Genomic DNA, 45,915 nt, shown 5'->3' on the forward strand with positions numbered 1-45,915 from the left:
AAGCCTGCACCGCCGGGTAGATGCCCGACAGGATGCCGGCGCCGGCCGCGAACGAAATGCTCAGGATCACGCTGCCGGCCGAGATAAAAGGCTCGCTGTCCCCCGGCGCGATCACCATGAGGAGCTGCACGAGGCCGATGCCCACCGCGACGCCGAGGACGCCGCCCATCAGCGCAATGGACACGCTCTCGATGATGATCTGCAGAAAGATATCCCGCGCCCGGGCGCCGACCGCCCGGCGAATGCCGATCTCGCGCACGCGCTCGGTGATGCTGGCCAGCATGATGTTCGTGATGCCAATGCCGCCCACGATGAGGCTGATCACGGCAATCAACCCGCCGCTCGTGCGCGTGGCGCGCATGCGCTGCTCCATCTGGTCGAACCAATCCTCCCGCGTGTCGAAGCCGAAGTCATCCACGCCGCGGTGGGTGACCATCAGAGCCTGTCGCACCTGGGCGAGAGCCGGCTCGTAGGCCGACAGATCCTTCACGCGAATCGCGAGATTATTGAGAGCCACCGTGTCGGACGAGTCGTCGGGAAACAGGCCGGACTTGAATTCGTAAAACATCGTCGTGAGCGGGATGATCACCGCCTCGTTCTTGCCGCGGAAGGGGTCCCAGCCGTTTCGGCCGGAGCCGCGCCGTTCCCGACGCGCCTTCTCCGCCCGGTCGATGCCGCGTTCGCGGGCGATCCTGTCGCGGTCGCGCTCGTAGAGCACAAACACGCCGACGACCGTGAACGGTGAGTCGTTGATGAAGATCGTCTGCCCGACGACCTCCTTTGGGGAAAGCGTCGGCCACAGGGTGGAAGCCACGCTATCGCCGATGACCGCCGCGCGCTGGCCCCGGTCGACATCGAGCTGGGAGAGAAACCGGCCAGCCGCAAGCTGGTGCTTCGCCACGTCCATGTAATCGGGCCACGCGCCCGTCACCCGCACGCGCATCGCGTCGCCTCCGGCAGAGACGGGCATGCCGTCCTCGAGCTGCGGCGAGACCTGCGAGATGAGCGGGGCGGACTGCTGCACGGCGTAGGCATCCTGCAATGTGCGTCCCGGCGAGAGATCGTAGAAATTCAGCATCTCGTTCGAGATTTCCTTCTGCACGACATTCACCGTCTCGAGGCCGCCAATCTGCTCCATGAAGGCGCGCATCCCGCGCTCCATGCCCCCGGTGATCGCCATCGTCGCGATGAGGCTGCCGACGCCGAGCACGATGCCGAGCATCGAGAGAAAGCTGCGGAACTTGTGCGAGAAAATTTCCCGCAGGCCGGTCTCGAGGGCGATGAAGGGGTTCATGACTTCGGCGCCGTGCGCGGGTCGTATTCCCGCCGGATTTTTCCATCGCGAATCTCGATCACGCGGTGCGTGACGGCGGCGACTTCCGCGTCGTGCGTGACGAGCACGACCGTGCGGCCGGCCTCCTGCAGTTCGGTGAACATGTGCAGGATGAGCTCGCCGGTGTGGCTGTCGAGATTGCCCGTCGGCTCGTCGCCGAAGAGGATGCGCGGGTCGTTCACGAGGGCGCGAGCAATGGCGACGCGCTGGCACTGGCCGCCGCTGAGCTGCGTGGGCCGGTTGCGCATGCGCTGCTCGAGGCCCACGCGCTTCACGACCGCCTCGGCCCGCTGGCGACGTTTGCGGGCGCCGATTCCGGAGTAGATGAGCGGCACCTCGACGTTCTCGAGAACGTTGAGCCGCGGCAGGAGATTGAAGGACTGAAAGACGAAGCCGATCTCGCGGTTGCGCACGATCGAGAGCTGATCCGAGCTCGCGTTGCTGAGGTCGTGCCCGCAGATCTCCAGCCGGCCGGCGGTGGGCGTGTCGAGGCAGCCGAGCAGGTGCATCAACGTGGATTTGCCGCTGCCGCTGGGGCCGATGATCGCGACGAATTCTCCCTCCTCGATCCGCAGATTCACGCCATCGAGCGCCCGGATCTCCTGGCCGCCGAGGGTGTAATACTTTTTGACGTCTTCGAGGAGAACGAGGGACACGGCGGGCGGCTACGACGGGTTGGCCGCCTGCAGGGTCTTCGGTTCCACGAGCAGAATCTCTTCGCCTTCGTTCAGGCCCGACACGATCTCGGCGTAGCTCATGTTCGTGAGGCCGACGCTGACCTTGCGCCGCTCGGTGGTGCCGCCCTTTCGCACGTAGACGACGCGGTCGTTGTCCTGCTTGAACACCGCGGCGATCGGCACGCTCACGGCATGCTTCGCCGCGCCCACGGGCACCGTCATGCTCACGGACATGCCAGGCTTCAGCGGGCTGTTGCGATCCTCGATGAGCGCCTGCACGAGGAAGCCCTTGATGTTGTTTTTCACCGTGGCGAGCGGGGCGACGAACTCCACGCGGGCCTTTACCCTGTTCGAATCGTCGCCCTGCATGTTCACGAAGACCTCCTGCCCGGGAGAAAGTTTGCCGACGTCCATCTGGTTCACGTTCGTCTCGATGAGCAGGCGACCGAGATCGGCAAACGTCATGAGCGTCGTGCCGGAGTTCACGCTCGCGGCGGCGCTCACGACCTGGCCTTCGTTCACGAGCACATCGAGCAACGTGCCGTCGGAGGGCGCGATGATGCGCGTCTTCACGAGGCGGTCGTTCACGGAGTCGAGCTGGCTCTTCGCCTTGTCGAGGGCGTTCTTGGAAATGAGCAGGTCGGCCTCGAGATTCTTATAGACCTCCTTGCTGATGAGCTTCTCTTCGAAGAGCGCCTTCGCGCGGTCGTAGTTACCCTGATTCTTGTCGACGGCCAGCTGGGCGCCATCGATCGCGGTCTGCGCAGATTTCTTCTCGGTGAGCAGGTCGCGATCGTCGATGACCGCGAGCAGATCGCCGCGTTTCACGCTCTGGCTGACGGTGACGCAAAGTTCCTTCACCTTGCCGCCGACCTCGGATTTCACGTCGACCTGAAAGGCCGGCTTCACCTCGCCGGAAAGCAGGAGTTTCGAGTCCAGATCGCGGCGCTCAACCTTCGCGAGCAGACCCGGCGGCACGTCGTCCCGCTTTTCCTCGACCGCCCGACCGGACAGAAGGAACCAGGTCAGCCCGCCAGCCGCCGCAATGACGATGAAGAGAAAGAGCCCCAGCAGTCCCCGTTTTTTCTTTGCCGCCATCATTCAGAGCAGATGCAACCCTGACAGGTCGCTCAGGTTTCGACAAAGATCGCGCACGACGCCGTGTAGCCGTGCATGCAGTTGGAGCCGGCGACCGGACCAATCTCGCCGTTGCAGAAAAATCCCGCGGAGCTGTGCCGGCCCAGCACTTCCTCGAGCATGCCGGCATCATGACTGGCCGCGCCGAAGAAACTCGAGCCCCGGCCCGTGCAGCAGAACAGCAGCGAGGCCACGGGCCGCTTTGCGCCCTTTGCGGCGGACTTCAACACCCGGCGAAGATCGGAGTCGGCCACATCCTTGTCGCGCAGCTGGTATTGCACCGTCTGGCCCACGCGCGGGATGCCCGCGATGACGACTGCGCCGGAATCGGGGTCCGCGCCGATGATGTTCCGGATGAGGAAATCCCCGGGGCGGAAGTCCTCGAGATATTCCGTGCCCGCGATGCCGGCGAAAAGATTGCCCTGCGCGTGGGACCGCTCGGCCTCCGAGAGGGATTGGAAGGCGGCCTCGAGCGCCTGATAGGCCGGGCGGGAGCCGAGCGAGAAAATGATGTTGTCCTCGGCCTTCGTCACCGGGAGCGGCTCGCCGATCGGCTTGCAACCCTGACTGACGGCCGGCACGAGACGGAGCGAACCGGAAAAGCCAACGAGCACGCCGCCATCGATCACCCGACCATTGTGGAAGACCGCCATGCTCTCGGCGTCGCGACCGCCGCTGGCGAGGCCGCCGATCGTCGGAACGCCCGGGAACGCCGCGTTCCAGTCGACGAGCCAGTCGTCCACCGCGAAGCCGAAGGGGTTCGTGAATACCAGCCAGCCCCCCACCGTCGGGAATCGCCGGGTCCAGAATTTCGGGCCGTCGGCGGCGTCCACGAGCGCATTCGACAACGCATGGATGGAGATCTGCGTGTTCTCGGAATACAGCGCGAGAATGGAAAAACCGCTGCCGCCCTCGCGTTCCTCGCCATCGGAGGTGATCCCGCTGCCGGTGCAGCCGACGAGCTCGCGCACGTGGCCGTCCACGCGGATCGTGTCGGCCATATCCTCGAGGTGGGGCAGATAGTCGGGCGTGACAAAGACGAACGCCAGCGAGGCGGATCCGCTCAGGCCGCTGCGGATGCGTTCCGCCGCCTGTTTCACCGCCGCCTCGTCGTAGGGTCCTTCGTGCAGGACGGAAATGGACTCGCTACGGACGGCGCGCGGAGATTCGGTCGGCATGAACAAGAGATATTCCCGCGCACCCCGGGCGTGTCAACCAAGTGCCGCGGCGCGCGGCATTTCTCCTCACCCGCCGAGGGCGGTCTTCAGCACCCGGAGGGCCTTTTTGGCGTCGTTCACACGCATGATCAGCAGGCCTTTTTTCGCCGTCGGCAGCGAGGCGAGGTAGGCGTATTCGATATTCACCTTGTGGATGGCGAGGGTCGAAGCGATGCGCGAAAGCATGCCCGGCCGGTTCTCATTCTCGATCATCAGAACATCGCTCTCCACCGCGAGCGTGCCGTGCGCCTCGAAGACATGCAGCGCCTTGCGCGGGTCGCTCACGACCATGCGCACCACGGCGTGATCGGTCGCGTCGGCGATGCTGAGGCCGTAGATGTTCACCCGGGCCTCGGCGAGCGCGTCGCACACGGCCGCCAGCGTGCCGGGCCGATTCACGATAAACAGGGAGAGCTGCTCGACGATTTTCACGCAGCCCTCGATTGAAGCACCTCGCGGCGCTCAACTAAAGCGCGATCGTCTCACCGATGGCTGGCAAATGCAGGCGGCAGCCGGCTTTCGCAAACTCCGCCCGGGCCGCCTCGTGATCGATGCGGATCGGCGGGAACGTGTCGTAATGCACGCCCACGACGTCCTTCACGCCGACGAATCCCGCCGCCTTCGCCGCATCCGCCGCGCCCATCGTGAAATTGTCGCCGATGGGCAGCACCGCGAATTGCAGCGCGGACTCCTCCGCGATGAGCTTCATGTCGAGCGTGAGCGCCGTGTCGCCGGCATAATAAAAGGCGCCGCCCTCCTTTGGCGTGACGACGAACCCGCTCGGCTGTCCGCCGTAGCTGCCGTCGGGCAGGCTGCTGGAATGGATCGCGTTGACGGATTTCACGCGGCCGAACTCGAAGTCGAACCCGCCGCCGGGATTCAGCGGATGGACCTTCTCGAGGCCCTGTTTTCCAAGCCACTGGTAGACCTCGAAATTGGCGATCACCTGCGCTCCGGTCCGGGTGGCGATACGCATCACATCGCCGACGTGATCGAAATGCCCGTGCGTGACGAGAATGAAGTCCGCCGCGATGGCGTCCACGTCGACGTCCTTTGCCAGTTCGTTCGGAGTGATGAAGGGATCGAACAGCAGCCGTTTGCCGGCAGCCGTGACCGCGAAACAGGAGTGTCCGTAATAGGTGAAGTCCATGGGGAAGTTTAAGTCTGAAGTGGAAAGTTCAAGCAATCGCGCCGTCTCGAACCGGCTTTTTCACTTAAACTTTCCACTTTTTCCTGAAACTCGCTCAGGCCTTCCGGCCGCAGCAGTTCTTGAACTTCTTGCCGCTGCCGCAGGGGCAGGTGTCGTTGCGGCCCACCTGGGGCGCCTCGCGGCGCAGGGGCAGCTCGAGCCGGGGAGACGCAGACGCTTTCTCGACCTCGTCGTCCTCTGCGGCCATCGCCTCCGCGGCGGACCCGCCGAGCATGATGTCTTTTCCCTCGAGCATCTGCTGGATGAGCGTCTGCGGCAGGCTGCCGAGAAGCTTCTCGAAGGCCTGGAGATTCGTCGTGCTGCGGAAGAGGTTGTTGAGGACCTCGGATTTGATGTTGTCCATCAACTCCACGAACATCGCGTAGCCGTCGTTTTTGTATTCGACGAGCGGGTCCTTCTGGCCGAAGGCGCGCAGGTTCACGGCCTCGCGGAGGCCGTCCATCGCGTAGAGATGCTCCTGCCAGAGACGGTCGATCGCGTTGAGAATGATGTAACGCTCGAGGCCGGTGAGCGCCGTCGGCTCTTCGATGGCGGCCTTCTGCTCGTAGGCGTTCTTGATCGTCTCGACGAGATACGCGGAATTTTCTTCGGCGGTGCGCTTGTCGAGATTCGCGCGCTCGGGCGTGAGCCCGAGCGGGAACGTCGTGTTCAACCACATGAGCAGGCCTTCCGCGTCAGGCTCGACGCCTTCCTCGGCGGTGAGGTATTCGGCGACGCGCTTGGGCACGACCTCGTCGATGACCTCGTAGATCATCCTGCGAGGGTCCTCGGTGTCCATCACCTCGTTGCGATAGCCGTAAACGACCTCGCGTTGCTGGTTCATGACATCGTCGAACTCGAGCGTGCGGCGGCGGATCTGGTAATTGCGGGCCTCGACGCGCTTCTGCGCAGTCTCCACGGAGCGGTTGAGCCACGGGTGCTCGAGCTCCTCGCCCTCCTTCATGCCGAAGGTCTCCATGATCTTCGTCATGCGCTCGCTGGCGCCGAAGTTGCGCATGAGATCGTCCTCGAAGCTGACGAAGAAGCGCGACAAACCGGGGTCGCCCTGGCGCGCGCAACGGCCGCGCAGCTGGCGATCGATGCGGCGGGATTCATGACGCTCGGTGCCGAGCACGTAGAGGCCGCCGAGTTCCTGGACGCCTTCGCCAAGTTTGATGTCGGTGCCGCGGCCGGCCATGTTCGTCGAGATGGTGACGGCGCCCTTGAGACCGGCGCGCTGGACGATCTCGGCCTCCTGCAGGTGATACTTCGCGTTGAGGACGGTGTGCGGGATCTTCTCGCGCTTGAGCATGCGACTCACGAGCTCGGAAGCTTCGACGCTCGCTGTGCCGACGAGCACGGGCTGGCCCTTCGCGTAGGAGGTTTTGATCTCCTCGATGACGGCGTTGTATTTCTCGCGGCGCGTCTTGTAGATGCGGTCGTTCAGGTCGATGCGGGCGACCTTGCGGTTCGTCGGGATGACGGACACGTCGAGCCGGTAAATGTCGTGGAACTCATTGACCTCGGTCTCGGCGGTGCCGGTCATGCCCGCGAGTTTTTCGTAGAGGCGGAAGTAATTCTGAATCGTGATCGTGGCGAGCGTCTGCGTCTCGCGGTCGATCTGCACGCCTTCCTTCGCCTCGACGGCTTGGTGGAGCCCGTCGCTCCAGCGGCGGCCGGCCATCTTGCGGCCGGTGAAGGTGTCGACGATGATGACCTTGTTGTCCTCGACGACATACTCGACGTCCTTTTCGTAGAGGCAGTAGGCCTTGAGGAGCTGCGAAATATTGTGAATGCGCTCGGCCTGCGCGTCGCAGAAAGCCTGGCGCTTGCCCTTCTCCACGGCCTTCTCGGCGGGAGCGAGCGCGGCGTTCGTCTCGATGTCGGCGAACTCGGTAAGCAGGTCGGGCAGCACGAACGCGTCGGGATCGTCGGGATTGAGGTAATCGCGACCCTGCTGCGTGAGGTCGGCGTCCTGCTGACGTTCGTCGATCGTGAAGAACAGCTCTTCCTTGAGCTCGATGAGTTCGTCCTTCGTCTTGTTGTCCTGATAGAAATACAGCTCGGACTTGTCGACGAGGCGGCGGATCTCGGGGTCCTCCATCAGGCGCATCAGCGCCTTGTTGCGGGGCTGGCCGAGCTTCACCTTGAAGAGCGTGCGGCCCGCGGCCTCCTTGTCGCCCTTCTCGATCAGCTCCTTGCCCTCGGCCACGAGGCGGCCGCAAAGCATCGTCTGCCGGCGCACGAGCTGGTCGACGAGCGGCTTGAAGCGGTCGTATTGATGCGTGGAAACGGTCGCCGGGCCGCTGATGATGAGCGGCGTGCGCGCTTCGTCGATGAGGATAGAGTCCACTTCGTCGACGATCGCAAAGTAATGCCCGCGCTGCACCTGCTGCTCGCGGCTGCTGGCCATGCCATTGTCGCGCAGGTAATCGAAGCCGAATTGCGCGTTCGTGCCGTAGCTGATGTCGGCGGCATATTGCGCACGGCGTTCCTGGGGATCCTGATCCTCCTGGATAATGCCGGTCGTGAGACCGAGGAATCCGTAGAGCTGGCCCATCCACTCCGCGTCGCGACGGGCGAGGTAATCGTTCACCGTGACGAGATGGACGCCGCGGCCGGTGAGCGCGTTGAGATAAAGCGGGAGCGTGGCGACGAGCGTCTTGCCCTCACCAGTGGCCATTTCCGCAATGCGGCTCTTGTGCAGGACCATGCCGCCGATGAGCTGCACGTCGAAGTGCACCATGTTCCAGGTCACGGCCTGATCACACACCGTGAAGCTGTGCTTGCGCTCGGTGAGGCGGCGCGCGGCCTGCTTCACGACGGCGAAAGCCTCGGGCAGAATTTCATCCAGTCTCGCCTGGAGTGCCTTGGGATCCTCGATCTTCGCAAGCTCTTCCTTCCAGGCGGCGGTCTTCGCGCGAAGGTCCTCGTCGCTGAGCGAGCCGAGCTGCGCCTCGATCTCGTTGATGCGCCGCACGGTCGGCTGCATGCGCCGCAACTCGCGCTGATTTTTCGAGCCGAGAATGAGTTTGAAAATCCAGTTGATCATGACGAACTCCGCCGGGGAGGCTTTCCGGGCTTCGGGCGGAACGAAGAATGAAAGTCGGATACCCGCGAAAGGCAATGGGAAAACCGCGACCCTTTCGGACGGCGGCACCTACTCCGGCGACAACGGATGCGACGCATCGGGCAGGATCGCCCCGGCGGAAATCTCCACCTCGCGCTCCATCCCGAGCACCTCGAGCAACACCGCGACGCGCTCGCGCGCCGGCAAAAGCCGCGAAACGACCGCCGTCACGCCCGCGTAAGCTCCCTCGACGATGCGCACTTCCGTGCCGGGCTCGATCGACTGCTCGATCACGATCGTTTCGTCGCCGGTGACGTGCGCCTTAAGCTCCGCGATGATCTGGTCAGGCACCACCGCCGGCTGCTCGCCGAACCGCACGATCGTCGAGACTCCTGAGATGGACACGATGTGGCGGTGATGCTCGGCAAAGGCGAACCGGCCGAAAAGATACCCGGGAAACATACCCTCGGTGACCCACATCGTGCCACCGCGACGGGCCCGCTTGAAGCGGATGAACGGGCAAAAGACCTCGATCCCCGCCTCGCTCCGCAGCATCCGTGCGCTCACGGCCTCCTGCTTCGGCCTCACCCGCACGCAATACCACGCGGGCTCTACCGGAACCAATTTAGGGTCAAAAGTCGCCATGAAGAAAATGTCGCAGAACTCTGGAAAGCAGGAATAACGCAACTTGCCAACGCGCATCTCCGCTTTTTTGAAACGTCGCTTTGTTTCGGAAACGTCACAACCGCGCGGTTCCGATGCGATCCGGATTGTGAATAACTTGGGCATAAATCAACGGACAAGCAGCGCTCATGGCACACTATCGAACAGGGTGGATTTCGGACGTGCATCTCGGCACGCGTGGTTGCAAGGCGGAGGCGTTACTGGAATTTCTCCGCACTCACGAGTTCGACACGCTTTATCTTGTCGGCGACCTCATCGACATCTGGGCGCTCCGACGCGGGATCTACTGGCCGCAGGAGCACAACGACGTCATCCAGAAGCTCCTTCGCAAGGGCCGCAAGGGCACCGAGATCATCTACATCATTGGAAATCACGATGAGTTCCTCGGCAGCTTTTACGGGAACTTCGCCAGCGTGACGCTCCAGCAGAACGCGATTCACACCACGGCGGACGGACGACGCCTTCTCATCATTCACGGCCACGAACTCGACACCGTGGTGCAGAACCTCGGCTGGCTCGCCCACGTGGGAGACATTGGCTACACGCTCCTCATGCGGTTCAACGGCCTCATCAATTTCTTCCGCCGTCTCCTTGGCCTCGGTTACTGGTCACTCAGCGCCTACGTGAAGGCCGAGGTGAAGAACGTGGTGAGTTTCATCGGCAAGTTCGAGGAAGCCGTCGTCCGCTACGCCCGGGAACACAAAGTCGACGCCGTGCTCTGCGGCCACATCCACACCCCGGGGGTGCGCGACATCGACGGCATCACCTATTACAACACGGGCGACTGGGTCGAGAGCGCGACGGCGATCGTCGAGCACCACGACGGCCGGATCGAGTTGCTGCATTGCCCGCTCGATGTCGAAGGCCCTTTCGAACCGGAACCGGCCCTCGAGCTGACCGCGGCCTAGGATTTGCTCATGCGAATCCCGCGCGGCTAGAACATCCGCACGTGGCCGTCGGCGAACACGACGTTGACGCGGCCGCCGTGAACGGCCGTGAAGTCGCTCGCAAGCGGTGCGCGGCTGGAAGGGACCACCATTTCCCGGCCCCGGCGATAGATCTTCGTCGCGTTGACGAGTTCGGTATCCACCAACGGGCGCCACATGTAGCTGGAGCCCTCCTTCTTGAAGTAACTCGTGGTGCGAGCCATGTCGGCCGGGCATTTCAGGGCGGCCTCCTGCAGACCGTAGGGCCCGAGGACGGCGAGCAGCGCATTGACCTGCCTGCCCTGATAAACCGGGTTCGACGGCATCGCCTCGATCTCGGGGTAATAGTTGTCGTTATCCAGGGCGCAGGCCTGCACGGCGCCCGCGATCGCGCGGAGATTGCCGGCGCATTTTGCGCTCTGCGCCTTGGTGAGCACGCCCTTCAACGATGGGATGAACAGCGTCGCAAGCATGCCAATGATGGCGATCGTGACAAGCAACTCAATGAGCGTGAAGCCGGACCGGGACCGAAGTTTCATGAGGGTCTTTGGCTCAATTCGAGGATTTGGCCTGCTTCGCCTGCTGTTTCCGCTCGAGATACTGCCGGAAGCGCTCCGCCCGCTTCTCGGGGCTGCGTTTGGCATCGTTGGTCATCATGCGCTGCAGCATCCGCTCCTGCACGGCGGGATCTTCCATGATTTTCTCCACGGCGGCCCGGCGCTCGGCTTCCGGAAGGGCGCGAATCTTCTCGAAGGTCGCCCGCATCTGGTCGCGATCCCTCTTCACCTGTTCCCGTTCCGCGACGGGCAGCAGGGCGAGACGCGCGTCCTCTCGTTCCTGAGCCCACTCGGGATGGAAATTCCCCCGACCGCCGCCACCCGGGCCGCCGCCAAATCCCCCGTCGGTGCGCGGGCCACGATCGCCGCCCCCGACCGGGCCTCCCGGGCCATTGTCCGCCACCTGCTCGGTCTGAACGCGAAGAACGAAGACCTCCTCGTATTGACCCTTTGCGGATTTCACGAGGCTTCGGATCGCATCCGCAGCCTCGCCCCCTTTCGGAGGTGTCGCCACCGGGGGATTCCAGGTCTGCGGAACGATGATCGAGAGCCCGGTCTTCTGCGAAAGCTGGTCCAGGTAGGACTGGAGCTCTGGCTTGTCGGAGGGCGAAACCTTCCACGCCACCTTGCGCACGTCGATGACGGTGTCGCCGCCGCCACCGCCCCAGTCGCCGGGGCCCCCACGGCCGCCGCCGAAGCGGGCAAAATCCGAATCGCCTCCCCCGCGACGCCCGCCTTCCTGCAGAGCGGACACCGCCGCGATGACGTCCGGTTTGGTCGGGCCCGCCGCGTAGCTCACGCTCCAGTTTCCGTCGAACCACGAAGCGAGCACATCCACCGCTTCCACCGGCGGCACGCGATCGACATCCATCGACACCGGCGCGGTGAGATCGGCATTCGTGACGATCTTGATTCCGCCCTGCCGCTCGATGGAGCGGATCACCTTCGAGAGAGGCTGATCGGCGACGTGAACGGTCACGAGTCCCCAACCGGAAATGAAGTGCCAGACGAGCATGACGAAAAGCACTGCCGCGACCCCGAGGAGGAGTTTGATCCGAATGGGATTCATGATGGTTGGGTTATAGACGATGAAACGCGGCGCCTGCGAAAAGGTTGCGATTTTTTCTTCCGCGAGCACTCGTCGACGACCCGGCCGGCAATGGGGCTTGATCTTTTCAGGGCGCATGCGGATAGTGCGGCTCCGTCAGGGGTTTCCTTTCGTGCAATTCACGGCCTGCTATTTCGCAACTCTCTCACCCGGACCGCAATGGGTCCGGCGTTTCTTGCGTCCGTTGCTCCGTCTGCTTGAAAGCCTGCTCGCACCTGCGCCGGGAGAAGTCACCCCCGCGCATGCCAGCGAACCCTCGGACACAAAACCATCGCGGTCAGGGGCGGTCGTATCCCGTCACTCACGCGCCGAAGTCCGGCGCGGCGCCCACACTGCGACACATCGTAAATACACTAATGTCAACCAATTACACTTCAGAAAATCCCCGCCAGTCCTCTTCGCGCGGGGGCCGTCGTCGTTCCCGTCGTGGGGGCAGCAATCGCTCCGGCGAGGGCAGCCCGCGCCGCTCCCCGGAGGGCGGTAGCCGCACCTCCAGCCGCCGCGCCGACAGCCCGGCTCGCAAGCCCAGGAAGCTCACGCTCTGGGAAAAGATCGTTGCCTTCTTTACCGGCGACAAGTCCTCGAAAGCCGCCGCGCCGGTCGCCCGTCGCAGCGAGCGCACCCCGTCCGCCGAGCCCCGCGCGGAACGTGCCGACCGTCCCGAGCGCGCCCCGCGCGCTCCTCGCTCCGGCATGCGCGCCCCCGAGTCCGTCGAGGTCACGACCCCGCGTCTCTACGTCGGTAACCTCTCCTTCGACGCGTCGGAAAGCGACCTGCACGAGCTCTTCAGCGGCGTCGGCATCGTCCAGAACGTCGAAGTCGTGAGCAATCGCCAGACCCAGCGCTCCAAGGGCTTCGGCTTTGTCCAGATGCAGACCATCGACGAGGCCAAGCGCGCCGTCGCCGAACTGCACGACAAGGAATACATGGGCCGCAAGCTCGTCGTCAGCGGCGCCAAGGCCGCCGACCGCCGCGAGGAACGCCCCTCCGAGCAGTCGCAGCAGCCCGAGCAGTAAGCTCACCGGACAACTTCAAAGAAAAGGGCCCGTCTCCAGGCGGGCCCTTTTTCTTTGCCCCGACGCCGAACCCGTCCAAAGATCCGGCATCAAAAACCCCGAATTCCCAATCCTCTATCTGGCCGGCCCCACCGGCGTCGGCAAAACCGCCCTCGCGCTTGCCCTGGCCGAGCGTCTGGACGCCGAAATCGTCGGCGCCGACGCCTACCAGATCTACGCGGGGATGCCCGTGCTCACCGCCCAGCCGACCGCGGAGGAACGGCAACGCGAGCCCCATCATCTCGTCGGTTGCATCCCGCCCGCGGAATCCTTCGACGCCCAGCGCTACGCCGATCTCGCCCGCCCCATCCTCGCCGACATCGTCGCCCGCGGAAAACGCGCCCTCGTCGTCGGGGGCACCGGTCTCTATTTCCGCGCCCTGATTTCCGGCTTTGCGCCCACGCCCCCTCCGAATCTCACCCGCCGCACGGAACTCGACGCCCTGGAATTGCCCGAGCTCGTCGAGATCCTGCGTCGCACCGACCCCGCCGCGCCCGCCCTCGTGGATCTGCAGAACAGGCGACGGGTCGTGCGCGCCATCGAGATCGTCGAGGGATCCGGCCGACCGCTCGCGGATTTTCGCCAGACGCCTCCCGCCAGCGCACCCGGCTGGCTGCTCGTGCGCGAGCGCGACGAACTGCGCCAGCGGATCGCCCAGAACGTGCAGGCCATGTTTTCCAACGGCGTCGTGGAGGAGGTCCGCTCCCTCGGCGACACCGTCGGCCCCACCGCATCGCGCGCCATCGGCTGGCGGGAGATTCAGGCCCTGCTTCGAGGCGAGCTCACGCACCCCGAGGCGGAAGCCGCGATCATCACGGCCACGCAGCAATATGCCAAAAGGCAATTGACGTGGTTCCGACATCAAACTACGTTTCGCTCGTTGGATTTGACGGCTAACCGACATCCCTCAGACGCAGTCCCCGGCGCTCTCCGCGCGCTGAACGAACCCGACGCCTCATGATCGAGGCCCGGCAGCGAAACTCCGAGAGGGCCATCCTCGTTGGCCTCGAACAGCAAGGCGTCAGCCACTGGGATCTCGAAGATTCGCTGCAGGAACTTGCACAACTCGCCGCCACCGCCGGCGCCGAAGTCGCCGAGGTCGTCGTCCAGAAACTCGAGAAACCCACCGCTGCCACCTACATCGGCAAGGGCAAGGCCGAGGAAATCGCTCGCCTCTGCCGCGAGAAGCAGGCCACGTCCATCATCTTCGACGACGAGCTTTCGCCCGCTCAGGGCCGCAATCTGGAGGAAGCCACGTCCCGCAAGGTCATCGATCGCACCCAGCTCATCCTCGATATTTTCGCGCAGCGCGCCCGCACGAAGGAAGGCCGCCTGCAGATCGAACTCGCCCAGCTTCAGTATCTGCTCCCGCGACTCACCGGCATGTGGACCCATCTGTCCCGGCAGAGCGGCGGCATTGGCACCCGCGGCCCCGGTGAAACCCAGCTCGAAGTCGACCGCCGGCGCGTGCAGGAACGCATTTCCCGACTGGAACGCGACCTGAAGGACGTCCGGCGCAACCGCACCGTGCAGCGTGAGGGCCGCCTGCGCCACAACTGGCCGCTCGCGTCGCTGGTCGGCTACACGAATGCCGGCAAATCCTCTCTCTTGAATCGCCTCACCGGCGCCGGCGTGCTGGCCGAGGACAAGCTCTTCGCCACGCTCGATCCCACGACACGCCAGCTCGTGCTGCCGAATCGCCAGAAGATGCTGCTCACCGACACGGTGGGCTTCATTCGCAAGCTTCCGCACACCGTCATCGAGGCCTTCAAGGCCACGCTCGAGGAGGTTTCCCTCGCGGATCTGCTCATCCACGTCGTCGATCTCAGCCACCCGCATTTCCACGAGCAGATGGCGGCCGTGAACGCAACGATTCGCGAGCTGAACGCCGAGGGCAAACAGACACTGCTCGTCTTCAACAAGATCGACGCCGTCGCGGACCCCGCCATCGTCTGGCAAACGCTCAGCCACCATCCCGGCAGCGTCGGCATCTCGGCCCGCACCGGGGAGGGCATGGATACGCTTATCGAGGAACTCACCCTTCGTCTCAGCGCCTGGCGGATGCGCGTGGAATTCCACGTGCCGAATTCCGAATCCGCCGCGCTTGCCGAGCTCCACCGCATCGGCCATGTGCTTTCCGTGCGCTACGAGGACGACCTCGCGATCGTCACGGCCCACGTTCCGCCCGAGGCGAAGAGTCGCTTCGCCGCCTTCGAGCTGACCCCGGCCGCGGTCTAGCGACCTTCCGGCGGCCAGTGCACAGCCAGCCACACCGTCGGCTGTTCCGGGTCGGTCCACGTCACCCGATGCCGCCGCCGGGCGGGGATGAAGAACGAATCGCCGCGCTCCAGCCGCACGATTTCCGGCGGATCGGCCAGGGTCAGTTCCGCCGCACCCTCGACGACGAGCACCCATTCGGCCCACGTCTGGTCATACCATTCGCCAGCGGGAGTCACGTGGCCCTGCGAAACGATGCGCTCGATCCGCAGCCCGGCATAGGCGGCGAGTTCGAGAAAATGCTCGCCGGCGCCCGACGGCGGAAACGAGGCAAAGAGGTTCGTCATTTGCCGGAATTGTCCGCTAAAGTCTCGTCCATGCACCGGTTTTTTCTGCCTCCCGCTGATCTGCTTTCCGATTCTCCCACGCTGAAGGGCGACGAGGCGCACCATTGTTTGAATGTCGTCCGCCACGAGGTGGGCGACAAAATCATCGTCTTCGATGGCCGAGGCAACGAGGCGACCGTCCAGATCGTCAGCGCCGACAAGCGCGAGGCGGCGCTGAAGGTGCTGCATCGCGGGAAATCCGCGCCGATCGCCTGCCGCATCACGCTCGCACAGGCCGTGCCGAAGGGGAAGAACATGGACCTCATCATCGAGAAGGCCGTGGAACTCGGCGCAGCCGAGATTGCCCCGCTGCTGTCGGACCGCACGATCGTCCAGCTCGATGCGAAGGAAGCCGTCGCCAAGCGCGAGAAGTGGCAGACGATCGCGCTCGAGGCCTGCAAACAGTGCGGCCAGAACTGGCTGCCGGAGGTTGGCGCGCCGGTGAGCCCGAAAACGTTTTTCGAGCAACGCCGCCCGAGCGGTCTGCTCCTCATCGCTTCGCTCCAGGGCGATTCACGCCCGATCAAACCGACCCTCGCTGCCTACGCCGCGGCCCACGGCGGGCTGCCGAAAGAAGTCACCGTGCTGGTCGGCCCCGAGGGAGATTTCACGCCGGCGGAGCTCAGTCTTGCGAAGAGCCTCGGCTGCCAGCCGATCACGCTCGGCCCGATCATCCTGCGCACCGAGACCGCGGCCATCTACTGCCTCAGCGTGCTCGGCCACGAGCTCTTCGCCGGCTAGGCCGCATCGTTCTCCGACCACCGCGCGAGCGATTGCTCGTGCAGGTGGCGGCGGCGGAAAAAACGCGAGAGCACGCCGTATTTCGGGCTGAAAAGCAGTGCGGCGAGAAAGATCGCCCCGAGCACGAGCACGATGCACGCGCCGGACGGCAAATTGAGCCAGTAGGAGACAGCCAGCCCGAGGCACGAGCCGAACATGCCGAGCAGCCCGCCACCCCAGAACAGCGCGCTGAACGAGTCCGAAAACAGGTAGATCGTCGCCGCCGGCGCGACAAGCATCCCAAGCGCAAGCACGACGCCGACAGCCTGCAGCGACGCGATCATCGACAGCACCAGCGCGCCCATCAGCAGGTAGTTCAGCGCCGTCACGGGAATGCCCTGGCTCGCGGCGATCGAAGGCTCGAAGATCGTGAGAAACAGCGGCCGCTCCAGCGCAACGAGCACCGGCAGCACCACGAAACCGATTGCGTAAATCACCCACAGGTCGGAATCCGCAAGGCCGAGAATGTTGCCGAACAGGTAGTGATGCAGCTCGACCCGCACCGGCGAGAGGCTCAGCAACACGAGCCCAAGCGAGAAGGCGCAGGCGAAAAGCAGGCCGAGTGAGGTGTCTTCCTTGATCCGCGAACTCCGCGAAATGAGCTGCGTGCCGATCGCCACGAACAACGCCGCGATCATCGCACCGAAGAACAATCCGACGGGCGCGAGGCCGAAGATCAGAATCGCGACGGCGAGGCCTGGAAGCAGCGAATGCGCCATCGCATCGGCCATCAGCGCGAGCCGGCGCAGCACGATGAACGTGCTCAGGCATCCGTTGGTGAAGCCGATGAGGGCGCAGCCGAAGAACGCCCGCTGCATGAACTCGTGACGAAAGGGGTCGAGGAGCCAGTCGATCATTTGGCGGGGTGGTGGTGATGGTGGCGACGATGTCCTTCGCCCGCAAACGCGAGGGTGCCGAAGGTCTTGTCGATGTTGGCCTCGGTGAAGGTGGTGGCCGTATCGCCGGCCGCGATCAGCTCGCCGTTGAGGAAAATCACCTCGTCGAAGAGCTCCGGCACGGTCTTGAGATCGTGATGGGAGGCAATCACGAGGTTTCCCGCGGCGGCGAGATTCCGCAGGGTCTGGCTGAGAAGATCCTGCGCAGGCTTGTCGAGGCCGGTGAAGGGCTCGTCGAGCAGCATGACGTGGGCTTCCTGCGCGAGGGCGCGGGCAAGGAATGCCCGCTGTTGCTGGCCCCCGGAGAGCGCGCTGATCTGCCGACCGGCCAGCTCGGTGAGCTCCATGCGTGCGAGCGCCTTCTCCACGGCCGCGTCATCCGCCGCGCCGAATCGCCGCCACCAGCCGAGGCGCGTGTAGCGCCCCATCTCCGCGAGGCCGCGCACGGTCACCGGGAAATCCCAGTCGATCGCCTCGCGCTGCGGGAGGTAGGCGATGTCGTGCCGATGCGCGCCGTGGCCGCCGAGTTCGATCGACCCGGCCTCGGGCCGGATCAGGCCAACGAGCGCCTTGAAGAACGACGTCTTCCCCGCGCCGTTCGGACCGAGCAGCGCGATGCATTTCCCGCACTGCAGCTCGAGCGTGACGTGGTGCACGGCGGGCACGCGATGGTAGGAGACCGTAAGGTCGCGGATCCGGAGACGATGCGAGGCCATGCGTTATTTGAAGGTGAGAACTTCGCTGACCGCGCCGTCGCCCCACACCGTCTGCGCGGAAGGTTCGTCATCGCCGCGGGCAACCTCGAGTTTCACGGCCGCCGTCTGGCCGAAGGACCACTTTGCGTCGACGACGAGATCCACTCCCTCCGTCGAAAAGGGCATTTCGACGACCGATTCGACCGGCGACGTCGAGGCGTCGCCCCGCCAGATCACCTTGCCGAGGTGGGACACGGAAAACGAGAGCGGCACCGCCGTGGACGTGAGTCGCAGATGAACGGCAGAAGCTTTCGTCGCCGGCGCCTCGGGCGCGGCCGTCGGCGCCGGCCGGCTGACCGTGAGGCTCCGCAACGGAACGAGCAGGAAAAGCAGCGCAGCCACCATGAGGGCCGCACGAAACAGGGGAGAGCCGCGCACGATCTACTTTAAAGCCTCCACGATGGTCGTGACGTTGTGCCGCTGCATCTTCTCGTAGGTGTCGGCGTCCACCCCGGGCCCGTCGGCATACAATGTGCCGCCGATCTTCGCCCCGGTCTCACGCGTGATCTGCGAGCTCACCTTAGGATTGAGCGTGTCCTCGAGAAAGATGGCCTTCACGCCTTCCTTGCGAATGACGTCAATGAGATCGTTCACCTGCCGGGTGGAAGCCTCCTGGTCGGGATCGATCCCCTCGATGGCATAAATTTTGAAGCCGTAGTCTCGAGCGAAATATTGAAAGGCGTCATGCGACGTCACCAGCTCGCGCTTGTCACGCGGGAGGAGCGCAACCTGTTGCTTGATCCAGCGATTCAAGGCCGCGAGTTGCGCAAGGGATGCGGCCGCATTCTTCTGAAACTTCGCGGCCGACGCCGGATCGGCGGCGACAAGCGCATCGCGAACGATCCGCGTGGCGCGCTCGACGTTCGTCACGCTCTGCCACCAGTGGGGGTCTTCACTGTGCTCGCCACCAGAAAAGGCGAGTGATGGAAGCTGATCCCCGACCTTGAGCAAAACGGCGTCGCTGCCCGACGCGGCCTGCAGTTTGTCGAGGTAATGCTCGAGATGCTTGCCGGAGGCGAGGATAAGCCGGGCGCCAGCGAGCTGCTTCAGATCACCGGGCGTCGGCTGGTATTCGTGGGGATCGACGCCGGGCTTCACGAGGCCAATCACCGTCACCGCATCGCCGCCGACCGTCCGCGCGATCTCGGTGAGGATCGCCGAGAAGGAGACCACCTTCACCGTCTCGGCCGCGGGCAGCGGCGCAAGCGAAACCGTCAGAAGGGCAAACAGGGCGAAAAACTTCTTCATGCACAAAGACTAGATCACCCGATCGTTATCGCAAGTGTCTTTTGTAAGGAATCCACCTTTGATTACGCGTGGATTGCACGGGCACGCTGATCGCGTTAGTTTTTCTTCGTGAAATCCCTGCCGTTGGAGGACCGCGTCGAATGGGCGCTGAATTTCTGCCGCGAGAAGGGCATGCGCCGCACGCATGCGCTCCGGCAGATCCTGCGCACGCTCTTCAAGCTCGGCCGGCCGATCGGCTGGGCGAATCTCGCGAAGGAGCCGGCGCTGGCGGATTCCTGCGATCCCTCATCGATCTTCCGCATTCTCGTGAAACTCGAGGAGATCGGCCTCGTGCGGCGGATGGGCTCACCGGAGCGCTCGTATTACTTCATGCTCACGCTGCCGGGCGAGCACCATGAACACATCATTTGCCGCGAGTGCGGGAAGATCGAGAATCTCGAGGTGGAGTGCCCGGTCGAGAAACTCGAGAAGAAGGTGAAATCGACGACCGGATACAGCGACGTGTATCACGAGCTCGAGTTCTTCGGGGTGTGCCCGACCTGCCAGACGGCCTAAGCCGCGGGCAGCGTCACGATAAACGTCGCGCCGGCGCCAAACTGGCTGTCGCAGCGAACCGTTCCTCCCATGCCCTCGGCCATCAATTTCACGATGGAAAGGCCGAGACCGACGGAATGTTCATGGCTCGCGGAGCGGTCTCCGAGGCGGGTGAACGGACGAAACAACTGGCGCTGATCCTCGGTGGACAGACCCGGGCCTTCATCGCGCACGGAAATCACCACGTCGCCATCGGTTCCCGCGTGGACATCGAGCCAGATGCTGGAATGCGGCACGGAATATTTGACCGCGTTCGACACGAGATTCGTGAGGATCTGGCGGCAGGCGGTCCCGTCTCCGCAGATCACGCTGTCATCGGTTTTCGCGAAAAAGCGCAGGTTCTTCACCCTCGCGGCAAGCTGGTGGGCGTGGATCGCAAAATCGAGCAGCGGCCCGGTTTCGACCGGCTCTTTCTGGAGCGTGAGCTGGCGCCGCTCGAGGGCGTCGATGTTCAAAAGATTCTGGGCGAGCGCGATCATGTGCTCGGCCTCCACCCCGATGTCGCGCAGCAATTCGCTCATATCATCCGCCGGAGGGGCAGGGGTGTCTGCGAAGAGCCGGGAAACCGTGACGACGTTTCCAAAGGCGCCGCGGATGTCATGCGAGACGATGCCGAGGAAGCGATTCTTGTCCTCGTTCAACCGCCGGAGGTGCTTGCTGAGACGCTCGAGCTGATGGTTGTAGGTGAGCAGCATGTCGCGCGCGGCCTTGAGGTCGAGATGCGTGCGCACGCGGGCGACGAGCTCGTCGGCCTTGAACGGCTTCGTGATGTAATCGACGGCGCCGAGTTGGAAGCCCTGAAGAACGTCGTCCGTATCCGCGCGGGCCGTGATGAAGATCACGGGGATGTCGGCGGACTCCGGGTCCGCCTTCAGCGCGCGACAGACCTCCAGGCCGTCCATGATGGGCATCATGATGTCGAGGAGGATGATGTCGGGCTTGCGATTGCGGACGAGGGCGATGGCCCGCGCGCCACTGGGCGCGGCGAGAATTTCGTAACCGGCCTTCGTGAGATGGCCGGCCAGCACCTGCAGATTTTCCGGAAGATCGTCCACAATGAGCACCAGTCGCTTTCGCGACGTGAGCGAGGCATCGGGTTGATTGGAGGGAGGAGCGATCATGGCTGGACAGGAGAACCATTGTGAATCTCACCGGTCAGAATTGCAAATTCCTGCAAGACAGTTTCCATCCCGGCGAGATCGAAACGCCCTGCGCAGGCGGCCAGGCGACGCCCGTAATCCCGCAGGAGCGGGTGGTAATATTCGTCGCCGAGCGACTCGAGATGACGCCCAAAACTCTCCACTTCGCCCATTAGCGGCGCGTGCATGAGCGTCTCCCAGGTCTCGCGACAGCGCTCGAGATGAGGGCGGAGTTCCTCCAGCCTCGCGGCGGGCAGGGGAGCGGTGGAAGGAGCGGGCTCCGGCACCGGGGCGGGCTCGACGGCCTTGCTTTCCGCCCGCACGCGGCAAAAATTGCGCATCTGGCCGGCCAGATCTCCGCGACTGATCGGCTTTCGCAGGTAGCCGTCGCAGATCGGCTTGAGCGCAGCCTCCTCGCTCTGCATTGCGGAGGCGGTGATCACGATGATCGGGATGTGCCGCAACTCTTCGTCGGCCTTGAGCAGGCGGGTGGCCTGCACGCCATCCATCACCGGCATGCGCACGTCCATGAGGATGACATCGGGGCGTTCGCGGCGGGCGAGGTCGATCGCCTCGCGGCCATTCGACGCCTCGACGAGCTGGTGATCCGTGCCGAAGAAAAACGCGCGGATGAGATCCCGGTTCATCATCACGTCATCGGCGACGAGCACCTTGCATGGCTCCAGATCGGCGAGGTCGTAAGCCTGCACGGCCGGTGCGGCCCCGGGCTGGGGCAGGGGAGCCGCGGCGAGCTTGATCTCGGGAAACGAGAACCGGAACGTGCTGCCGTGGCCCACCTGGCTGCGAATGGAAATCTGCCCGTGCATCATTTCCACGAGCCGTTTCGTAATGGTGAGGCCCAGGCCAGTGCCGCCGTATTTCTTCGTGCTCTGGCCGCTCTGCTGCGTGAACTCCTCGAAGATGCTCTGCTGCTCGTGCTCGGAAATGCCGATGCCGGTGTCCTCGACCTCGATCGTCAATTCCACGGCGTCGTGCCGCGCGTCGAACGGGCCGGTGAAAACCCGCAGCGTCACGCCGCCGCGCTCGGTGAACTTGAGAGCGTTGCCGACGACGTTGAAGAGAATCTGCCGCAGGCGGACCTCGTCGAGGAGCAGGCTGGCCGGCACCTCGGGCGCAATCTCGAGAGCGAGCGCGAGATCCTTTTGCTCGGCTTTCTGCGAAAAGATGTGCTGCACGTCCCGCAGCACCACGCGGATGTCGATGGCGTCGTATTCGAGCCGCAGCTTGCCCGCCTCGATTTTCGAGAGATCGAGGATGTCGTTGATGAGCGCAAGCAGGGTGCGGCCGCTCGACGTGATCGCATCCACGTAACTCTGCTCCCGATTGCCATGGGTGAGGCCGCGCAGCAGCTCGGCGAAACCGAGGATCGCATTCATCGGCGTGCGAATCTCGTGGCTCATGTTCGCAAGGAACTCGGATTTCGCGCGGTTCGCGGACTCCGCGCTGGCGATCGCGTGCTGAAGCGCGGATTCGGCGCGCTTCTTCTGCGTGATGTCGCGCACGAGGCCTTCGTAGTAGCGCGGCCGGCCTTCGGCGTCGGTGACAACGCGGGCGTTCTCGTTGATCCAGACCGTCGATCCGTCCGCACAGCGCACCTCGGATTCGAAATCCGTGACGACGCCGTCGCGCTCGATGCGATCACGAAACTCCTGCCGGCGCTGCGGGTCGACGTAGAGACTCGTCGCACTGACCATGTGCTCCGTGAAGTCCGCGACCGACGCGTATTTGTAGATGCTGGCGAGCGCGGAGTTCGCCTCGAGGTAGTGGCCATCGAGATCCGTGCGGAAAATGCCGTCCACGGACCCCTCGAAAATCCCGCGGTAATTGCGGCCGGCATCGATCAGCTGCCGCGCAACGGCATTGAAAGCCTGGCCGACCTGCCCCAGCTCGTCGCGAGTATCGAGCTGGACGAGAATGTCGTCGTCGCCGGCCTTCATCCGCTCCGTCGCCTCCTGCAACGTGTGCACGGTGCCGATGATCGAGCGGTAGAAGGCGATCCAGAGATAGGTCACCGCGAGGATTGCCACGAACGCGACGGCGAACAGGGCGATCAACTGACTGCGCAGCGAGACGATGCGATGCTCGAGGACGACTTTCAGCTGCCCGGCGGCCCGCTGCCAGAGGCGTGTGTTGCTCGCGAGCACGAGCGCGGCGGCCTTTTGATATTGGTCCGCGCTGAACCGCGCCCGACCGCCGGGCTCGGCGGTGTCGTCGATCAGCCGCAGGAGCGAGCGGGTGGCCGCGGAGAATTGCGCGAGCGGCTGATCGAGCGCCGCTTGCACGGTCTGGCTGCGGTTGTTTGCGAAGGCCACGCCGAGACCGCGCTCGAGTTTCTCGAGATGAAAGCGGAGCAGACCGCCCTGCGTAAGGAGGCTGTTGAAGTCCGATTCGTCGAGGGCGGGAGCGCCGACCGCCCCGCCCTGCGCGCCGACAATTCGCGTCGTGCGGGCGACCATGCTGGAGCTCTCGGGAAGTTTCAGCAGGATCGCATCCATCAGGTAATACGAGTCGAGATCGGGATCGAGAATGAGGGTGCTCTGGTCGCCGACGTAGGCGCTGAGGTCCTCGACATCGGCATTGAGCTTCTGGAACTGCTGGTCGCTGATCTCGGGAGTGAGCTTCGGGAGCTGCGTCTTCAGGTCCTCCCAGGACGCGCGGAGAATGCGGAGGCGCTTCGTCGTATCGAGTCGATTGCCGAGGGTTTCGTCGACCTCGCCGAGGGCGGCGAGCAGGGAATCCATCTCGGTCTGCCGCGTGGAATAATGCTGGATGGCGAGCGGCTGCTTCTCCAGGTAGGCGCCGGCGAGCGACGCGGCCTGCGGCAGCTCGTCGTGGATGGCATTCAGCGGCGCCAAATAATCGACGCCGTCGATTTCCAGCTGCGCGACGCGGATTTGCTCCTGAATGCGCGCGTTCAGGAAGATCAGCACCAGCACGAGCGGCAGCGCAAAGAACAGGCTGATGAGGATGAATTTGTGGGGAAACGTCAGCCGGTTCAGCAGTCGAATCGCCGGTGAGAATCCGGATGACGAGCGGCGGGGGCGGGACATTTCCCGCTATTTTCGTCTCTTTCCGCGGAGAGGCAAGCGCCCACGAGCGGCGACAGCCTCCCCCGCTTGCCGAACGCCCAAATCGCCCTATCGTCCTCGCATCGGGCGCAACCGTGGCCGATTCCTCGTGTTTTCCTGCGTATGCGGCTCCTCACCCTCCCGATTTCCCTGTCCCTGGCGCTGCTTGTTTCCGGTTGCGGAAAACGCGAACGCGCGGCCGCTCCCCCGCCGCCCGTCCCTGTGGAGCTGGCGACCGTCGAGGAACGCACCGTGCCCGTCGAGTTGCGCACGATCGGCGCCGTCGAACCCATCGCGACCGTGCAACTCAAGTCCAAGGTCCAGGGCGAAATCACGAAGGTCCTCTTTGCTGACGGCGCGGTGGTGCAGGCCGGCCAGCCGCTTTTCGAGATCGACCCACGCCCGTTCGAGGTCACCCTGCGGCGCGCCGAGGCCGATCTCGCGCAGGCCCAGAACGAGGCCAAAAACGCCCAGGATCAGGCAAATCGCTACACGAAGCTGAACACCCAGGGCGTCGCTTCGAAGGAACAATACGCCCAATACCTCACCACCGCCGCGTCCACGAAGTCCGTGCTCGCCGCCCGCCAGGCCGACGTGGATACCGCCCGGCTCTCGCTCGAATGGGCCACCATCACCGCGCCCATCAGCGGACGCGCCGGCGCCGCGTTGCTGAAAGCGGGCAACATCGTGCAGGCAAACACCGACATCCTCACGATCATCAACCAGATGCAGCCCATCTACGTGAGCTTCTCGCTGCCGGAAACTCAGCTCGCCGAGGTGCGCGCGTGGATCAGCAAGGCGCCGGTCGGCGTCACCGCATTCGACCCCGATTCGGGCAAACCGCTCGGCGCCGGCGTGCTCGATTTCGTGGATAACGTCGTCGATCGCCAGAGCGGCATGATCGCGCTGAAGGCCACGTTTCCGAATCCCTCGGAGACGCTCTGGCCCGGCCAGTTCGTCGACGTCGTCGTGAAACTCACCGACGAACCTGGCGTCCTCGTCGTGCCGTCCACGGCCATCATGGAAGGCCAGAACGGCGCGCAGGTCTTCGTCGTGAAGGACGGCGTCGCGACGCTGCGAAAAGTCGAGACCGAGCGCACCATCGGCGACCACACCGTCATTCGCTCCGGCCTCGCGGCAGGAGAATCCGTCATCGCCAGCGGCCAGCTTCGCGTCGCCACCGGCGCGAAGGTCACCTCGGCCAAACCCGCCGAGGCCGCGCCGGCCTCGACCCCGCGCTAACGCCGCCTGGAATGAGCCTCACCGATCCCTTCGTTCGCCGCCCGATCATGACGACGCTCGTCATGCTCGCGATCCTCGGCTTCGGCATCCTCGCCTACACGAAGCTGCCCGTCAGCAACCTGCCGAACGTCGATTTCCCCACGATCACCGTCTCCGCGAGTCTCCCGGGCGCAAATCCCGAAACGATGGCCTCCGCCGTCGCCACGCCGCTGGAAAAGCAATTCTCCTCCATCGCCGGCATCGACTCGATGTCCTCCTCCAGCGCTCTCGGCTCCACCAGCATCACGCTGCAATTCGCGCTTTCGCGCAACATCGACGCCGCCGCGCAGGATGTGCAGACCGCCATCTCCAGCGCCATCCGCGACCTGCCCACGGACCTGCCCACGCCGCCCTCGTTCCGCAAGGTGAACCCCGCCGAGCAGCCCATCCTGCTCATCGCCGCCACGTCGGATTCCCTCGCGCTCAGCAAGGTCGACGAATACGCGGAGACCCTCGTCGGTCAGCGCCTCTCGACGATCACCGGCGTCGCCCAGGTCGACATCTACGGCTCGCAAAAGTTCGCCGTCCGCGTGCAGGTCGATCCGCGGGAACTCGCCACCCGCGGCATCGGCCTCGACGAGATCGAGACCGCCATCCAGGGCGCGAATACGAACCAATCCACCGGCACGCTGGACGCCGGCTCGAAGACGCGCACCATCCAGGCCACCGGCCAGCTCGCTGACGCCGCCGATTTTCGCCGCGTCATCGTCTCCTACCGCAACGGTTCGCCGATCCGCCTCGAGCAGCTCGCCCACGTCGTCGACAGCGTCGAGGACGACAAGAACCTCGGCTGGTTCAACAACGAACGCGGCGTCATCCTTGCCGTCCAGCGCCAGCCCGGCGCAAACACCGTCGAGGTCATCGACCGGATCCTCGCGCAGCTTCCCACGATCCGCGCGCAGATCCCCGCCGGCGTGAAGCTCGACATCGTCTACGACCGCTCGCAATCCATCCGCGCGTCGCTCCACGACGTCCAGTTCACCCTCGTGCTCGCCGTCGCGCTCGTCGTCCTCGTCATCTTCCTTTTCCTTCGCAACCTCCGCGCCACGTTCATCCCCAGCGCCGCCATCCCGCTCTCGATCATCGGCACCTTCGGCGTCATCTACCTCCTCGACTTCAGCGTGAACAATTTCACGCTCCTCGCCCTCACGCTCGCCGTCGGCTTCGTCGTCGACGACGCCATCGTCGTCCTCGAGAACATCGTCCGCCACATCGAGCTCGGCGAGAAGCCATGGGACGCCGCGCTCGCGGGCGGCCGCGAGATCGGCTTCACCGTCCTGTCGATGACGCTGTCCCTCACCGCCGTCTTCATTCCCGTGCTCTTCATGGGCGGCATCCTCGGCCGCCTCCTCAACGAATTTGCCGTCACCATCGCCGTCGCCATCCTTGTCTCCGGCGTCGTCTCCCTCTCGCTCACGCCCATGCTCTGCAGCCGCTTCCTGCGGGCTCACAAATCCGAAGGGCGACACGAGCGGGAGCAAGGGAATCAATCCAAAATCCAAAATCCAAAATCTCGCGTCCTCGCATTCTACGAGTCCACCCTGCGCCTCGCCCTCCGCCACCACCTCGTGGTCACCGCTCTCGCTGTCGTCATGGCCGGCGTCACCGCGTGGATGTTCCTCCAGGCGCCGAAGGGCTTCCTGCCGAACGAGGATGCCAGCCGCATCATGATCTCCACCGAGGCCGAGCAGGGTATCGCCTTCGAGAAGATGATCGCCCTCCAGCAGGAGGCCGCCGACATCGTCGCAAAGAATCCCGCCGTCCAGGGCTTCATCTCCCGCATCGGCGGCAACAACGCCGCCACGAACACCGGCCGCCTCATCGTCACCCTGAAGCCCCGCAGCCAGCGCGGCCCCATCGAGGACGTCGTCCGCGAGTTCCGCCGCGAACTCGCCGGCATCCCCGGCTTGAAAACCTTCCCGCAGAATCCGCCCACCATTCGCATCGGCGGCACCCAGTCCAAGAGCCTCTACCAGTTCACCCTCTTCGGCCCCGATCTCGACGCCCTTTACGCCGCCGCCGACGTCATGCAGGCCCGCATGGACAGGATCCCCGGCATCGTCGACGTCACCAGCGATCTTCAGATCACCAGCCCGCAGGTCCTCGTCGATATCCACCGCGACAAGGCCTCCACCCTCGGCATCACCGCCGCGCAGATCGAGTCCACCCTCGGCAGCGCCTACGGCGCCCGGCAGATCTCCACCATCTACACCCCGACGGACCAATACCGCGTCATCCTCGAGGCCGCCGACCGCTTCAAGCGCGAGTCGCTCGACCTCGACCGCCTCTACGTCCGCTCCGCCACCACCGGCCGCCTCGTCGCGCTGAACACCGTCGCCACCATCACGCAGAAGGTCGGCCCGCTCACCGTCCAGCACCTCGGCCAGCTCCCCGCCGTCACCCTTTCCTTCGACCTCGCCAGCGGCGTCTCCCTCAGCCAGGTCGTCCCGCAGATCGAGCGCGCCGCCGCCGAGGCCCTCCCCGCCGAGATCAGCACCCAGTTCCAGGGCACCGCCCAGGCCTACCAGTCCTCCCTCGGCAACCTCGGCTTCCTCCTCGTGATGGCCGTGCTCATCATCTACCTCGTCCTCGGCATCCTCTACGAAAGCTTCGTCCACCCCTTCACGATTCTCTCCGGCCTGCCCTCCGCCGGCTTCGGCGCGCTCCTCACCCTCTGGCTCTTCGGCGCCGAGCTCAACGTCTACGGCTTCGTCGGCCTGCTCATGCTCATCGGCATCGTCAAAAAGAACGCCATCATGATGATCGACTTCGCCCTCGACGCCCAACGCCGCGAAGGCAAGTCCCCCGCCGACGCCATCTTCCAAGCCTGCGTCGTCCGCTTCCGCCCCATCATGATGACCACCCTCGCCGCCACCATGGGCGCCCTGCCCATCGCCCTGGCATACGGCGCCGACGGCGAGGCCCGCCAGCCCCTCGGCCTCGTCATCGTCGGCGGTCTCCTCCTCAGCCAGCTCGTCACCCTGTATTTGACGCCCGTCATTTACCTCTACTTCGAGCGCCTCCAGGCCCGCCTCACCCGCGGCCGGCCGTCAAACCCGAATCACCCCTCCACGTCCCCCGCTCCGATTGCGGCCTGAAAACCCGTTCCGCTTGGAGGGAATCGCTTCGTCGGCTCCGCGGAATCCCAAAAAGCAGCTCCAATTTCTCCAAAACCGCCGCCGATCAGGGATATTTTGGATCATTCCACGAGTGTTGGATCGGTGAGCCACGAGACCTCGCCATCCCTGCCCAACGAAAGCTTCCCGTCCAAGCCCCGTGCTAGCATCGCCAGAGACATCCGCCGATTCGCCTCGTCTCGGAAAATCTCCCTCCCACCGATTCTTGCGCGCCATCACATGGTGAAACGCCTCGGGGTATTCAATGCACAGCCGTCCCGGCATGCCTCAGAAAGAACTTAACCCGCCTTAATCTCTCAAAATTGTTGATCGCCTCCCCTTTGATTTCACGAACACCCAGCTGATTTCTTCAGACCAACTACAGACGATGATTCGATGAATGTGGCTCCGCCGGCCCCCATCGCGATCGCCTCACCATCTCTGCTTCCCCATTTACCTTTGTTTATCTCGGTTCGCACCGCTCACCAACTTGTCTTTATCAGCGCCATCTGAATATTTTCGTCGAACACTAACGCCCTAAGCTTATCAGCATTCCTTGCTTCACTCCTCCCGCTCGCTACCGACTGACCGTTCTCAAATTCGACTGCCAGCTTAATCTGAAGATCAGTTTTTCCCCCAACATCCCATCGGATAATCTCAGAAGCACCGCTTGGAATATCGGCGACGCTCAGTCTTAAATCCCCTTGAGTCAATATGGCCTTGCTAATTTTTTGACTTGTTTTGTTAACAATCTCGAGCTGAGCGAATTTATCAAACTTCGTTAGACGATTGCAGCCAGCCACGAAAATAAGACTTATCAACAGAGTCACAGAAACCACCAATTTTCTCATCTTGGCTTTGGGGGCAATGGTTGATTTGCAGGAACCGGGACTTGACCGGGCCAGTAATTTATAACGTTTTTAGGGGAAGAATTGCCTAGAAATCGGCCCGGCAAAACAGATTCCCATTTTACTCCCCATCCCATTCTTTTTGTTGCATATTTAACGAACGTATTACTATTGTTTCCCGGAGCGAGACCCAGTAAACCACCTTCTCCGGTGAAAGGATCTGAATATTTTGAATTCGGCCAGTTTTGCGGAGAATTCGGATCTTGAGAAGCATACTTATAAGCTTTTGCAATTTGCACAAGCTCGCGCCATTTCGCATCCATTTCCTCGTCGTCTTGAGACATGAACACCGCCGCGACGTCATCGCCACTAGTTTCAAGATACCGCATATATGCGATAGCAACTCGATCCTCGCTCCACGTTGACCATTCGCGCTGCGCACTCATATGATCAGTCCGCCTCCAAATTTTCCAATCATTTTCGGCTCGGTCACCGTATGATGGGCTCCTCATCAAATCAACTGAAGCATTGATCTCTCCTCCTCCACTTTGAATCTCGCTCAAAGTATAGTGCTTATTCAAGTCCGCTTCAAAATCACCTTTGAAATAAACAAGGATAGCGTGTTTTAGCCCAAGCTGAATTTCCGATCCCGTGACGGCAATGAACGAGCACAGCCCGAACGGATCGAGATGATTGACCAAATCGTTCCCTACGAATCCGTATAAATTTAATCCACCTTTTTCCCCAATAGGATCGAGGCTTAACCACCTTCCCGTTTCAGGATTATAATACCGATACCCGTAATACAGCAGCCCAGTTTCCCAATCCGTGAATTTGCTGCTAAATCCAAACGGATTGAGCGCGGCATACTCCCCGCTAGCCCGGATAACTTCGCCGAATGGCCCGTATTCATAATCCGCCACACTCTGCCCGTTGCTGGTATCCACAAGGCGGATGACATTGCCATTCAAATCACTGGCTACCTCGAACGTCTTGTTTGCGTAGTAGTTGCGCTCCAAGAGCAGGCCGCCCACGCCGCCGGCTGCCTCCAAGCTGCCGCTGGCATCCAGACCCCACGCGTAGCTGCGGATCGGCTGGCCCGCATCGCCCACCTCGGCTTGCAGCAGCCAGCCGTTCCACAGGAATCGCGTGTGGTCGTGCAGCAGCCAGGCGCTATTCACCCACTGGTAAACGAACTTTTCCACCCGCCGGCCCTGCCAGTCGTAGCGGAACGTCAACTTGCGCTTCTGCGCGGCGGGCACCGTCGGCACGCTTTCCATCGCCACGAGCCGGTTCTCGGCGTCCCACGAGTAGCTCCACAACCCATCCGACACGAGGTTGCCGTCGTTGTCATACCCGAAGCTCTCCGGCGTCTTTGCCACCAGCGCCGTGCGCGCGCGCGTCGTCGTCCCACTCGCCAGCGTCGCCGCGATCGTCTCCGCCACACTCACCGGGCCCGAGGTGTTGCTCGCCGTGAGCAGTTTGTAAAAATACCCGCCCTTGCGGCTCGTCGCCGCGCCGTTCACCGTCACTGTCGCGCCCGGGTTCGCGCTTCCCATCACGTCCACCGCTCCGGGCACCGTGCGGCTCGTGATCTGGTTCAACGCATTGGCAGTGTAGGTCGCCGTGCGCCCGTTCACCGTCGTGCCCGTTGCTCCGCTGCGGTTCCCCGCTCCGTCGTAGGCATACCCGTATTGCTGCCCCTCCACCGCGCTCGCGTCGCTCCATTTCCGGCCTCCGCTCGTCACCTGCCCGAGGTCGTCGTAGCCGATCGTCCATTTCGACCCATCGTCCCACGCAATCTCCTTGCGCCGGTTCCGGCTGTCGAACTGCGTCGTATCCAGACTGCGCGTGCCTGCCGCCGCCGTGTGCGTGATTTTTTGAAGCCGGTTCGAGCCGTCCCACAGGCGCGTGCTCGTCATCCCGCCGGTGAAGGTCGTCGTCAACAGGAGATCGGAGTTCGGCACATATCCGTAGGTCGCCGTCCCGAAAACCCCCATCTTGACCGTCTGCAGCCGACTGCTGGGATCGTATTGATAACTCACAGACTGACCCCAACTCCCGGTCGTGCCCGTAACGGCGCTCACCCGTCCAGAAGCATCGAATTTCCGGCTGTTCGCCACTCCCGCCAGCGGCCCGAGCGTGATCGCCTCGCTTTCCTCGCCCAACGTGTAACCGAGCAGATGTTTGCCGGCCGCGTCCGTCACCTTCGCGGGTCGGTTGATCCGGTCGTAGGTGATGCTCACGTCCGGGGTCGCATCCGCGTAGTCCATCGTCTTCACGTTACCTCGCTCGTCGAAAGCGTATATCGTCACAATATTCCGCGCGTTCGTGCGATGAAAGAGGTGATTGTCCGCCGTGTAGTCGTATTGCACATGCTTTACCGCGGCGTCGGTCTTTGTCGTCAATAAACCCGTGGCCGGATTGTAGGTCCACGTGGTTTTGTCGCTCGCGCCCGCCGTGCGATAGGTGTAAAGCTCCGTCCGATCGCCGTAACTGTCGATCGTCAGCGTCATCTTGTAAACGCCCGTTCCGGAGATCCCCGTGAGAAAGCCCCGCAGATCGTAGCCGCGCACCTCCGTCTTCCCGTCCGCATACGTCGTCGTGAAGAGCTGCCCGGCCCCTGGCTGGCCCGCCGGCACATACTGGTAGCTGGTGGATTGGCCCGCCACCGTCTGCGAGGTGAGGAATGCCCCGGTGTAAACCGGGTCCGTGATCACTCCGCGCGGGTCGGTCATTTTATCGAGGCGGCCCAGGCCGTCGTATTCGTAGGAGGTGGGTTGCGCCACGGTCGTCGTGCTGGCGGATATCAAGCGGCCCGCGACCGTCGTTGCCACGGCCGGCGTGGAGGAATCCGACGCCACGGTGGTGGCCGTCACGGTCTGCGTGGCGCGGTTCACCACGGAGGTCGTGGTGGTGGCCTTCCCATAGCGATCGACCTGCACCGTGCGGTCGAGCATGGTCGCCCCGCCACCGCCGAAGAGGGACTTTTGCGAGGAAAAAGGCGTGGGGGCGCCGTCGGCTCCCTCGTAGCGGGAAACGCTGCGCACGGCACACCAATAGCCGGAATCGGTCGCGTAGGTGGCGCTGAAATCCGTCACCTCGTCGGTGCCGGCGACATCAAGCGTGCCATTGCCATTCACGTCGCGACCTTGCCGCGAAAGCTGGCCCAACTCGTCGTATTCGAAGAGTTCCGCCGCTTCCCCCGGCACGGTGCGTCCCGTGCGCAGGCCGCGCAGGTCCACCGTGATGATGCTCGCGAGCGTCGTGCCCGTGTAGCCGGGGCGTTCCTCGCGCACGAGATCGCCGAGGACGTTCGTGTAGGTCTTTGTCCACCGCGGCGAGGCGGCGCTGCCCACGAACTCCTGCGTCCACTGCCCGTTGGCATCCGCCCCGTAGTCGTAATACTTCGCGATCACGCCCGTGCCGGTAATGCTTTTCACCGTGCCGTCCGCATAGTGGTCGGTGATCTCGGTCCCCCCGCTCGGTAGCGTGCGGGTGACCGTGCGACCGCCATTCGTGTAAGTGGTAGTCGTCGTGAGACCTTCCTCCGTCGTTTCGGAGGTCACCCGGCCCGCGGCGTCGTAACCCGTGGAACTCGTCAACGTCAGTCCGCCACCGGTGCGAGTGACGCTGCGCACGCGATCCTCCGCGTCGTAGGTGTAGGTCGTCGAAATACCCTGGCGGCTTTCGGTCTGCACCCGGCCGAGGGCATCGTAGGCCGTGTAGGTAGTCGGGATGCCCTGCTCGTCCTTTTCCCAATCCTTCCGATTTCCCGTCCAAGCAGCCTCGTAAAGAACGCGCCCATCCTTCGTGCTGCTGGTCAGCCTTCCTTCGGCGTTGTAACCGTGGACTGTCTTCGTGACGGGGACATAAGACCCACTCAAATAAACCTGCGCCTGCTCCTCGAGCACGAGGCCACCAGGACTGAGGATCAAGATTTCCCGAGTGGTCTTTTCGGTAATGCCCTCGGGCGAGGCGTCCGTGCCATGCGTAATGGTCTTGCGCAAATAGGCGCCCGACCCGGCGGTGAATGCGCCTCCGCTGTAAGTGCCAAGTTCATATCCATAATGGTCCGCCCGCCCATCAGCGAAGACCTCTTCGGCGATCTGGTTCGTGAATGGAGCGACGGCATATCCGGTGTAGGTGACGACCTCCGATTCGTTGCGCAAGGCGGGATGATCATACACCGATTCCCCCGGCTGGCCGTTTACATCTTCATAGTAGGCATAGCGGCTGGCGGTGTCGCCAAGCCCCTGACCGAACGCAGTAACCGTTTCGCCCGCGGGAACCGTGGAAAAAACGGAAACTCCGCCGTAATAACCCCCTGGATAGGATGACGCATAATAGTTGTGCTGAACGTAATTCGACAGATTAATCTGCGGCGTTGCCGGAGCGTCCTTTCCCGGACGGTAAGTCTTATCGAGATTCCCGTAACTAAATTGGTTGCTGCTGTATTCGTAGAACTCCCAATATCCATCCGATCGAGCGAAAGACTTTACATGGCGATAGCCGCCGCCGTCGGCGATATTCTCGTAAAATGTGTAATCCGTCGTGATCGGCGAGCCATCGGGGTCTTCAATGCGTTGGACGATCTCCATTCCCCACGCGAACATATGCTTCGTTTCGATGGTCTTGAGCGCCACGATGCCGGTGGCCGGATCGGTCACAGTCCGCGTGACCTTTTTGTCGCCGTTAACGAGATTCATCGTGCTCAGTGTCTCCAAACGGCCCCCCCCGCGATTATAGCTCCATGCCTCGGTTGCGGCATCATGGGTGAAAGCGTTTACCGTGGTGATACCGCCACGAGTTTCCGAAATGCTCACAGCTCCGGCGGGCGCTCCACTGGGATTTTCCACCGTCCATGTTACATAGGGCGAACCGGAGGGCACATAGGCACCGTTCACCTTGCTGCCGGTAAGATAAAAGCGAATTTCGTATTTGGTTGCGCTTAGCGTGACGATATCGGCCAGGCATTCCGGCGACTTGATTTGCTGCAGAACGCCCGCATTACGAATGACATCAACTTCGGCTGAAGGCGAAACATAACGCAAGGCGGCCGGGGTATAGGAGTTCGCCGTGATCGCTCCCTCCGAAAGCATCAAGCTGCCCGCCGATTCGCCGGACGATAGCCCGCCCATGGAGAACTGCCAATGCACGCTCTTCAACCCACCATCGCCATCCCCTCCAGTTCCCGAGCCTCCATTATCGCTTTTGGGAACAACGACGACCGACCATGTTTTCTCGGGTCGATTTTTGCAGCCGGGATCGTTCTCAAATGTATCGTTAATGTCGGTTTGTTCGACATCGTCGACTTTGACTTTGTAGCATCCCTCCACCTTCAGGTTAATGTGCAGCGTGCTATATGTCGCCGCAGGAACCTTCAGCGTCATCGCTTGTCCGGGCTTGATGTCGAGGGTTTCGACATTCGTCATTCCATAACCACACGCCACTCCGCTCCCATCGACCGTCTTGTTATTTGACGATTGGCTATCATCGGTCAAGACAACCGAATAAGCTCCGTCCGCGCAAAAATCCCCATAGAATGTGATCGGAACTTTCCCTTCGCAACTCGCACAGCCCATCGCGAATCGCGAAAGGATCAGAGCGGAAATAGCGACTAGTGATCTTAAACTTAGCTTCATGACTTAGTAGGCGGAAAAGATGTCGAGGGCGCGATCCGTGGCGTCGGCCTTGGAATCGACGGTGAAGGAACTGCGGCCGGAGAGATGCTCCAGCGTGCGGCCCATGCCATCGAAGTCGGGGTCTTCCGCGCGATTGTCGATGGTGGGGCTGGGCCCATTTATCTGCTCCCAGCTGTCAGGCATAAGGTCCTGGTCGCTATCGGCCCGAGCAGGGCTCGTCGTGGTCTCCGCGCCATCGAGAATCCCATCGCCATCGGTATCGCTCTTCGTCGGGTCCGTGCCCGCCAGGTATTCCTGAATGTTCGTCAGTGTATCGCCATCGCCATTGGCTCCCGGCAACGCGCCGCCAGGCCCGAAGTAGAAGTCCTCCCACTCGTCCGGCATGCCGTCCCCATCTGAATCTCCGACAGCGGAGGCATTGTAATTCTGACTGACCTCCCCGGCCGTTAGCTCGTAGTTGAAAATTTCCACTTCATCGAGGGCGCCGTAGATGGGCTGCCCCCCGGGGGATTCGTTGCCGAGAATGAGCCCCTTCGCGACAATATCGGCGGCCTTGGGCGAATAGGACCAATTCGGGGAATCTTCACCGGCAAGGACTCCATCGAGGTAGGTCTTGCGCGTGGTGCCGGACCACGTCACGACGACTTGATGCCAGGTCTGGGAAGACCACGTAAACGGCGTGGTGGTGGGATACTCGGTGTAGTGTCCGTTGCCATCGTGCTCGGAATAGATGATCGAGGGCTCGGTGGCATTGAAGAGGAGCATGGCATAAGCCTTCCCTGTTCCCCATGACCCGCCGATCTCGAGGAGCCGGCTCCATGTGCCGCTCATCTGCGCGCTACTCCAGTCCGGCTTGATCCAAAGGCGCACGCTGCCGGTTTTGAAGCTGTAATTGAGCGACCCGTCGGGGCGCTTCCAGTCGTAATTCAGGACATCGCCGATCGCATCGACGCGCACGGCATTGCCCTTCCAGCCGGGAACCGATGTCACACCGCTTGCCGCACGAGGCAACTGCCCCTCGGCACTGGTGAAATTCGCGTCGTCCATCGGGAAATAGGCGATTCGTCGGGGAGTGACATCGCTGGCGTCCATGGGGTCAGTCCCGTCCATGGTGAGTTCCTGCCTGTCGCCCACGCCGTCGAAATCGCTGTCGGGGTTGCCGGCCGATAGCCCATCCGATAGCTCGGTCGCATTGGACAGGCCATCTCCGTCCGTGTCATCCGTGTTGCCGGGGCTCGTGTCCCCGAATTGGGCAATCTCCCAGATATCGGGCAGGCCATCTCCATCGGTATCGCCCGAGGCCAAACCAGCGACGTTGAAGCTGAAGACCATCTTGAGCTGGCCGATGTTTGCGAGGGCGTAGTTTTGGGCGACTGGCACGGGGGCCGCCGAGTTCCACGGATAATTGTCGGCCCAGTTTGCCGCGTAGCCGAAGTTTTTGAGGCTGTCCTTCGTATTGTAGCCAGCCGCGATCAGGCGGTCGTAAAAAGGCTTTGCCACGGCTTTGAGCTGGCCGATGGTCACCGGGGTATAGTTGTTGACTTGCGCCTGGGTTTGGAAGCCCGCCACCATCGCCGTGACCGCCGCTCCCGATCCTCCCGCCAGATTGGCATCGAGATAGGCTTTGGCTTGATACGCCACGTATTTCAGCTGACCCAGATTCACCGGGGCATAGTTGTTTGCTGTCGCGCCTGATTGGATGATCTGCGTGGCGGGAGCCGTCCACCATGCGGGAGGATTTCCCGCCAAGGCATTGCCAACCACCAAGGCACCAAGGCACCAAGAGAGGAATCTCCCGCCGCGGCGCGGAGACGCGGAGGGAATGCGGGCAGGTTTGCTCCCTCGGGAATTCTTCGCGCCTTCGCGCCTCTGCGTGCCACTATTCATAAAAACCCTTGGTGTCTGTGCCGGTGGCGAAAGCCCCTAATTCCCGAACTGCCCCATACTAATATCGCCTTGGGCCTTGCTCATGGTTACCGTGCCGTCTTTGAAAACGGTGAAGGCGTTATTGGGAGTAGCGCTGGTGCCGTTGCCTACGACAAACAGCGGGTCAACAGGAGTGCCTCCCGTCCCATCCCTCCACGCGGTTGGCGACGGAGCAGTCGTTCCATCCTTGGCTTTGTTAACGTTATATTGACCGACAACGAGCGAGTTAAACGAATCGGTCGTGGCGTATTGACCAATCTGGACGGATTTGTTTGCCGGCGTGTTGGAATTGCCCCCAACACGAAGATAGCTCGCGACTGTAGCATAAGTTCCAGCCTGGACATAAGTTCCAGCCTGGACACTGTAGGTGGCAGCAACAAGGCCATAGCTAGCAATAACATTGCCCGGGTTAGCAACGACATCCCCCGCGTGAAGACTGCCAGTCACGATCACTGCGATTCCAAATAGATAAATAATCTTTTTCATTTCGTTTTGGTTAGAATTTCACGCTTCCAATCGGCATCAAGTTGAGTCGACTTTTTCGCTGCTCTCTCGCTTCAGGCCACTTATATGGCCCATTTCCTTCAAAAATGACGATGAGAGTGTTTTCATCGGCCATCGCGCATGCCGACGCTAAGCTTGCCTTGGGACCCGATGACACTGTCTTGTAAGAGAAATCCCCGGCAAAAGAGTCATCTCCAGTGCTATTATCCACATAAATAACCCGATTTATGTTTGGAGATAATCCCGAGACGGTCACTTTTCCTTTTTGAAACTGTTGGATCGAGGAGGCTGCATCAAAGTTGACATGAATATTCCGATCCTCGACATCGGGATTCGAGCCGGTGACTTTCTCCACCGAGTCGGGGATTCCGTCCTTGTCCGCATCGGCGAAGAGCGGGTTCTCACCGGTGATGGACAGGGCATCCGCATAGGCGGGGCCGGCGGGGCTCGCCTGAAAGGACAGGGTGCCAGTTTTTGGCCGAGCCTTGCCGAGGAGCGGCTGGTCGATGAGGGCGAGCTTGCCATCCACGAAAAGGTCCCAGGTTCTGGCTTTGAGGTTCTCGCGAATGGTGAGGCGCATCCATTCGAGGGCGAGCCCCCGCTCGTCGACCTCGAAGGAGTGGCCGGCGTCGACAGCATTGGGGGCAGTGTCTTTACCTTTATCGTCCGACGCGGCGAGGGCGACGATCCGGCCGGTCCCCTGCGTCTTGATGAAGCCGAGCATGGCGCCATTCGCATCGATCGTGCTGAGCGGCGTCTTCGAGCTGTCGGCGGTTGGCAGAATCGCAAAGTCCAGAAAGACGACGCCGTCCGCGGGAATCGGGAAGGTCGTCGTCGCGGCAGCATCATCTCCCGAGGCTGCGATTTCCAGGCTCTGGTTGCCCCCGCCTTTCTCCGCCTGGGTAACCTTCGCGATCCCTGCAGTGCTTTGCTTCCACCCAGCGCGCGTCGCGATATCGGTGCCGGCGGCCAAGCCCTCACTTTCTTCGAAACCAGTCCCGGATGCGGCGACGGCGACGGAAAGCGCCATGGCCGCTGTGGCGAGTCCAAGGGAGAAGCGTGAGAGCCGCAGGGTTTTGGAGACAATCATGGCGATTTGAGCGTTTCAGCCCCCGTAGACGACGCTCACGATGTCACTGGATTGGCCGATCTCCTCGTCGTCCACCACGCCGACGGCGCGGTATTCGCGAGTCTCGGGCGTGCCGGCGACGGAGAGCGGGCTGTCGTCTTCGAAGGGGAACTTGCTGCGTCGAGCGACGAGGAGCTTCCATTCGGCCGCGCCTTTGAGGCGGACGTAAAGGTTCATGGCCTGCACGCCGCTTTTCTTGCCCTTGAGGCGCACGTAGCTGGGGAATGCCTCGGCGGAGAGCGTGGGCTTGTAAGTCTCGGGATCGAAGGAATCGCCGCCGCCGATCACCTGAAGGTCCTCCCCGATGCCGGCGGTGTAGCCGGGGCTGGTCTTGAGATGGCGAATGGCGGCGCGAATCCTGGGCAGGTGATCGCCCTGGCTCTGCTGGAAGGCGCCGAGCGCGGCGTCGAGTGCGATTTGTTTCGCGAGCAGGTCCGCAAGCGGCGTTTGCAGGGCGGTGATCTCGGCCTGGAGAGTGGTCAGCTCCGCAGGATCGAGGCCGAGGGCCGGGGCGTTGGTCGGGAGCTTGGCAGCGAGATTTGCGAGCCAGTCGGAGAGGTTCGCGTAGGATTGCGGGATGAAGTCGGTGGCCATGGGATCGCGGGTTATTCGAGGTGGTTTGCGGAGTTTTCTTTCGGCGAGAGACCCTTGGAGGAATGCGAGCGGGCCTCGGAAGACGGATGGCCGGCTCGCCAGGCGAAAAGGGAGTCTCGCTCGCGGGCGAGGCGACCGGCGGCGCCGATTGCCGGCCTCGGCGTTTGGCGAAGGCCTCTCGGGTGGATGCGAGGGCCTCTCGAAAGCCGGCGAGCCAGGTGGAGAGTCAGCGAGCGACTCTCGGAGGTCGGCGAGACGGTCTCGGTTGACAGCAAGAGCCTCTCGGAGGAGAGCATTGCGGCGGCCGGGCCGGCGAAGACGGAGCTCGGAGAGAATGAGGGCCGGCCGGATTGCACGGCGAAGATGCAAGCAGTTCCCTTGGCCCCTGTCTTTCCGGTGGATGCCCGGAAATTTTTATCGGGGTTTCTTCCCTGATTAGTAGGGGATTATCGGGGGATAATTTCTTGACGTTCGGCCGGCCGGTGAAATTGTGGCCCTGCCCGCGGGGCTCTCTCCATTCCTCATATCGCACCATTTCTCGCCATGGAACCCTCCCGGGAAAATTCTTCAGTCCGTCATTCCGAGGAAGGGCCCCTTGCCCGGATACTGCTTATCGGGGGTTCACCCTGGTTGCGCCACTCTCTGGCAACCCTCGCCACTGCCGAGAAGTGGCTGGAGGTCTGCGGGAATACGGGCTCGTCCGCCGTCGCGCGGCGGATTTGTGAGGAGAAACTGCCGGGACTCATCGTGCTCGACATGGAATTGCCGGAAGGTTCCGGCCTGGGACTTCTGCGCGATCTGGCAAGAATCCGGCCCGACGCGGGCATTCTCGCCCTCGGCGAGCGGGAGGATACGGCGTGGCTTACCCGCGTGTTCCGCGCGGGTGCTCGCGGCTATCTCTCGAAACAGGACGAGACCCGGGAAATTTCTTCGGCCCTGTGGCGGGTCGCCCAAGGCCACCGGGTCGTCAGCCGACGCATTTCGGAACTCGTGATCGGCATCGTGACCTCCGGACAGGGGATGGGCGCGAAGCGCGGCGTCGAAGCACTTTCCCCTCGGGAAATCGAGGTCTTCTCCCTCCTCGGCAAAGATCAGGGACCTACCGCGATTTCCCGCCGCCTCGGAGTGACGGTGAAGACGGTCGAGACCCATTGCCAGCATATCAAGCGCAAGCTCGGCCTGCTAAATGGCAAGGCGTTGAAACAGCGCGCCTTGCAATGGGTGCTCTCCGCCGGCGGGCCGGCAGTCTCGAGCGCGCAATTCCTCTTCGCGGTCATCATGCAATGCCTCACCGGCAACGGAGAGAGTCTTGGGGCCATCTGAGGCGCAAAACCGCATCGACGCCGCCCGGAATCGCGCCAGCACGGCGCTAGGGCCCACATCCTCTCATTCGCACCGGGCATCTTCTCCTGGAGGATTAGCGAAGCTCTCTCAAAGCTTTTGGAACACCTCGACATAGTCGTTTGCGTAGACTTTGCCGAAATGGATCGGTGCCGCGTTGGGCGACAGGAAGGACCGGAATGAAATTTTGTCTCCGGGCAGGACCTCGAGGTCCTTTCTGAAGTAGGAGACCGTATCCGTTCGTTTGTCCGACTTCTCCTGAATCCTTTCACCTCCTTGAAGAACGACGGACTTGGGAGGATCAGAAGCTTCGTCCGGGGATCGCTCAGCGTGGCGTGGGCCAGTCCCTCGGTTCTAAATCTGCGATTTTCAACCGGGTTGCTGGACTTCAACCGTTTGACTCGAAAATCCAGAGGGTTGCTAACGCCTCTCCCCCAGAAATGAGGCGAAGCGCCGACGGTGCAGGAATACAGGATGTAACGCCCGTCTCGATAATTCATCGTATCAAAGACTCCAAAAGCATCCTTTCGATCCTCGAGCCAGTGGATGAAATCCAGCTCGCCGGCCTGGAAAACGTTTCGGGTCTGCCATCGCGCGTGCACCGTATTGATGCCGGCAACAAAGAGGGTGCAAATCATCGCCACTCGCAGCGTCGCGATGGGGAGACAAAGTGTCGTCGGACGCAAACTAAATACCGCCGCCGTTGTCAAAGCGAGATACGGCATCAAGGCTATCCAGTATCTTTCATTCGCCTCGAGACTGCCACTTCGCAGGCCCTCCACCATGAACAGCGCCAGAATGCCGAGGCATCGGACGGGAAAGAGCTCGAGGGAGTTGGCGCGCGATAGAAAATGAAGAACGTGCGCCGGCTTGAACCCGCTGTGCCGGGATCCTGCGACCGACTTCTGGCCCCTCCACGGATGACTAACGGCCAGCAAGGCCAGATACCCGCCCGCCAGGCAGACGGCTACTCCAGCATTGTTCCAAAAGTATCTCGCCATGATCTCACCTTTAACCGTGGCGTCGGATGCAAAGAGTATGCGATTGGAGTTCAAAAACGTGATCTGCCCGTGATCGATCACGGTGGAGAAAACAAGCCGCGCGAGGAAAAACCCTGACGAGAGGAAGCCGAATCCGATGACGTGAAACGCTCCCGTTTTGCCGACCAGAAGCAACCACTGGATGAAGGCAACGATGATGATCTCCGTTCTCATCGTGCTGGCGGCGAGATTGCACACACCGGCCACGTAGAGCAGATAGACATGCCCCGGAGACTTTAGCGACTTGACCAGGCACCAGGTCGCAAGGCCGGAAAGGAGGAAGACGAAACCCTCCGTCATTCCGTTCGCCGCTTCGGTCAACGCGGCCCCAAACCCGAGAAATACCGCTAACGCGGCCAATGCCGACCCCCCACCGAAGATTTCCGCCGCGGAGAGAGTGAACAGGACGATCCCCGACACGTAGGCCGTCCATGACAGGGTCTGATACCAATGGATCGCGGAAAAGGCGTCTGCGCCGTGGCAGAGCGACTGGATGATTCCCCCGATAAATAGCGTGTGGCCCTTTGGCCACGGGCTTCGCAAGCCGACCTCGGACCATAGCATCGGCAGCTCGAGTTTGTCCGTCAGTGCCGAGACTGCCCGCACGGTGCAATCGCCGAGACCGAGCGCCCAGTCGTTACTCCAAATGGCTCTCAGGCCGAAAATGTAAGCGGCAACGAAGAGCGCGGCGATCGCCAGGCTGATCGTTCTTCGACTCATGGGAGTAAACGTCATCAAACGCGGGGATGAAGAAGACTTGTGGGACTGGTGACCATGCGCGCCGCGCCGCCGCGTTGAACTTCAGCAGTTGCATCCTCCGGATTCGGGATCTCATCTGCCGGGTAAATGGAAACGATCATCAGGCGCGGGCGCCCATTCATTGAGGAAAACATCCTACTGTCAAGGTCCGCTCCCGAAGAGAAACGAAGATCGACGCCGTCCGGATTCGCGCCGATATTCGCCGGCATGATCCGCGTGCTTCTTCTCGTTGCCCTCGGCGCCCTGCCTGCGCTCGCCTCCGCCCAGTCGAAGATCCAGTCCGCCCCGCCGGAGGCCTCCACGCCGTCGAACGCGCCGAAGAAAATGCCCTCCTCGGTGCCGACCCCCACGCCGGCCGAAGCCGCCGTCGCCGTGAAGCAGACCAAGCGCACGCCCGACCAGATCGTGGACGAATTCTTCGCCGCGCTGAAGGCCGACAAGGTGGACGCCGCCTACGACACGCTCGACTCCGAGTTTGCCATGGTCGATCGCGGCGACCAGTCGAAGACGATGCGCGCGCAGACGCAGAAGGCCCTCGACGCCTACGGCCCCGTCGTCAGCGCCGAGATGGTGAAGGAGGAAAAACTCGGCACGCACCTGCTGCGCCGCACCTACATCCTCGCCGGCGACGAGCTGCCGCTCCGCTGGAAATTCTATTTCTACAAGCCCGCCGACCGCTGGAAACTCATCGACCTGCGCATTGACGATGCCATCGCGGAGTGGTTCGATGAAAATCGTCATTAGTCATTCGTCATTCGTCATTGGTAACCAGTGATGGCGACGCCTCGAGACAACCAATGATCATTGACCAAGCACCAATGACCGCGCCCGTCGCGCGATTCCTCCAGTTCGTGCGGTTCTCGCACACGATCTTCGCGATGCCCTTTGCGCTCGGCGCGATGGTCGTCGCCGCGCACGGCCTGCCCGCACCGCGCATCATCCTGCTCATCGTGCTCGCGATGGTCTTCGCCCGCACCGCGGCGATGACCTTCAACCGCCTCGCCGACTGGGAGATCGACAAGCGGAACCCGCGCACCGCCGGTCGCCACCGCCTGCTCTCGCGCGCCGGCGCCATCCTCACCTGCGCCATCGCCTCGCTGCTCTTCGTGCTCACGACGGCAGGGATCAATCCCCTCTGCTTCGCGCTCTCGCCCGTCGCGCTGGCCATCGTTTTCTTCTACTCGTTCACGAAGCGCTTCACCCACGCCGCGCAGTTCTTCCTCGGCCTCGCCCTGGCCGTCGCCCCCGTCGGCGCGTGGCTGGCCGTCACCGGCGCCTTCGCCGCGCCGCCGCTCATTCTCGCGCTGGCCGTCGTGCTCTGGCTGGCGGGCTTCGACACGATCTACGCGACGCAGGATTACGAGGTCGACCGCCGCGAGGGCCTGAAATCGCTCGTCGTCTGGCTCGGCATTCCCCGCGCGCTGCAGGCCGCGCAGCTCCTCCACGCCGCCACGTGGCTTGCCCTCGCGGCCTTCGGCTGGAGCGCCGGCCTCGGCCTCGCCTACTGGCTCGGGCTGGTCGCGATCCTCGGCCTGCTCATCTTCGAACACCGGGTCGCCCGCTCCCTCGATGTCGCCGCGATCAACACGGCCTTCTTCCAATCGAACGCCGCCATCGGCGTCGTCTTCGTGCTGACCATCCTCGTCGATCGCCTTGCCTGACGCCACTCCCCAGCGCCGGTTCCGCTGGCTGCGCCTGTTCTTTCTCGGCGCGGCGCTCACCGTCGTGGCCCTCTCGGTCGCATCGTTCATCGCGGTGCAGCATCTCGATTGGATCGCAAAGTTCGCCATCCATCGCATGTTCCCGGGCGTCACCGCCGAGATGAGTTCCCTGCGCGCCGCGTCGTTTCGGCGGCTCGAGGTCAGCAAGCTCACGCTGCGCGCCGCAAAATCGAAGGAGCCATTGCTCACGCTGGAAGGTGGCGTGGTCGTCTTCAGCTTCAGCGACGTCTGGCGCGCGCGGCTGGAGGAGGTCCGCCTCACGTCGCCGAACCTCGTCGTCTCGCCCGATCTCGGGGAAGCCCTCGGCGTGCAGCCAGCGAAATCCGCGCCCGCTTCCCGGAGCGGCGGCGGAAGCGCGCTGAACTGGGCCATTGCCCGGCTCGTCGTCACCGATGGCTCCATGCGCATCACCCGCCTCGGTGAGTGGGCGCCATCCGTCGCGATGAACTTCGCGGTCGATTTCCGAAACTTCGGCGTCGGGGGAGCCGCCGCCAGCGAGGAACACACCACCGAGCTGACGAACGTCTCCGCCGCGGATGCCAACGGCCGCGAGTTCCTGCGCGTGCCATCCATCGGCATCACCTTCACCACGGGCGAACTCTTCACCGCCAGCCGCGTGCGCGCCGTGCGCATCGGCGCGGGCGATCTCACGCTCGCGCCCGGTCTTTTCGACGCCCTTCCGTCTCGCTCCGCCTCGCCTTCCCCCGCGTCCTCCGCCCCGGGCTGGACCATCGGAGCGCTCGATCTTGACGCGCTCCACGTCACCATTCCCAACGCCCCCGGCCTGCTCGGTCGCGCGGCGTTTCGCGTCGGCGCGACGCTTCGGGAACTCGGCGCGACCGGCACTCCCGCCGGCGACGCCCCGCAGGAAGTCAGGCTCACGAAACTCGAGGTTTCCACCGATCTCGAGCCTGATCGCGCCCTGCTCGCCGCGAACTCCGCCCGTGCCCGCTTCACCATCGCCGGCCTCACGAGCCGCCGTCTTGACGAACTCACGCTCGAGAATCCCTCCATCGACGTCGCCCCGGAGAAGCTCCTCCAGGCCGATTCCCCGGCCCCGACAAAGCCCTCCGCTTCCTCCGCGGCCACACCCCCTCCACCGACGTGGTTGATCGCCCGCGTCCGCTGCGATTACGGCGCGCTCCATCTCCGCGACCTCAAGGCCGGCGCCGTCGACTTCGACGCAAAATTCGCCTTCGACCTTCACGATCTTGGCACCGCGGGCGAGGCCGGCAGGAAAGCCCACGAACTCACCTTCTGGGACGCGCGCGCCACCGCCACCGGCGGCAAGGCCGCATTTCTCACGCTCGACGTCGGCACCCTCTCGTTCACTCCGGAGAGCCTCCTCGCCGGCAGGCATCTCGAGGGAGTTCGCGTGAACGGCGGACGCCTCACGGTGGGCGATGCCCTCCAGAAACTCCTTGCCGCCGCACCCGACGCCTCCCCGGCGCAATCCACGCCGGCGGCCACGGACGAAGGCGGCTGGTCCATCGGCACGCTCGACATCGCCGGCATCCGCACGCGCATCGAGGACCGCCGCCCCGGCGTCACCGACCTTCATTTCACGATCAATACGACCCTCCGCAACGTCCAGGCCGGCGGCGCCGCCAGCGCGTTGCTCGAGGAGGTGCAGACCGTGGAGTTCGCGAATATCGACCTGCGGTCCCCGCTCAATCGCGACGCTCTGATCGTCTCGCTGCGCAGCGTATTCGTGCGCTTCACCCTGCGCGATCTTGCCCGCAAACACCTCCGCGAGGTCGTCATCCTTCGCCCCTCGATCTTCCTCAGCCAGGACCTCTTCGTCTACATGGAGCGCGCCACCGCCGGCGATTCCGCCGCGAAACCAGCCGCGCCGGCCGCACCGGCACCGGTCGGCCCGAACTGGTCCGTCGATCACCTCGAGGTGAAGTTCGGCCGCCTCGTGCTCGGTAGCGGCGGCAGCAAGGATGTCGGC

The 45,915-nt window shown here is 63.1% G+C and carries 36 protein-coding genes; 13 read left to right on the plus strand and 23 right to left on the minus strand.

The genetic code is table 11. The features are described 5' to 3' along the window. The 8 genes from VIM61_16445 to VIM61_16480 all read right to left on the minus strand — a co-directional run. Positions 1-1,294, minus strand: a 1,294-nt coding sequence (locus VIM61_16445) for an ABC transporter permease (GenBank protein HEY8902001.1), incomplete at its 3' end; no start/stop codon positions are given. Continuing rightward, entirely contained in the window at positions 1,291-1,989 is a 699-nt protein-coding gene (locus tag VIM61_16450) for an ABC transporter ATP-binding protein (protein ID HEY8902002.1), read from the minus strand. The genes VIM61_16450 and VIM61_16445, both read right to left, overlap by 4 nt. Positions 1,990-1,998: 9 nt before the next feature. Then, complete coding sequence (locus VIM61_16455) at positions 1,999-3,111, minus strand: efflux RND transporter periplasmic adaptor subunit (protein HEY8902003.1); 1,113 nt, start codon at positions 3,109-3,111, stop codon at positions 1,999-2,001. Between the two features lie 29 nt (positions 3,112-3,140). Next, positions 3,141-4,325 (minus strand): FIST N-terminal domain-containing protein, encoded by a 1,185-nt coding sequence (locus tag VIM61_16460; protein HEY8902004.1) that lies wholly within the window; start codon positions 4,323-4,325, stop codon positions 3,141-3,143. A gap of 66 nt (positions 4,326-4,391) precedes the next feature. Beyond that, positions 4,392-4,796 (minus strand): ACT domain-containing protein, encoded by a 405-nt coding sequence (locus VIM61_16465; GenBank protein HEY8902005.1) that lies wholly within the window; start codon positions 4,794-4,796, stop codon positions 4,392-4,394. Positions 4,797-4,830: 34 nt separating this feature from the next. Further along, complete coding sequence (locus VIM61_16470; protein HEY8902006.1) at positions 4,831-5,514, minus strand: metal-dependent hydrolase; 684 nt, start codon at positions 5,512-5,514, stop codon at positions 4,831-4,833. Positions 5,515-5,608: 94 nt separating this feature from the next. Further along, positions 5,609-8,605, minus strand: coding sequence for a preprotein translocase subunit SecA (gene secA / locus VIM61_16475; protein HEY8902007.1), 2,997 nt, complete (start codon positions 8,603-8,605; stop codon positions 5,609-5,611). Positions 8,606-8,713: 108 nt separating this feature from the next. After that, positions 8,714-9,268: a transcription termination/antitermination NusG family protein gene (locus tag VIM61_16480; GenBank protein HEY8902008.1), complete on the minus strand. Its 555-nt coding sequence runs from the start codon at positions 9,266-9,268 to the stop codon at positions 8,714-8,716. A gap of 167 nt (positions 9,269-9,435) precedes the next feature. On the opposite strand from VIM61_16480, the gene VIM61_16485 reads away from it, so the two are divergent. After that, positions 9,436-10,215, plus strand: a complete 780-nt coding sequence (locus tag VIM61_16485) for a UDP-2,3-diacylglucosamine diphosphatase (protein ID HEY8902009.1) — start codon at positions 9,436-9,438, stop codon at positions 10,213-10,215. Positions 10,216-10,241: 26 nt separating this feature from the next. Here the strand turns inward: VIM61_16485 and VIM61_16490 are convergent, their stop codons facing one another. Together VIM61_16490 and VIM61_16495 are read right to left on the minus strand one after the other, a co-directional pair. After that, a complete protein-coding gene (locus VIM61_16490; GenBank protein ID HEY8902010.1) occupies positions 10,242-10,772 on the minus strand; it encodes a prepilin-type N-terminal cleavage/methylation domain-containing protein in 531 nt (176 codons plus the stop codon). 13 nt (positions 10,773-10,785) lie between these two features. After that, the gene (locus VIM61_16495) at positions 10,786-11,859 is read right to left on the minus strand and encodes a hypothetical protein (GenBank protein ID HEY8902011.1); all 1,074 of its coding nucleotides are present in this window, start codon (positions 11,857-11,859) and stop codon (positions 10,786-10,788) included. A 395-nt stretch (positions 11,860-12,254) separates the two neighbouring features. Between VIM61_16495 and VIM61_16500 the strand changes: the two genes are divergently transcribed. The 3 genes from VIM61_16500 (at position 12,255) to hflX (ending at position 15,191) form a co-directional block, all read left to right on the plus strand. Further along, positions 12,255-12,914 carry an RNA-binding protein gene (locus VIM61_16500; protein HEY8902012.1) on the plus strand — a complete coding sequence of 220 codons (660 nt, stop codon included), beginning with the start codon at positions 12,255-12,257 and terminating at the stop codon, positions 12,912-12,914. Between the two features lie 118 nt (positions 12,915-13,032). Further along, positions 13,033-13,914, plus strand: coding sequence for a tRNA (adenosine(37)-N6)-dimethylallyltransferase MiaA (gene miaA / locus VIM61_16505; GenBank protein ID HEY8902013.1), 882 nt, complete (start codon positions 13,033-13,035; stop codon positions 13,912-13,914). Continuing rightward, positions 13,911-15,191, plus strand: a complete 1,281-nt coding sequence (gene hflX, locus VIM61_16510) for a GTPase HflX (protein ID HEY8902014.1) — start codon at positions 13,911-13,913, stop codon at positions 15,189-15,191. Before miaA ends, hflX begins: the two co-directional genes overlap by 4 nt. On the opposite strand, the gene VIM61_16515 is transcribed toward hflX, so the two are convergent. Continuing rightward, positions 15,188-15,517 (minus strand): cupin domain-containing protein, encoded by a 330-nt coding sequence (locus VIM61_16515; GenBank protein HEY8902015.1) that lies wholly within the window; start codon positions 15,515-15,517, stop codon positions 15,188-15,190. The two genes, hflX and VIM61_16515, sit on opposite strands and share 4 nt — an antisense overlap. Before the next feature lie 30 nt (positions 15,518-15,547). On the opposite strand from VIM61_16515, the gene VIM61_16520 reads away from it, so the two are divergent. After that, entirely contained in the window at positions 15,548-16,297 is a 750-nt protein-coding gene (locus tag VIM61_16520) for a 16S rRNA (uracil(1498)-N(3))-methyltransferase (protein ID HEY8902016.1), read from the plus strand. Here VIM61_16520 and VIM61_16525 read toward each other — a convergent pair. From VIM61_16525 to VIM61_16540, 4 genes are read right to left on the minus strand one after another with little or no spacing between them, the layout of a single operon-like run. Beyond that, positions 16,294-17,193 carry a metal ABC transporter permease gene (locus VIM61_16525; protein HEY8902017.1) on the minus strand — a complete coding sequence of 300 codons (900 nt, stop codon included), beginning with the start codon at positions 17,191-17,193 and terminating at the stop codon, positions 16,294-16,296. The genes VIM61_16520 and VIM61_16525 overlap by 4 nt on opposite strands. Continuing rightward, positions 17,190-17,948 carry a metal ABC transporter ATP-binding protein gene (locus VIM61_16530; GenBank protein HEY8902018.1) on the minus strand — a complete coding sequence of 253 codons (759 nt, stop codon included), beginning with the start codon at positions 17,946-17,948 and terminating at the stop codon, positions 17,190-17,192. The genes VIM61_16525 and VIM61_16530 overlap by 4 nt, the downstream gene beginning before the upstream one ends. Positions 17,949-17,951: 3 nt before the next feature. Continuing rightward, a complete protein-coding gene (locus tag VIM61_16535; GenBank protein HEY8902019.1) occupies positions 17,952-18,365 on the minus strand; it encodes a hypothetical protein in 414 nt (137 codons plus the stop codon). Between the two features lie 3 nt (positions 18,366-18,368). After that, on the minus strand, positions 18,369-19,235 hold the full coding sequence (locus tag VIM61_16540) for a zinc ABC transporter substrate-binding protein (GenBank protein HEY8902020.1): 867 nt from the start codon (positions 19,233-19,235) through the stop codon (positions 18,369-18,371). A 108-nt stretch (positions 19,236-19,343) separates the two neighbouring features. Between VIM61_16540 and VIM61_16545 the strand changes: the two genes are divergently transcribed. Then, positions 19,344-19,790 (plus strand): transcriptional repressor, encoded by a 447-nt coding sequence (locus VIM61_16545; protein HEY8902021.1) that lies wholly within the window; start codon positions 19,344-19,346, stop codon positions 19,788-19,790. Here VIM61_16545 and VIM61_16550 read toward each other — a convergent pair. Beyond that, complete coding sequence (locus VIM61_16550; protein ID HEY8902022.1) at positions 19,787-20,950, minus strand: hybrid sensor histidine kinase/response regulator; 1,164 nt, start codon at positions 20,948-20,950, stop codon at positions 19,787-19,789. The genes VIM61_16545 and VIM61_16550 overlap by 4 nt on opposite strands. Beyond that, the gene (locus VIM61_16555; GenBank protein HEY8902023.1) at positions 20,947-24,039 is read right to left on the minus strand and encodes an ATP-binding protein; all 3,093 of its coding nucleotides are present in this window, start codon (positions 24,037-24,039) and stop codon (positions 20,947-20,949) included. Before VIM61_16555 ends, VIM61_16550 begins: the two co-directional genes overlap by 4 nt. A gap of 141 nt (positions 24,040-24,180) precedes the next feature. On the opposite strand from VIM61_16555, the gene VIM61_16560 reads away from it, so the two are divergent. Then, positions 24,181-25,299 carry an efflux RND transporter periplasmic adaptor subunit gene (locus VIM61_16560; protein HEY8902024.1) on the plus strand — a complete coding sequence of 373 codons (1,119 nt, stop codon included), beginning with the start codon at positions 24,181-24,183 and terminating at the stop codon, positions 25,297-25,299. An 11-nt stretch (positions 25,300-25,310) separates the two neighbouring features. Beyond that, positions 25,311-28,436 (plus strand): efflux RND transporter permease subunit, encoded by a 3,126-nt coding sequence (locus tag VIM61_16565; GenBank protein ID HEY8902025.1) that lies wholly within the window; start codon positions 25,311-25,313, stop codon positions 28,434-28,436. A gap of 500 nt (positions 28,437-28,936) precedes the next feature. Here VIM61_16565 and VIM61_16570 read toward each other — a convergent pair whose 3' ends face one another. From VIM61_16570 to VIM61_16595, 6 genes are all read right to left on the minus strand, one after another. Beyond that, positions 28,937-29,293: a hypothetical protein gene (locus tag VIM61_16570; GenBank protein HEY8902026.1), complete on the minus strand. Its 357-nt coding sequence runs from the start codon at positions 29,291-29,293 to the stop codon at positions 28,937-28,939. Positions 29,294-29,301: 8 nt separating this feature from the next. Continuing rightward, positions 29,302-34,806 (minus strand): RHS repeat-associated core domain-containing protein, encoded by a 5,505-nt coding sequence (locus VIM61_16575; protein HEY8902027.1) that lies wholly within the window; start codon positions 34,804-34,806, stop codon positions 29,302-29,304. 144 nt (positions 34,807-34,950) lie between these two features. Beyond that, complete coding sequence (locus VIM61_16580) at positions 34,951-36,612, minus strand: LamG-like jellyroll fold domain-containing protein (protein ID HEY8902028.1); 1,662 nt, start codon at positions 36,610-36,612, stop codon at positions 34,951-34,953. Between the two features lie 258 nt (positions 36,613-36,870). Then, positions 36,871-37,359, minus strand: a complete 489-nt coding sequence (locus VIM61_16585) for a hypothetical protein (GenBank protein HEY8902029.1) — start codon at positions 37,357-37,359, stop codon at positions 36,871-36,873. Between the two features lie 10 nt (positions 37,360-37,369). Further along, a complete protein-coding gene (locus VIM61_16590; GenBank protein ID HEY8902030.1) occupies positions 37,370-38,467 on the minus strand; it encodes a hypothetical protein in 1,098 nt (365 codons plus the stop codon). Between the two features lie 15 nt (positions 38,468-38,482). Next, entirely contained in the window at positions 38,483-39,100 is a 618-nt protein-coding gene (locus VIM61_16595) for a hypothetical protein (protein HEY8902031.1), read from the minus strand. Positions 39,101-39,643: 543 nt separating this feature from the next. Here VIM61_16595 and VIM61_16600 point away from each other — a divergent pair. The 5 genes from VIM61_16600 to VIM61_16620 all read left to right on the plus strand — a co-directional run. After that, positions 39,644-40,423: a response regulator transcription factor gene (locus tag VIM61_16600; protein ID HEY8902032.1), complete on the plus strand. Its 780-nt coding sequence runs from the start codon at positions 39,644-39,646 to the stop codon at positions 40,421-40,423. 869 nt (positions 40,424-41,292) lie between these two features. Continuing rightward, the gene (locus VIM61_16605; GenBank protein HEY8902033.1) at positions 41,293-41,559 is read left to right on the plus strand and encodes a hypothetical protein; all 267 of its coding nucleotides are present in this window, start codon (positions 41,293-41,295) and stop codon (positions 41,557-41,559) included. An 888-nt stretch (positions 41,560-42,447) separates the two neighbouring features. Beyond that, positions 42,448-42,984, plus strand: coding sequence for a hypothetical protein (locus VIM61_16610; protein ID HEY8902034.1), 537 nt, complete (start codon positions 42,448-42,450; stop codon positions 42,982-42,984). 74 nt (positions 42,985-43,058) lie between these two features. Then, positions 43,059-43,901 carry a UbiA-like polyprenyltransferase gene (locus VIM61_16615; GenBank protein HEY8902035.1) on the plus strand — a complete coding sequence of 281 codons (843 nt, stop codon included), beginning with the start codon at positions 43,059-43,061 and terminating at the stop codon, positions 43,899-43,901. Beyond that, positions 43,894-45,915, plus strand: a 2,022-nt coding sequence (locus tag VIM61_16620) for a hypothetical protein (GenBank protein ID HEY8902036.1), incomplete at its 3' end; no start/stop codon positions are given. The genes VIM61_16615 and VIM61_16620, both read left to right, overlap by 8 nt.

Source organism: Chthoniobacterales bacterium (genome assembly GCA_036569045.1).
Classification (GTDB): Bacteria; Verrucomicrobiota; Verrucomicrobiia; order Chthoniobacterales; family JAATET01; genus JAATET01.

Bases quoted from the DNA above. Each gene is read 5' to 3' on its own strand.
- VIM61_16490 (HEY8902010.1), bottom strand. From the start codon at position 10,772: ATGAAACTTCGGTCCCGGTCCGGCTTCACGCTCATTGAGTTGCTTGTC.
- VIM61_16495 (HEY8902011.1), bottom strand. From the start codon at position 11,859: ATGAATCCCATTCGGATCAAACTCCTCCTCGGGGTCGCGGCAGTGCTT.
- VIM61_16485 (HEY8902009.1), top strand. From the start codon at position 9,436: ATGGCACACTATCGAACAGGGTGGATTTCGGACGTGCATCTCGGCACG.
- VIM61_16480 (HEY8902008.1), bottom strand. From the start codon at position 9,268: ATGGCGACTTTTGACCCTAAATTGGTTCCGGTAGAGCCCGCGTGGTAT.
- secA (HEY8902007.1), bottom strand. From the start codon at position 8,605: ATGATCAACTGGATTTTCAAACTCATTCTCGGCTCGAAAAATCAGCGC.
- VIM61_16590 (HEY8902030.1), bottom strand. From the start codon at position 38,467: ATGATTGTCTCCAAAACCCTGCGGCTCTCACGCTTCTCCCTTGGACTC.
- VIM61_16560 (HEY8902024.1), top strand. From the start codon at position 24,181: ATGCGGCTCCTCACCCTCCCGATTTCCCTGTCCCTGGCGCTGCTTGTT.
- VIM61_16565 (HEY8902025.1), top strand. From the start codon at position 25,311: ATGAGCCTCACCGATCCCTTCGTTCGCCGCCCGATCATGACGACGCTC.
- VIM61_16515 (HEY8902015.1), bottom strand. From the start codon at position 15,517: ATGACGAACCTCTTTGCCTCGTTTCCGCCGTCGGGCGCCGGCGAGCAT.
- VIM61_16525 (HEY8902017.1), bottom strand. From the start codon at position 17,193: ATGATCGACTGGCTCCTCGACCCCTTTCGTCACGAGTTCATGCAGCGG.
- VIM61_16455 (HEY8902003.1), bottom strand. From the start codon at position 3,111: ATGATGGCGGCAAAGAAAAAACGGGGACTGCTGGGGCTCTTTCTCTTC.
- VIM61_16540 (HEY8902020.1), bottom strand. From the start codon at position 19,235: ATGAAGAAGTTTTTCGCCCTGTTTGCCCTTCTGACGGTTTCGCTTGCG.
- VIM61_16555 (HEY8902023.1), bottom strand. From the start codon at position 24,039: ATGTCCCGCCCCCGCCGCTCGTCATCCGGATTCTCACCGGCGATTCGA.
- VIM61_16610 (HEY8902034.1), top strand. From the start codon at position 42,448: ATGATCCGCGTGCTTCTTCTCGTTGCCCTCGGCGCCCTGCCTGCGCTC.
- VIM61_16460 (HEY8902004.1), bottom strand. From the start codon at position 4,325: ATGCCGACCGAATCTCCGCGCGCCGTCCGTAGCGAGTCCATTTCCGTC.
- VIM61_16470 (HEY8902006.1), bottom strand. From the start codon at position 5,514: ATGGACTTCACCTATTACGGACACTCCTGTTTCGCGGTCACGGCTGCC.
- VIM61_16585 (HEY8902029.1), bottom strand. From the start codon at position 37,359: ATGAAAAAGATTATTTATCTATTTGGAATCGCAGTGATCGTGACTGGC.
- VIM61_16615 (HEY8902035.1), top strand. From the start codon at position 43,059: ATGACCGCGCCCGTCGCGCGATTCCTCCAGTTCGTGCGGTTCTCGCAC.
- VIM61_16595 (HEY8902031.1), bottom strand. From the start codon at position 39,100: ATGGCCACCGACTTCATCCCGCAATCCTACGCGAACCTCTCCGACTGG.
- hflX (HEY8902014.1), top strand. From the start codon at position 13,911: ATGATCGAGGCCCGGCAGCGAAACTCCGAGAGGGCCATCCTCGTTGGC.
- VIM61_16500 (HEY8902012.1), top strand. From the start codon at position 12,255: ATGTCAACCAATTACACTTCAGAAAATCCCCGCCAGTCCTCTTCGCGC.
- VIM61_16605 (HEY8902033.1), top strand. From the start codon at position 41,293: ATGAAGAACGTGCGCCGGCTTGAACCCGCTGTGCCGGGATCCTGCGAC.
- VIM61_16550 (HEY8902022.1), bottom strand. From the start codon at position 20,950: ATGATCGCTCCTCCCTCCAATCAACCCGATGCCTCGCTCACGTCGCGA.
- VIM61_16530 (HEY8902018.1), bottom strand. From the start codon at position 17,948: ATGGCCTCGCATCGTCTCCGGATCCGCGACCTTACGGTCTCCTACCAT.
- VIM61_16600 (HEY8902032.1), top strand. From the start codon at position 39,644: ATGGAACCCTCCCGGGAAAATTCTTCAGTCCGTCATTCCGAGGAAGGG.
- VIM61_16520 (HEY8902016.1), top strand. From the start codon at position 15,548: ATGCACCGGTTTTTTCTGCCTCCCGCTGATCTGCTTTCCGATTCTCCC.